This is a genomic window from Tunturiibacter gelidiferens (assembly GCF_013410115.1).
GTDB classification, from domain to species: domain Bacteria; phylum Acidobacteriota; class Terriglobia; order Terriglobales; family Acidobacteriaceae; genus Edaphobacter; species Edaphobacter gelidiferens.
The window spans coordinates 1,902,006-1,958,546 of record NZ_JACCCV010000002.1 but is presented as its reverse complement, the minus strand read 5'-3'; the positions used below and the strand labels follow the sequence as shown (position 1 = coordinate 1,958,546).

The 56,541-nt window shown below is 59.6% G+C and carries 55 protein-coding genes (2 of these 55 running past the window's edge); 22 read left to right on the top strand and 33 right to left on the bottom strand.

The genetic code is table 11. The features are described 5' to 3' along the window. From HDF12_RS20285 to HDF12_RS20270, 4 genes are all read left to right on the top strand, one after another. On the top strand, positions 1–2,599 hold the 3' portion of the coding sequence (locus HDF12_RS20285; RefSeq protein ID WP_179587155.1) for a M1 family metallopeptidase. Its footprint begins 95 nt before the window's first position; only the last 2,599 of its 2,694 coding nucleotides appear in the window; its start codon lies beyond the left edge, outside the window; the stop codon is at positions 2,597–2,599. A gap of 258 nt (positions 2,600–2,857) precedes the next feature. Beyond that, positions 2,858–3,049 (top strand): PExPT-CTERM protein, encoded by a 192-nt coding sequence (locus HDF12_RS20280; protein WP_179586392.1) that lies wholly within the window; start codon positions 2,858–2,860, stop codon positions 3,047–3,049. Between the two features lie 63 nt (positions 3,050–3,112). Further along, on the top strand, positions 3,113–4,771 hold the full coding sequence (gene xrtJ / locus HDF12_RS20275; protein ID WP_179586390.1) for an exosortase J: 1,659 nt from the start codon (positions 3,113–3,115) through the stop codon (positions 4,769–4,771). 44 nt (positions 4,772–4,815) lie between these two features. Beyond that, on the top strand, positions 4,816–6,732 hold the full coding sequence (locus HDF12_RS20270) for an NHL repeat-containing protein (protein ID WP_179586388.1): 1,917 nt from the start codon (positions 4,816–4,818) through the stop codon (positions 6,730–6,732). Positions 6,733–6,812: 80 nt separating this feature from the next. On the opposite strand, the gene HDF12_RS20265 is transcribed toward HDF12_RS20270, so the two are convergent. The 11 genes from HDF12_RS20265 to HDF12_RS20215 form a co-directional block, all read right to left on the bottom strand. Next, a complete protein-coding gene (locus HDF12_RS20265; protein ID WP_179586386.1) occupies positions 6,813–8,000 on the bottom strand; it encodes an alpha-amylase family protein in 1,188 nt (395 codons plus the stop codon). Positions 8,001–8,120: 120 nt separating this feature from the next. Further along, on the bottom strand, positions 8,121–8,630 hold the full coding sequence (locus tag HDF12_RS20260; protein ID WP_179586384.1) for a GNAT family N-acetyltransferase: 510 nt from the start codon (positions 8,628–8,630) through the stop codon (positions 8,121–8,123). A 65-nt stretch (positions 8,631–8,695) separates the two neighbouring features. Further along, complete coding sequence (locus HDF12_RS20255) at positions 8,696–8,971, bottom strand: hypothetical protein (RefSeq protein ID WP_179586382.1); 276 nt, start codon at positions 8,969–8,971, stop codon at positions 8,696–8,698. 26 nt (positions 8,972–8,997) lie between these two features. After that, complete coding sequence (locus HDF12_RS20250) at positions 8,998–11,826, bottom strand: ComEC/Rec2 family competence protein (RefSeq protein WP_179586380.1); 2,829 nt, start codon at positions 11,824–11,826, stop codon at positions 8,998–9,000. A gap of 48 nt (positions 11,827–11,874) precedes the next feature. After that, positions 11,875–13,173 carry a 23S rRNA (uracil(1939)-C(5))-methyltransferase RlmD gene (gene rlmD, locus HDF12_RS20245; RefSeq protein WP_179586378.1) on the bottom strand — a complete coding sequence of 433 codons (1,299 nt, stop codon included), beginning with the start codon at positions 13,171–13,173 and terminating at the stop codon, positions 11,875–11,877. Continuing rightward, complete coding sequence (locus HDF12_RS20240) at positions 13,170–13,886, bottom strand: hypothetical protein (protein WP_179586376.1); 717 nt, start codon at positions 13,884–13,886, stop codon at positions 13,170–13,172. Before HDF12_RS20240 ends, rlmD begins: the two co-directional genes overlap by 4 nt. 56 nt (positions 13,887–13,942) lie before the next feature. Next, a complete protein-coding gene (locus HDF12_RS20235) occupies positions 13,943–14,764 on the bottom strand; it encodes a type III pantothenate kinase (protein ID WP_179586374.1) in 822 nt (273 codons plus the stop codon). Positions 14,765–14,790: 26 nt separating this feature from the next. After that, positions 14,791–15,609, bottom strand: coding sequence for a biotin--[acetyl-CoA-carboxylase] ligase (locus tag HDF12_RS20230; RefSeq protein WP_179586372.1), 819 nt, complete (start codon positions 15,607–15,609; stop codon positions 14,791–14,793). Between the two features lie 7 nt (positions 15,610–15,616). Then, positions 15,617–16,501, bottom strand: coding sequence for a carboxylating nicotinate-nucleotide diphosphorylase (nadC, locus tag HDF12_RS20225; RefSeq protein WP_179586370.1), 885 nt, complete (start codon positions 16,499–16,501; stop codon positions 15,617–15,619). A gap of 475 nt (positions 16,502–16,976) precedes the next feature. Further along, entirely contained in the window at positions 16,977–18,182 is a 1,206-nt protein-coding gene (locus HDF12_RS20220; protein ID WP_179586368.1) for a DUF2252 family protein, read from the bottom strand. Positions 18,183–18,386: 204 nt separating this feature from the next. After that, the gene (locus HDF12_RS20215) at positions 18,387–19,259 is read right to left on the bottom strand and encodes a CPBP family intramembrane glutamic endopeptidase (protein WP_179586366.1); all 873 of its coding nucleotides are present in this window, start codon (positions 19,257–19,259) and stop codon (positions 18,387–18,389) included. Positions 19,260–19,581: 322 nt separating this feature from the next. On the opposite strand from HDF12_RS20215, the gene HDF12_RS20210 reads away from it, so the two are divergent. Together HDF12_RS20210 and HDF12_RS20205 are read left to right on the top strand one after the other, a co-directional pair. After that, positions 19,582–19,755, top strand: a complete 174-nt coding sequence (locus HDF12_RS20210) for a hypothetical protein (protein ID WP_179586364.1) — start codon at positions 19,582–19,584, stop codon at positions 19,753–19,755. Positions 19,756–19,863: 108 nt separating this feature from the next. Beyond that, entirely contained in the window at positions 19,864–21,930 is a 2,067-nt protein-coding gene (locus HDF12_RS20205) for an FUSC family protein (protein ID WP_179586362.1), read from the top strand. 121 nt (positions 21,931–22,051) lie between these two features. On the opposite strand, the gene HDF12_RS20200 is transcribed toward HDF12_RS20205, so the two are convergent. The 4 genes from HDF12_RS20200 to HDF12_RS20185 form a co-directional block, all read right to left on the bottom strand. Next, entirely contained in the window at positions 22,052–23,083 is a 1,032-nt protein-coding gene (locus HDF12_RS20200; RefSeq protein WP_179586360.1) for an ABC transporter permease, read from the bottom strand. After that, a complete protein-coding gene (locus tag HDF12_RS20195) occupies positions 23,076–24,038 on the bottom strand; it encodes an ABC transporter ATP-binding protein (protein WP_179586358.1) in 963 nt (320 codons plus the stop codon). Before HDF12_RS20195 ends, HDF12_RS20200 begins: the two co-directional genes overlap by 8 nt. Then, a complete protein-coding gene (locus HDF12_RS20190) occupies positions 24,032–25,048 on the bottom strand; it encodes an arginase family protein (protein ID WP_179586356.1) in 1,017 nt (338 codons plus the stop codon). The genes HDF12_RS20195 and HDF12_RS20190 overlap by 7 nt, the downstream gene beginning before the upstream one ends. Positions 25,049–25,111: 63 nt before the next feature. Further along, positions 25,112–25,333: a hypothetical protein gene (locus HDF12_RS20185; protein ID WP_179586354.1), complete on the bottom strand. Its 222-nt coding sequence runs from the start codon at positions 25,331–25,333 to the stop codon at positions 25,112–25,114. Between the two features lie 173 nt (positions 25,334–25,506). On the opposite strand from HDF12_RS20185, the gene HDF12_RS20180 reads away from it, so the two are divergent. The 5 genes from HDF12_RS20180 to HDF12_RS20160 all read left to right on the top strand — a co-directional run bounded on the left by HDF12_RS20180 (position 25,507) and on the right by HDF12_RS20160 (position 28,639). Next, on the top strand, positions 25,507–25,812 hold the full coding sequence (locus HDF12_RS20180; RefSeq protein WP_179586352.1) for a metalloregulator ArsR/SmtB family transcription factor: 306 nt from the start codon (positions 25,507–25,509) through the stop codon (positions 25,810–25,812). Between the two features lies 1 nt (position 25,813). Next, positions 25,814–26,341 carry an SRPBCC family protein gene (locus HDF12_RS20175; RefSeq protein ID WP_218892513.1) on the top strand — a complete coding sequence of 176 codons (528 nt, stop codon included), beginning with the start codon at positions 25,814–25,816 and terminating at the stop codon, positions 26,339–26,341. Further along, positions 26,338–26,772 (top strand): LIC_13387 family protein, encoded by a 435-nt coding sequence (locus HDF12_RS20170; protein ID WP_179586350.1) that lies wholly within the window; start codon positions 26,338–26,340, stop codon positions 26,770–26,772. The genes HDF12_RS20175 and HDF12_RS20170 overlap by 4 nt, the downstream gene beginning before the upstream one ends. Positions 26,773–26,912: 140 nt before the next feature. Beyond that, positions 26,913–27,293 (top strand): BlaI/MecI/CopY family transcriptional regulator, encoded by a 381-nt coding sequence (locus HDF12_RS20165; RefSeq protein WP_179586348.1) that lies wholly within the window; start codon positions 26,913–26,915, stop codon positions 27,291–27,293. Beyond that, positions 27,290–28,639: a M56 family metallopeptidase gene (locus tag HDF12_RS20160; RefSeq protein ID WP_179586345.1), complete on the top strand. Its 1,350-nt coding sequence runs from the start codon at positions 27,290–27,292 to the stop codon at positions 28,637–28,639. Before HDF12_RS20165 ends, HDF12_RS20160 begins: the two co-directional genes overlap by 4 nt. A 43-nt stretch (positions 28,640–28,682) precedes the next feature. On the opposite strand, the gene HDF12_RS20155 is transcribed toward HDF12_RS20160, so the two are convergent. Further along, positions 28,683–28,913, bottom strand: coding sequence for a hypothetical protein (locus HDF12_RS20155; RefSeq protein ID WP_179586343.1), 231 nt, complete (start codon positions 28,911–28,913; stop codon positions 28,683–28,685). 117 nt (positions 28,914–29,030) lie between these two features. Here HDF12_RS20155 and HDF12_RS20150 point away from each other — a divergent pair, with 117 nt between their 5' ends. Then, the gene (locus HDF12_RS20150) at positions 29,031–29,495 is read left to right on the top strand and encodes an ester cyclase (protein ID WP_179586341.1); all 465 of its coding nucleotides are present in this window, start codon (positions 29,031–29,033) and stop codon (positions 29,493–29,495) included. A gap of 65 nt (positions 29,496–29,560) precedes the next feature. On the opposite strand, the gene HDF12_RS20145 is transcribed toward HDF12_RS20150, so the two are convergent. Further along, complete coding sequence (locus HDF12_RS20145; protein ID WP_179586339.1) at positions 29,561–32,383, bottom strand: valine--tRNA ligase; 2,823 nt, start codon at positions 32,381–32,383, stop codon at positions 29,561–29,563. Positions 32,384–32,504: 121 nt separating this feature from the next. Here HDF12_RS20145 and HDF12_RS20140 point away from each other — a divergent pair, with 121 nt between their 5' ends. Continuing rightward, complete coding sequence (locus tag HDF12_RS20140) at positions 32,505–32,999, top strand: polymer-forming cytoskeletal protein (protein WP_179586337.1); 495 nt, start codon at positions 32,505–32,507, stop codon at positions 32,997–32,999. Positions 33,000–33,053: 54 nt separating this feature from the next. Continuing rightward, the gene (locus HDF12_RS20135) at positions 33,054–33,632 is read left to right on the top strand and encodes a hypothetical protein (RefSeq protein WP_179586335.1); all 579 of its coding nucleotides are present in this window, start codon (positions 33,054–33,056) and stop codon (positions 33,630–33,632) included. A gap of 76 nt (positions 33,633–33,708) precedes the next feature. On the opposite strand, the gene HDF12_RS20130 is transcribed toward HDF12_RS20135, so the two are convergent. The 4 genes from HDF12_RS20130 to HDF12_RS20115 all read right to left on the bottom strand — a co-directional run bounded on the left by HDF12_RS20130 (position 33,709) and on the right by HDF12_RS20115 (position 38,243). Further along, positions 33,709–35,427, bottom strand: a complete 1,719-nt coding sequence (locus HDF12_RS20130; protein ID WP_179586332.1) for an outer membrane protein assembly factor BamD — start codon at positions 35,425–35,427, stop codon at positions 33,709–33,711. A 103-nt stretch (positions 35,428–35,530) separates the two neighbouring features. Further along, positions 35,531–36,208, bottom strand: coding sequence for a ribulose-phosphate 3-epimerase (gene rpe / locus HDF12_RS20125; RefSeq protein WP_179586330.1), 678 nt, complete (start codon positions 36,206–36,208; stop codon positions 35,531–35,533). A gap of 87 nt (positions 36,209–36,295) precedes the next feature. After that, complete coding sequence (locus HDF12_RS20120; protein WP_218892512.1) at positions 36,296–37,834, bottom strand: carboxylesterase/lipase family protein; 1,539 nt, start codon at positions 37,832–37,834, stop codon at positions 36,296–36,298. Positions 37,835–37,889: 55 nt separating this feature from the next. Next, positions 37,890–38,243 (bottom strand): STAS domain-containing protein, encoded by a 354-nt coding sequence (locus HDF12_RS20115; protein ID WP_179586328.1) that lies wholly within the window; start codon positions 38,241–38,243, stop codon positions 37,890–37,892. Between the two features lie 311 nt (positions 38,244–38,554). Between HDF12_RS20115 and HDF12_RS20110 the strand changes: the two genes are divergently transcribed. Further along, positions 38,555–38,899: a hypothetical protein gene (locus HDF12_RS20110; protein WP_179586326.1), complete on the top strand. Its 345-nt coding sequence runs from the start codon at positions 38,555–38,557 to the stop codon at positions 38,897–38,899. Positions 38,900–39,145: 246 nt separating this feature from the next. Here HDF12_RS20110 and HDF12_RS20105 read toward each other — a convergent pair whose 3' ends face one another. After that, the gene (locus tag HDF12_RS20105; protein ID WP_179586324.1) at positions 39,146–40,525 is read right to left on the bottom strand and encodes an excinuclease ABC subunit UvrC; all 1,380 of its coding nucleotides are present in this window, start codon (positions 40,523–40,525) and stop codon (positions 39,146–39,148) included. Positions 40,526–40,902: 377 nt separating this feature from the next. Then, the gene (locus tag HDF12_RS20100; RefSeq protein WP_179586322.1) at positions 40,903–42,294 is read right to left on the bottom strand and encodes a TldD/PmbA family protein; all 1,392 of its coding nucleotides are present in this window, start codon (positions 42,292–42,294) and stop codon (positions 40,903–40,905) included. Positions 42,295–42,439: 145 nt separating this feature from the next. Between HDF12_RS20100 and HDF12_RS20095 the strand changes: the two genes are divergently transcribed. Next, the gene (locus HDF12_RS20095; protein ID WP_179586320.1) at positions 42,440–42,871 is read left to right on the top strand and encodes an ester cyclase; all 432 of its coding nucleotides are present in this window, start codon (positions 42,440–42,442) and stop codon (positions 42,869–42,871) included. 103 nt (positions 42,872–42,974) lie between these two features. Here the strand turns inward: HDF12_RS20095 and HDF12_RS20090 are convergent, their stop codons facing one another. The 4 genes from HDF12_RS20090 to HDF12_RS20075 all read right to left on the bottom strand — a co-directional run bounded on the left by HDF12_RS20090 (position 42,975) and on the right by HDF12_RS20075 (position 46,140). After that, positions 42,975–43,283, bottom strand: coding sequence for a hypothetical protein (locus HDF12_RS20090; RefSeq protein ID WP_179586318.1), 309 nt, complete (start codon positions 43,281–43,283; stop codon positions 42,975–42,977). Positions 43,284–43,385: 102 nt separating this feature from the next. Further along, positions 43,386–43,694 carry a hypothetical protein gene (locus tag HDF12_RS20085; RefSeq protein ID WP_179586315.1) on the bottom strand — a complete coding sequence of 103 codons (309 nt, stop codon included), beginning with the start codon at positions 43,692–43,694 and terminating at the stop codon, positions 43,386–43,388. Continuing rightward, positions 43,694–45,136: a metalloprotease TldD gene (gene tldD / locus HDF12_RS20080; protein ID WP_179586313.1), complete on the bottom strand. Its 1,443-nt coding sequence runs from the start codon at positions 45,134–45,136 to the stop codon at positions 43,694–43,696. Before tldD ends, HDF12_RS20085 begins: the two co-directional genes overlap by 1 nt. Positions 45,137–45,255: 119 nt before the next feature. Next, complete coding sequence (locus tag HDF12_RS20075; RefSeq protein WP_179586311.1) at positions 45,256–46,140, bottom strand: glycoside hydrolase domain-containing protein; 885 nt, start codon at positions 46,138–46,140, stop codon at positions 45,256–45,258. 90 nt (positions 46,141–46,230) lie between these two features. Here HDF12_RS20075 and HDF12_RS20070 point away from each other — a divergent pair, with 90 nt between their 5' ends. The 3 genes from HDF12_RS20070 to HDF12_RS20060 all read left to right on the top strand — a co-directional run bounded on the left by HDF12_RS20070 (position 46,231) and on the right by HDF12_RS20060 (position 48,877). Next, a complete protein-coding gene (locus tag HDF12_RS20070; RefSeq protein ID WP_179586309.1) occupies positions 46,231–46,764 on the top strand; it encodes a YfiT family bacillithiol transferase in 534 nt (177 codons plus the stop codon). A 14-nt stretch (positions 46,765–46,778) separates the two neighbouring features. After that, a complete protein-coding gene (locus HDF12_RS20065) occupies positions 46,779–47,201 on the top strand; it encodes a GNAT family N-acetyltransferase (protein WP_179586307.1) in 423 nt (140 codons plus the stop codon). A 74-nt stretch (positions 47,202–47,275) separates the two neighbouring features. Next, a complete protein-coding gene (locus HDF12_RS20060; protein WP_373563973.1) occupies positions 47,276–48,877 on the top strand; it encodes a hypothetical protein in 1,602 nt (533 codons plus the stop codon). Positions 48,878–48,883: 6 nt separating this feature from the next. Here HDF12_RS20060 and HDF12_RS20055 read toward each other — a convergent pair whose 3' ends face one another. Both HDF12_RS20055 and rpmE read right to left on the bottom strand, forming a co-directional pair. Beyond that, positions 48,884–50,119: a tRNA dihydrouridine synthase gene (locus HDF12_RS20055; protein WP_179587149.1), complete on the bottom strand. Its 1,236-nt coding sequence runs from the start codon at positions 50,117–50,119 to the stop codon at positions 48,884–48,886. Positions 50,120–50,263: 144 nt separating this feature from the next. Next, positions 50,264–50,500, bottom strand: a complete 237-nt coding sequence (rpmE, locus tag HDF12_RS20050; RefSeq protein WP_179586303.1) for a 50S ribosomal protein L31 — start codon at positions 50,498–50,500, stop codon at positions 50,264–50,266. 198 nt (positions 50,501–50,698) lie between these two features. Between rpmE and HDF12_RS20045 the strand changes: the two genes are divergently transcribed. Continuing rightward, positions 50,699–51,454 carry an ATP-binding protein gene (locus tag HDF12_RS20045; RefSeq protein WP_179586301.1) on the top strand — a complete coding sequence of 252 codons (756 nt, stop codon included), beginning with the start codon at positions 50,699–50,701 and terminating at the stop codon, positions 51,452–51,454. 70 nt (positions 51,455–51,524) lie between these two features. Here the strand turns inward: HDF12_RS20045 and HDF12_RS20040 are convergent, their stop codons facing one another. Further along, on the bottom strand, positions 51,525–51,689 hold the full coding sequence (locus HDF12_RS20040; protein WP_179586299.1) for a hypothetical protein: 165 nt from the start codon (positions 51,687–51,689) through the stop codon (positions 51,525–51,527). Positions 51,690–52,043: 354 nt separating this feature from the next. On the opposite strand from HDF12_RS20040, the gene HDF12_RS20035 reads away from it, so the two are divergent. Together HDF12_RS20035 and HDF12_RS20030 are read left to right on the top strand one after the other, a co-directional pair. Further along, entirely contained in the window at positions 52,044–52,547 is a 504-nt protein-coding gene (locus HDF12_RS20035; RefSeq protein WP_246373774.1) for a DUF2393 family protein, read from the top strand. 219 nt (positions 52,548–52,766) lie between these two features. Beyond that, positions 52,767–53,678 (top strand): OmpA family protein, encoded by a 912-nt coding sequence (locus HDF12_RS20030; RefSeq protein WP_179586295.1) that lies wholly within the window; start codon positions 52,767–52,769, stop codon positions 53,676–53,678. 365 nt (positions 53,679–54,043) lie between these two features. On the opposite strand, the gene kdsA is transcribed toward HDF12_RS20030, so the two are convergent. The 3 genes in view from kdsA to fdhF are tightly spaced (at most 54 nt apart) and all read right to left on the bottom strand, a layout consistent with a single transcriptional unit that may run on beyond the window. After that, positions 54,044–54,880, bottom strand: a complete 837-nt coding sequence (kdsA, locus tag HDF12_RS20025) for a 3-deoxy-8-phosphooctulonate synthase (RefSeq protein WP_179586293.1) — start codon at positions 54,878–54,880, stop codon at positions 54,044–54,046. A gap of 54 nt (positions 54,881–54,934) precedes the next feature. Continuing rightward, the gene (locus tag HDF12_RS20020) at positions 54,935–55,393 is read right to left on the bottom strand and encodes a helical membrane plugin domain-containing protein (protein ID WP_179586291.1); all 459 of its coding nucleotides are present in this window, start codon (positions 55,391–55,393) and stop codon (positions 54,935–54,937) included. Between the two features lie 36 nt (positions 55,394–55,429). After that, positions 55,430–56,541: the final stretch of a formate dehydrogenase subunit alpha gene (gene fdhF / locus HDF12_RS20015; RefSeq protein WP_179586289.1), read on the bottom strand. 1,915 nt of this gene lie beyond the right edge of the window; only the last 1,112 of its 3,027 coding nucleotides appear in the window; the start codon falls outside the window, past its right edge; it ends in the stop codon at positions 55,430–55,432.

Genomic DNA, 56,541 nt, shown 5'->3' with positions numbered 1-56,541 from the left:
CCACCCGGAGCACTATGGGCTGATGGTAACGCCGGATTTGAAGTCGGCGACCTTTAGCGGCGAAGAGACGATCGATGTTGTGCTGGATGTTCCCAGCAAGCGAATCACGCTGAATGCGGCGGAGCTTAAGTTTGGCGTGGTGAAGGCCTATGTTCTGCCGGTGGCTGCGTACTCGTATGGCAAGCTGGGATCGCAGCCGAAGTCGCTGAACCCGGTTGAGGCGGATCGGCATCCGCAGAGCGCAACTGTGACGCTTGACGGCGAGAAGGAGCAGGCCACGTTTAGCTTTGCCGAGGAGCTGCCCGCGGGGAGGGTCACGCTGGCGATTCGTTATTCGGGGGTGCTGAACGATAAGCTGCGGGGGTTCTATCTTTCGAAGACTAAAGCGCGCAACTATGCGGTGACGCAGTTTGAGCCTACCGATGCGCGACGTGCATTTCCAGGCTTCGATGAACCTGCGCTGAAGGCTACGTATGACATTGCGGTGGTCGTCGATAGCGGCGATACGGCGATCTCGAACTCGAACATGATCTCGGATAAAGCGGGGCCGGTGGCGGGCAAACATACGATTCGGTTTGCGACGACGCCGAAGATGTCGACCTACCTGGTTGCCTTTCTGGTGGGTGACTTCAAATGCACGGAGGGCAAGTCGGATGGAGTGCCGATTCGTGTCTGTTCGACGCCTGACAAGGTGGAGCTGACGAGGTTTGCGCTGGAGTCGGCGAAGTACGTTCTGCACTATTACGACACTTACTTTGGAATCAAGTATCCGATGTCGAAGCTGGATATGGTCGCGCTGCCAGACTTTGAAGCGGGCGCGATGGAGAACTTCGGGTGCATCACGTATCGCGAGACCGACCTGCTGGTGAATGCGAAGACCGGCGATATTCCCGAGAAGAAGCGGGTTGCGGCGGTGGTGGCGCATGAGATGGCGCATCAGTGGTTCGGCGATATGGTGACGATGCAGTGGTGGGACAATCTGTGGCTGAACGAAGGCTTCGCGAGCTGGATGGAGACCAAGCCGGTGGCCGTGTGGCACCCGGAGTGGAACTTTGACCAGGATGACGCGCAGGGGCTGAACGAGACGCTGAATCTCGATGCGCAGAGGACTACAAGAACGATTCGCGCGACGGCGAATACTCCGGATCAGATTAACGAGATGTTCGACGGGATTGCGTATGGCAAGGCCGGGGCCGTGATCGGCATGGTAGAGAACTATCTGGGGAAGGAGGTCTTTCGGCAGGGAGTGCATAACTATCTGCAGGCGCATCTCTATGCGAATGCGACCGCGGAAGACTTCTGGAGTGCACAGACGGCGAACTCGCACCTACCGGTGGATAAAATCATGTCGAGCTTTGTGACGCAGCCTGGGGTGCCGCTGCTGACGTTCTCGGAGCGGCAGGCTGGGAGCGTCCCGGTGAGGCAGAGCAGGTTTTTTCTGTCCGATGATGAGGCGAATCGGCCGGTGGACGGGCGAGTGCAGGAGTGGACGGTGCCGGTGTGTCTCAAGACGACTGGCGAGCCGATCTGCCGGGTGCTGACGCCAGGGGACTCCAGCCTCCCCCTGCCAGTGGATGCTGGGTTGCCGTTCTTCTATAGCAATGCTGCGGCAAAGGGGTACTACCGAACGGCGTACACACCGGCGCAGTTCAGCGCGATTGATGCGAAGGCGGAGAGTTCGATGACGCCGCCGGAGCGAATCGGTCTGCTGGGGGATCGCTGGGCTCTGGTGCAGTCAGGGCAGACAGATGTGGGGGATTTTCTAAATCTGGTAATGGCCCTGAAGGGAGACTCCAGTGCGGGTGTGCTCGATACAGCGCATCAGGCGATCGAGAAGATCGATTCGGATATAGCGAGCGATGCGGATCGCGCTGAGCTGGCGGCGGTGTTGCAACGGCAGTTCGGGCCGGTGTACTCGGCACTCGGGAGCCCGGTGAAGAAGGAGCCGTTCGATCGTCAGCAGCTTCGTGGGACGCTGTTTGAGCTGCTGGGGGAGGCTCATGATACTGCGGTTCTGGCTGAGGCAAAGCTGCTAACCGCACGGGTCTTCGCCGTGGACAATAAAAAGGATAAGACGCAGGATCCGACGCTGGCGGACGCGGCAGTGCAGGTGAGCGCAGCCAACGGCGACGCGGGGCTTTACGATAAGGTGCTTGCGGTGAGCAGGAACTTCAGCGATCCCGGACAACAGACCGATGCGCTGCGGCTGCTGGCGCGGTTTCGCGATCGTTCGCTGGTAAGACGCACGCTCGACCTGATCGCCTCGGGAGAGGTTCGAAATCAGGATAGCTGGACCATGTTGGCGGAGCTGCTGCGCGATCGCGAGACCCGAGATCAGGCCTGGGGATATATGCGGCAGAACTGGGAGAAGGTGAGCGCTCAGTTTACGGTGTCGTCGGGGGCTGAGGTGGTGGGAGCCACGGGGGCCTTCTGCACGGTCAAACAGAGGGACGAGGTGACCGATTTCTTTGCTATCCACAAGGTTGCGGCGGTCGAACGGACCCTTGCAAAGGCTGTTGATAGTATCAATGACTGCATTAAATTGCAGTCGGTTCAGGAGTCGAGGTTGCATACCTGGCTTCAGCTTCAGCCAAAATGACGAAAGCGCGGTCTGTACAACTTAAGTCCAGGTATAACTGGGATATAGCGATTCAGCTGCCGCCTGTGGAGAAAGAATGGGCAAGTCCTTTGGAGCGTCTGTTTTGCGGCAGGACGTCGGCGAAGCCGCCATGGTGTCTGCGAGACTTTGTAGACAGGCGGTGAAAATGATCAGGGTACCCAAAAGTGTTATGAAGTGGAAGTCATTCTGCGTTGACTTTCAACTTTCGTAACGGTACCTTCCCAATTGAGGACACCAATGAAGAAAACCTGTTTCTTACTAGCCGGCATCGCCCTCCTCTCTTCCGTCGCCCTTCCGCTGCACGCTCAAGACGGTTGCGTGAACTCTCCGGAAAATCCGACAGCGATTCTTGCTGTCGTAGGCTCCGCAGGTGCATTTTTCGTTTCGGTACGTGCTCGCATCAAGGCTCGTCGTAACTCTTCCAAGTAATGCGTCACTGGGACTTGCCACCTAATACTCCCCTGGTGCGCTGCCTGGATCAATAAGACCTGTATGTCGACGTTACCTGCTACCGCTGAAGTCAGCCCACTCCGATCGGCTGGAGCGGAGGGGCTGGGCTTATCACGGGCTGCAGGGCTCGCGGCGATTGTCGCGGTGCTCGGTCTATCCACCATTTTTTCGACCGTGAGTGCTCTTTGGAACCTCTGGACCACGGACGCCCTTAAGTCGATCGGGATGTTCATCCCGCTGGTCAGCTTTGTGCTGGTTCTGCGGGCGTGGCGCTCACTTGGATGGGAGATGAAGGGCAGCTGGTGGGGCCTGGTTGTTCTGGTCGTCACGGCCGCGGTCGTGCATATCCGGGACCAAGCGGTGTTGGTGTTTGTTTTTTCGCCTAAATGGTCGGTTTACGTGCCGCCGCACTCGCTTGTTGCCTTCGCGTATGGCGCTGGGGTGGTCCTGCTGTTTGGTGGCACACGTCTGTTCCGGGCATCACTGTTTCCGCTCGTTCTTCTGTGGTTTGTCAATCCGATTCCTCACATCTTCAACGTGTTTGTCGATCTGCCGTTACAGCGCGCCTCGGCTCACGTCGCTCGCGCGTTCGCGATTGCGTTGGGCCAGCCGCTGAGCCCGGATCAACTGCGGCTGATGTTCACTCCGGAGTTTGGCATGTTCATCGCTCCAGGGTGCAATGGCATTCGTGGCGCCGTTACGATGGGGTTCATTGCGCTTATTGCCGGCTATGTCTATCGTTTCCGATGGTATGCGCATGCTGCGGTGGTGGCCGGTGCTGTTCTGCTGGGTTACGTCTTCAACTTCGCGCGCCTCTGCATTCTGGTTCTTTATTATCTGGTCGCGTTGCGCATTCCCTCCCTGCGAAGCAAAGCCGAGATGGGGGATTACGTCATCGGCGCGTGCCTCTTTCTTCTGGGGACCTTCCTGCTGTTCTACGTGGTGCGCCGTTTGAGCGAATCGCCGGGCCAGATCAAGCCCCCTGCGCTGACTTTGCTCCACTCGGACGGCGGAGTTGCAGGACGCTCCTTCTATCTTCGTTTTTTTGGAATGCTTGCGCTGGTATTGTTCAGTTGTTATGGAGTCGCGCGCGCTTATGTAAGCACACACATGGGTAGCGCGGCTGCTCAGAGAAGAGCCGATGAGAACGCGCCCGGACAGTTTCCCGAGCGTATCGGGAGCTATACTCTGGCGCGCACTTGGAATGAGAATTTATTCACGGGTCCCCTGATCTATCACTGGGCCGAGTATGCTCCGGCGGATGGCGGGGCTCACGTGTCGATCGGGGTTTCGCCGGTGATGGGGTCTCACGATACGCTCATCTGCCACTCTGCGCGGGGGGAGGATCCGATCTGGCGGGACCAGCTCTCGATGCCCACTGCGAACGGTGCGGTTGGTTTTTCGGGCTCCTTTTTCAACGATGGTGCGACCCAATCGCTTGAGGCGACTACCATCTGCAATAGCGGGTCGTGCGGAGAATATTCGAGCGACCGCACTCACTTCGGCTTTGTCTACAGCAAGCCGACCTCTCAGTCTCTGCTATCTCGGGAGACCCAGCGTCCCATCCCCATCCTGCTGAAGGTTGAGACGATAGACACGACGCTGCCGGTGGATGTGGCGCGTCAGCAGTTGACGACGGCTCTTCGCTCCTTTCTCGGCTCGGTGGATCTGGACGGACTCACGAAGCCTTACCGACAGTAACTGCATCCACCTTTGATATTCTTGGCCCTCCAGTGAGATTACTTTTGCGCAACTTTCAGGGATTTTTCAGCGCGGCGATGGCGGGGGTTCTGGCTTGCTCGCTTGCGGGATGCGGTGGCGGTTCGACCCCGACCACTCCTCCGCCGGTCACTCCACCTCCTGTGACTCCACCTCCGGTCACTCCGCCCCCAGTAGTCACCAATCCTGGTGTGAGTTTTTCAGGAAAGGCGATGGCGGGTTCTCAGCCGATCGTAGGAGGGACCGTCCAACTGTATGCTGCCGGAACCGGAGGGAATGGCTCCGCTTCGACCGCGATGCTTACGAGCACACTCACCACCGATGCCGCGGGAGCGTTCACTGTGCCCGCGGGTTATGCCTGTCCCCTCGCCGCGTCACAGATTTATGTTCTCGTGCGCGGTGGGCAGGTGGGAGGCGCTGTCGCTAATCCAGCCATTACACTCGCCAGCGCACTGGGCGCCTGCAACCAGATAGCCGCCGCGTCTCAGTTCGTGGTCAACGAGGTGACGACTGCCGTTACTGCGTGGGGACTGGCACAATTCTTTGGCACGGAAGGTAATCTTGGAGCGAGTTCGACTAACACACAGGGACTCGCCAATGCGGTGGCTACGGTTGCGAATCTCGCGAACCTTACAACCGGAACCTCGCCGGGCGCGGCCTTTCCGATGACAGGTGTCTCTCCGGCAGCGAAGATCAACGCCGTTGCCGATCTGCTCAATAACTGTACGGCCACGGCGTCAGGGTGCGGCGCACTCTTCTCTGCGACTACACCCAATGGAGGAACGGCTCCAGACAATACGCTGGATGCGGTTCTGAATCTGGTGCGTAATCCGGGGAGCAATGTTGCCATGTTGTTTGGGCAGCTTCCCTCGAGCGGCATGCCTTTTACACCAGTGCCCACTGCGGTTCCGGCGGACTGGACGCTGCACATCAGTTTCCATGGCGGGGGTATCGGCGATGGTGTGCCGCTGGACAGTAAGGCGCCGTCCGGCCTCGGCGTAGACGCTGCCGGCAATCTTTGGGTTGCGACCTACTCGGGCATCGCGGCTGAGTTTTCGACGACGGGCACTCCTTTGTTTCCGACCGGCATTACCGGTGGCGGTCTGAGCCACTCGGATGCGCTTGCTGTGGACCCGCAAGGGAACATCTGGATACCGGATGGGGCAAGTGCTGCGGTCAATGGCGGTTTTGGCAGCGTGACTGAGCTTAGTTCAAGCGGCCAGATACTCTCAGGCGCCACCGGATATAGCGCTGGAGGGATCAGTTATCCGACGGCGATCGCAATTGATGGAAACGGCACCGTGTGGATCCCCGACTATGGAAACTCGCGAGTCACCCTGCTCTCGAGCACCGGTCAACCGCTCTCGGGTACAAACGGATATGAGTCGCTGCAGTTCAGCTTTCCGCTTGCGGTTGCACTCGATTCTAATCATTACGGGTGGGTGGCGAATTCTGGCAACGATACCGTGAGCAAGGTCTCTGCTGATGGGAGTCAGATTGCGAGCTTCCCGAGTGGCAGCGGGCCGGACGGCATTGCGGTCGATCAACGCGGTTATGTATGGGTTGCGAATCAAATTGGTAACAGCATTACTGAGCTTGCGAATGATGGAACCGTGGTTTCGAGCGGCTATAGCGATAACAAGGCCAGCATCCTTGCTCCGCAAGGAATCGCGATTGATGGATCGGGTCACGTATGGGTCGCAAACCTGCATAGTCACACGATTACGGAGCTGGCAGGTTCGGTTGCGGCTTCGCCCGGAGCGATTTTGTCTCCGACTGCAGGCTATGCGTCGGACGCTGGATTCACAGAGGCGTATGCGATTGTGGTTGATGCCAGCGGCAATCTCTGGGTGACGGACTTCAATAACGGCACTCTTACTGAGATCGTTGGACTGGCGACGCCAGTGAAGACTCCTGTTCTGGGACCGCCTCAGATACCTTAGCGCGGCAGGTCGATTACGAAAAATTGAGGCTACCGCTTGCGACGATGCGGGCGGTAGCCTCTTCTACGATTGATTCGAAGCTATGGTTTGATCGTCAGCATCACCACGCCATGGCTGGGTACGTCGGCGGAGTAGCCACCGCTTTGTTTGCCGAGGTCGTTAGCACTCCACAGATTCCTTACGGAGACAGAGAGAGCATCGGGATAGCCGATGTCGGTCCATGCTACGGCGATCTTCGCGGCGGCCGGGCTGCGGTTGAGAAGTACGACGGCGCGGCCGCCATCCTGCAGCTGCTTCGACCAGATCTCAAGGTCGCCGGTCTTCTTTACTCTGTGTGCCTGGCGTCCGAGCGGATCCTGATCGATTCCGATGACCTCTTTGTTCAGCAGGATCTCTTTGGTGTCAGGCGACATGCTTGAGATGTCGTTGCCCGCCAGCAGAGGTGCCGAGAACATAGCCCACATGCTGAAGTGGGCGCGATACTCCTCCTTTGTCATGCCGCCGTTGCCCACCTCGAGCATGTCGGGGTCGTTCCAGTGTCCGGGACCGGCGTAGGTCTCCAATCCATTCATCTGGTCAATGATCTGGGTCACGCCGTTGCCGCCCCAGTCTTTCTTGCAGTCCCAGCAGTCCTGAATGTCGCCCGTGGCGCGCCACAGGTTTCCGATCGATCCCGCCCATAGCCACGGCTTGGTCGATCCCCACTCGCAGATGCTGAAGACGATCGGTCGTCCGGAGTCGGCGAGCGCGTTGCGCATAAGGGTGTAGGAGGACTCGCTGTTCTGGCCGGGGAGGGTGTTGCACCAGTCTTCTTTGAGGTAGTCGACGCCCCAGTTCGCGTACTGCTTTGCGTCCTGGTACTCGTGGCCGATGCTCCCGAGATGTTTGGCGCAGGTCATTGTGCCGGCGTCGGTGTAGATGCCGAACTTCAAGCCCTTCGAGTGGACGTAGTCGGCTAGCGCTTTGATGCCGGAGGGGAAGCGCTCTGCGTCGGCCACGATATTGCCCGAGGCATCGCGACCGGTCTGCCAGCAATCGTCGAGAATGACGAACTGATAACCCGCATCCTTCATGCCGCTGCTCACCATGGTGTCTGCGGTCTCGCGTACGACTTTTTCATTGAGACCTTGACAGCCAAACTTGTTCCAGCTGTTCCATCCCATCGGAGGGGTCTTCGCGAGACCGTTGTCGAGAGCCCGCCCAAGGGCTGGCATCATGATGACTGCCATCATCAAACACATTTTCACAACAAAACGATTTCGACCCATTGCAAAGCACTCCTCTTCGGAACATGCGCGATTGATTCTGCGAGTTCCACGAAATTCTAACCTTTATATGGAAGCAATCGCGTGGGCCGGTGTTACGGGAGTTCGGTGTTACGGGGAGGATTAGCTGAGGGGTAGTCGTTTTTCGTAGCAGAGAAAACGCAGTCCTGGTCTGAACTCAAGGGTGATCTCTCCGGCGAGCAGGTAGCCTAGTTTCGGAAAGAGACGTTGTGTCGCTTCGTTCTGAGTGTTGGTGTCGACGCGGAGGGCGGTGATGCCGCGTTCAACTGCGACCTCTTCAGCTTTTTGCATGAGCACGCCAGCCGCTCCCTGACCACGAAACGCGGGATCAACGGCAAGACGATGCACTACGATTGCGGGTTCAGTAATGTCCCAGCCCACCTGGGCATAGTCAGGCTCCTGGTCCGTCGTGATTGCAGCGACGCCGGCGATGTTACCGTCCACTTCGGTGATCCAGAGTTGTTTCAGGTCAATGTCGCGCTGAAAGACAGCGTCGTTTGGGTAGGTCTCGTCCCACTGTAGATTTCCTGTCGCGCGCATCAGGGGAACGACTCGCCGGACGAGGCTCATCAGCGCTGGTAGATCATGTTGTGTTGCCAGCCGAATCTGCATCGTCTTCTCAGCGTAACAGGAGCGGCGAAGCGGAGTTTGATGGTTAGAGCGTTGGACAACTGACGCTACATAATTCGAAAACGTTCGCGCATGAGGCGTTGGAAGCGAGGACGCCAGATGAGGTCGTAAGCTAACTCTTTGCCTGGGAACATGGCTAAGGCAGCCTTCCTGCTATCCGCGATCATCTGGGCGGCTTCGTCTATCGTCAGCGACCCGTCCTGCGCGATGACCTGCATCACCATGTTCATCATCATCTGCATTCTGCGGATCAGCTTCTGTTCTTCTGCCCGCTCTTCGGCACTGATCACGACAGCCTCAGCATTTGGCCCATTCAACTCCATCGAAACCTCCCGATCAAGTCAGCTACTCATGGATTAGACGCATCGACAAGCTCACGGATTTTTCCATCCCTTCCGAGCAGGAATGTGGTTAAGCCAAACTCATCCGTTCGATACAGCTTAGTCCGAGCCTCCGAAATTCGTTCGATCACTTCGTAGCGGGGGTGACCAAATGTATTCCCCTTGCCGACCGACACAACCGCGTCTTTTGGAGCGGCGGCATCGAGGAATTCCTGGGTCGTCGAGGTACGGCTGCCGTGGTGGCCGACCTTCAGGAGCGTGACGGGCGCGATTCTCTTATGTGAGAGCATCTCGCGTTCACTCGGGGCCTCGACATCGCCTACCAACAGAACGGACGAGTCGCCGTATTGCATCCGCATCACCAGCGAATCGTTGTTTACGGGCTCTCCAGGGTTGGCGTAATCGGCCTCGGGCGCGAGCATCGTTATTTGCGTTCCTCCCCAGGCAAGCTGGGTGCCTGCGTAAAAGTGGCGCACAGTGACTCCAAGATCTTTTGCTTCGGCGAGCAGCGAGCGGTAAGCATCCGAGTTGGGATCGATGCTGACCCATAGTTCGCGGGGGCGAAAGTTGCGAAGGATTGCGGGCATTCCGCCCATGTGGTCGCTGTGGGCATGGCTCAGAGCGACCACATCGAGCCGACGAAATCTGCGCGACCAGAGATATGGCGACACAACCTCTTCGCCAACGTCGAAACGGCTTGTTGCCTCTGCGGCCTCGGTGACTCCGCCGACGGGGCCGCCGGCATCGATCAGCATCGTCGCTCCGTCCGGGGCCACGATAAAGATAGAATCGCCCTGACCGACATCGATCGCCGTCACCTCCATCATGCCTGGTGAGACAATCGAGTGCTCCGGCCACAGTACGATTAAGGCCACGAGCGGCAGCGTGACGACCGCAGCCCACGCCCAGTTGCGGGATCGTCGCACGGCCCAGCAACAGAAGGCCCATGCAACTACTGCCAGGAGAGCGACCCACCAGGCGGGAGCGGGGACGCGCAGATCGGCTGCATGAAATGCGCTGACGCGTCCTATTACTCCCTTGACGCCGTGGAGCAGTAAAGACGTCATCGCCCCAGGCAGCAAAGCGAACCATGGGCTGACGAGGGAGGCGCAAAAGGTGACGACCGCGGTTGGAGCGAGAACAGCAACAAGTGGCACGCTCAACATGTTGGTGGGGACTGCGAACATCGTTGCGCGGTGAAAGTAGACCGCCATCGGCAAGACCATCACCAACTCAGCGACTACGCCTATCAGCGACAGCTCCAACGCCCAAAGGAACCAACGGACAGTCAACGGTAAGAGTCGCTTGGACCACTGGCCCAGCAGGTTGGCAATCGCCTCGCTACCCATTCGCAGCATCAGCCGAAACTGCGCTACCCGAGGGGGAAGGCCAGAATCGAGCCACTTATCCCACAGGTGCTCCGCAGCTCGGGCGTAGGGGAGGAAACTGCGCTCGCCTAGCGGAATCGCGATGCCGCCGATCGCGACGATCGCAAGAAACGTCATCTGAAAGCTGGCTTCGAATAAGGCGTTTGGAGACAACACCAGTACTGCCATCGCTGCCGCGCCCAAAGCATTAAGTACGTTGCGGTCTCGGCTCAGCAGACGAGCCAGAAGAAAGACGGTAGTCATAAAGAGAGCTCGCTGTACCGGAGCGCCAAAGCCGGTCAACAGCGCGTAGCCAAAGGTCAAAACAATGGTGAGCAGTGTTGCGAGCAGGTCGCTCAACTTGAGCCGGCGAGCCAGCCAAAAGACAAGGCCTGCAAGCAAACCGACGTGCATTCCGGAGACGACAAAGAGATGAAACGATCCTGTGCGCTCGAAGCCTACACGCTGCGTTTTATTGAGGCCTGCCCGGTCGCCAAACAACATCGCGTTGAGCATCCCGGCATCGTCCTGGTTGAGCCGCAGGATCTCCGGAAGTCCACGGTTCGCCTTCGAATGAACATAGCCAAGCACGCGCCCAGAGGCCCAATTCTGTGCAGTGAAGATCTTGCACTGCCATTGTGCCGCGTAATCGGACTTGGCAGCCGCAAGCTCTGAACTGGCTTGGGAGAGGATGGAGACCTTCGAGACGCGCACGCTGGCATGAGCGCCAATCCCTTGCGCAAGCAGATAGTCAGAGTACTGCCATGCTGCCGGGTCGCGGTAGTACTCGGCCACCTTCATTCTCATGGGAGCCTGCACCAAATCGCCACACTTCAGTGTTGGAAGAGGTCGAACAGCGGGTGCAAGAGAACCTGTCGGGGCAGCGTTTTGCACTGCAGGCTTGTCAGGGAGGACATTCATTCGCGCACCACCTGTGACAGGCGCCATCCACGCGACGTCCGGCGTTACCTCCTCCACTGCATCGACTTGAAGATCGACCGAAAGCGCGCCGATTGCCGCTGCCTCCTCGTTCTCCTCTTTTTCTGCCCACCAACCTGTTTCCTTATCCTGATCCGAGTTTCCCTGTTGGGGGACCAGCTCGCGGACCCGTACGACGCGTCCTCTGACTTGCCGGCTCAACCCATCTGCATACGTTTTCAGAGCGTGTTGAGTAGGCGGAGCGGGCTGCACCTCTGCGCAGAAAAGACCAAGCGCCATCCAGACGGCTGCCAGAGGGACGATTGCGATCCGGAGAGACCATCGCAGGCTCGCCAGCGTCAGGGCGCACAACAAGGACATGGCAAGGAACAGCATGACCATCGGCGCGTGATTCCGTGCTATCACTTCGCCCAGCGCGAACCAGCAGACCGCCGTCAAAAGAGGAGCGCGACGGAATGCGAGCGTGGGAAGGCGTGCGACCGCCTTCGGCCAGAGATCAGGGTTCGGCTCGTTCGTTCTTCCGGTCTTCAATGCTCTGCCTGCTGACCGCACTTACCAACCATTTCATCACAATTGTGGCTAAGTTTGTCTGCGCAAAACCACGATCGTCTCCAGATGAAACGTCTGAGGAAACAGGTCAACCAAGTGCAATTCTTCGAGCTTGTAGCCCGCGTCGACCAGCATCTTCAGGTCGCGAGCCAGAGTCACAGGATCGCAGGAGACGTAGACGATCTCGGGGGACAAAATCCGCGCCAGGAGCGAGCAAACCTCAGCCCCAACGCCGGCCCGTGGAGGGTCCATGACGATCAATTGAGGGCGTTCCCGCTGCACCACTGCGTTCCGGAGAAATTCAACTGTGGTTGACTCGATGGCGCGTCTGCCTGTTCCTTTGAAGGAGTTGATCAGATCGGCACCGGTTGCCTCGACTGCTACGACTTGCTGGAATGTTTTCGTCAGTGCTCGAGAAAACAATCCCACTCCGGCATACAGATCCCACGCCAGTAACCCTTGGCGATTCGTTGCGACAATTCTAATAAGTTCATCGATGAGAAAGCGGTTGATCTGGAAGAAACTGCCGCGGCTCACCCAGTAGTCTTCGTTTTCTACCTGATAACTCAGGCCCTGTGTTCCCCAACTCTCCAGGGGACGCGGCTTCTGTATTTGTCGCTGTGGGCCAGAGGGTTTGAGAAGAGCGCTGCCAGCCCCGACCAGTTCTGGCACGAACTGTCTCATGCGCTCGCATAAGGATGTCAGGCCGAGCTGATCCTTCCGAACCAGGATGGTCATCTGCATCTTGGCTTCGTCGGCGGTCGTAAAGAACTCTACCTCTGCGGCACTGCTAAGCCATCTTCTATCAGCAGGATTCTCGGTCGCTAATTGCAAAAGGCTCTGGGTCGCGCGCCATAGCAACGGCGCGGTGATGGGACACTCTTGAATTGCAAGAAACTCATTGGTGCCGCGCCGGTTATAGCCAGCTCTCAAGGTGGGGCCCACCTCTTCGAGCCGTAAGCGCATACGATTTCTGTACGCCCAGGGAGGCGCGGCATGGCTCTGGATCTCAGGCAGCGTCTTCAACCCGGCGCGTTCCATTGCCTCCTGCAGGATGGATACCTTCATCTCTACTTGTGCGGGATATTGGGCGTGCTGGTAGTGACATCCGCCGCATTCTCCGAAGTGTATGCATGGTGGTTGGACACGGTTTTCCGAATCCTTCAGGACCCGCAGTAGGGAAGCTTCCTCAAAGTTCTTTTTTTGCTGACGAATCTCAACCTCGACCAGTTCGCCCGGTAGCACGAAGGGTACAAAGATCGATTCGCCATCGGCCTGATGGGCAAGGCCGGCTCCGCCGTAGATCGCCTTTTCGATTTGTAACTTCATCCGTGACTCATATAAAAGAGGCTGAGGCGAGGTAGTTTGCGTGCTTCCAGCAATCGCTTCTGGAGAAACTGTTGCTGCACCTGTTTAATTTGAACGGCCTTCATCTTGCTGCGGTAGGGTGCAAGTTCGCGAGTCGCTTGTTCGCGCAGGGAGACCAGCTCGTCCTCCGGTGCGGCCGTCAGTAGAGCTGCGAACATCTTCTCTTCGAGAACGCTAAGGGTTCGGTCGAGCTCTTCAAGCGAATGCGCCGGTTCAACCCGCAGACCCGCGGCCAAGGCTCGGAGTCTGCCTGCAACTTCTGCTGCTGTTGAATCAGCGGGGGGAGACAGCTTCGCCGACTCGATAGAAACAGCATTATCTTCAAGGTAACGTCCGACTCGTGCTGCTTCGAAGCCGGTGTCTGCGGCTTGGGCCGCAGTGGTGGGGGCAGCACCGATAGAGGCTTCCATCACCTGCTCCACGGCCTCCAGCACACTCTGTGCGCACCATGCAAGGCCATTCACCCTGCGGATCCTTCCGGAGGCGCGCCGAGCCTTCGCATCATGTCTGTCGAAGGCGTTGTCGATTCCGCGTAGCACGGCATCCAGAGGCACGCGGGCCTCCCGCCAAGTCTCGATCAGCGCCCAGTCTAGGGTCGACAGCATCAGGAGCGAGCCCCGACGCTGCTGAAACCGCTCCTCGATTTCAGTAAAGTAGTTGAAGTAGTTCTGCATTCGCTCTTCTACAGCTTAAGCCAGCGCAGACGAGTGTGCCTAAATGTACTTCCTGGTTAGGTCCCACGCTTTTTATGTCGGTCGAGATTGCGCTCGTAGATCAGGCGCAGTCCGGTTAGTGTTAGCATTTCGTCTACTGCTCCGATGTACTTCGATCCGCCGGCTATGAGCTTCGCTAGGCCGCCGGTGGCAACGGTTTTAGTCTCGGGTCCCATCTCGGCGATCATGCGTTCGAGGATGCCGTCGACAAGTCCGATGTAGCCGTAATAAAGGCCGATCTGGATGTTGTCGACAGTTCCTGTTCCGATGACCTTCGCGGGTTTTTTGATATCGATTCGCGGTAGCCGGGCGGCACGCGAGAATAATGCGTCAGCGGAGATACCAAGTCCGGGTGCGATGGCGCCCCCAAGGAACTCTCCTTTTTTGGAGAGCACATCGAAGGTCGTTGCCGTACCCATATCCACTACGATGCTGGGCCCTCCGAAACGCTCGAAGGCCGCGATGCAGTTGACGATCCTGTCGGCTCCGAGCTCCGCGGGGTTATCAGTCAAGACAGGGATACCAGTCTTCACGCCAGGTTCGACGAAGAGGGGCCTCACATGAAAGTAGAGCTCGCAGACCTGACGCAGGGTTGAGTCCAGGGGAGGCACCACTGAAGAGATGGCGATGCCGTCGACGACTCCGATCTCGAGTCCCTTCAAGCCGAAAAGATTGCGCAGGAGAATGCCGAACTCATCGCTGGTCTGTCTCGACGAGGGTGTTGTGATTCGCCAGTTCGCCACCAACTCTGGGCCCGTTGCCGGGGTCGTTGCTTCGTTCGCTAGCTGGTAGAGCCCGAGAACCGTGTTGGTATTGCCCACATCCATTGCAAGTAGCATGGTCCGAATCTCCCACCCTGTTCCGTCTAGAACGGACGAACTCCGCCGGAGAGTACGGTATGCAGCTCTCCATCATCTCCTGCAACACGCAAAAAACCTCGCGGGTCGAGCCCTGTCGTCACGCCAGTATAGCCGCCGTCCTCGTCAACTCGAACGTGTTTGCCTCGCACCCAGGTTGAGGCTCCCTCAAATCTCTCTAGTAGCCGGGGGTGACTGGAAGCTCCGCGTAGCTCGTCTTCGAGAAGGTGGATCTCTTGATCGAGAGCGCTTAGGAGCTCGATCAGTACGGGTTCGCGCGGATACGGATCTCCGCTTTCGCGGCGTAGAGAAGTGGCGAAGGGTTCAATTTCTTCTGGGAAGGTGCGGTGATTTACGTTGATGCCAATGCCAATGACGGCGTACCGCAGCATCGTCGGGGCGTTCGACTGCGATGGGACGGCGGAGGTTTCGACGAGGATGCCGCCGCATTTTTTCTCACGGAGGAGAAGATCGTTGGGCCAGCGAATGTCGGACCGAAGACCGGTGACGGCAGCGATGGCTGCTCGCGCCGCGAGGCCGGTTGCGAGGGACAGCCAGAGCGCGTCGACCAGTGCCATCGTTGGGCGCAGGAGGACGCTGAGGTAGAGACCATCGCCGGGTATGGAGTGCCAGATGTGGCCGCCACGGCCTCGTCCGGCGGTTTGCTCATCCGCGACCCACACGCTGCCATGCGATGCACCTGCTTGCGCGGCTTCAAGCGCCAGCAGATTCGTGGAACCGACCGTTGGAAGGTGCTGCAAATGGCCTGCGAAAGAGGTGCCGGCGAGAGCAGCTTCAACAGAGGTTAGATCGAACGAATCAGCCACTCAGTCCTCAGTAGATGTCTGCGGTAATGCGCATGCTCAGATCGACAGCGGCCGCTGAGTGCGTGAGTGCGCCAACGGAGACGAAGTCCACTCCCGCTAGAGCATAGGCGCGCACCGTCTTTAGATTCATGTTGCCGGAGGCTTCGACAGGGACGTTTGGCAGGGTGGCGCGGATCTGCTTGATCGCTTTCTTTACCTGCGAGGGCGTCATGTTGTCGAGCAGGATAGACTCCGCGCCGCCCGCGATGGCTTGGTCTAGTTCTGTCTGGCTGCGGACTTCGACCTGCACGACCTGGCCTGTCTTGCGGCGTTCGAGTGCGCGTTCTAGCACTGCTGGAAGGCCGCCGCCGAGTGAGATGTGATTGTTCTTAATGAGGATTCCGTCCTGCAGGTCGAGACGATGATTGACGCCTCCGCCGCAGCAGACCGCGTACTTATCGAGAACGCGCAGGCCAGGTATGGTTTTGCGTGTGTCCAGGACTTTTGTTTTGGTGCCGGCGACTGCTTTTACGAACTCGTTGGTGAGGGTTGCGATGCCGCTCATCCGCTGCATGAGGTTGAGGATGACGCGCTCGCAGGAGAGGATCGCTGCAGCGTTATGACGAATAACGGCGAGGGTTTGGCCCTTCTTCACGCTTACGCCGTCGAAGATTTCGGGGTGGCTGATCACTTCGAAACGGCCTACGGGAGCGGGGGACATCTTGGCGAAGATATCTAGAAATACGGGGATGCAACCTAGTCCGGAGACGACGCAGGCCTGCTTGGCGATGATGGTTCCGGAGGCGCGGAGATTGGGTGGGATGGTGAGAGCGGTGGTGACGTCGTTGGCGACTTTGTCTTCAGCCAGGGCAGCTTCAAGGATGGTGCGAATCCGTTTGCTCTTCCAGTCCATTCTCTAATCCTAAACCTCTTAATTTTGCAGAAAAAAATCGGGCGTGGTGACGGGGAGTTTTTTGCTGTTTTTGGGCTATTTTCGAGAGGGTTTTGGGAAAGTGGGTGTTTTGGCGTGGTGTTTTGATGGTGAGATCGTGGTGGTTCGCTGGTGAAACGTGGTGTTTTGGATGCGTGCTTTTGGGGGACGGAAAATACGCCAAGTTTTAGAGATTTTTCTGTGGAAAATCTTGGTTGGGAGAGGAGAGGATTTGTGCGTGTGCTAATGCCTCCCCGCTCAAGATCGAAATTTGCCTTGGGTTGCCCTGCGCGGGCGGCGCCCACTTCGTGGGGTGTATACCGGCTTCGGCTCGGCCTCCCGATGGCCGACTGGTATTTCATCGCGACCATCGGGAGCGCCAACCGAAGGGGTATACAAGTCACGAAGTGACCGCACCGCGCGTAGCGGGCCGCCTGCAAGGCCCATCCTTTTTCAACTAGGCGGTGGCGTAGAGGCGGCAGTGCTCGAGGTAGGCGGTTTCGTGGCTGGCGATGAGTTCGACTATGCTGGTCCACATCCAGCCTGGGGCGTTGAGGGTCTTTGACTGGTTTTTGGTTAGCTCGGCGGCCCAGTGTTTGCGGGTGGCGGCGTCCATCTGGCGGGCGTGGGCTTTGCCGACGATGCAGGCGAGGTAGCTTGCGGCGTTGACGGCCTCTTCGCGGGTGAGACGGTCGATCTCGAGCTTGAGGTCCTGGGGCATGAGTTCGCGCAGGACGACGGGGCGGGCGAGGAACTTCGCAGCCAGCATTCGTTCGCCGAGGTAGGGTGACAGGTTGGTGGCGCCAGCAACGACTCGCTGGGCGAAGTCTTTTGGCATGTCGGCGTTCTTTGCGGCGGGTGCGGCGGCTCGCACGGCCTCCTTGATATCGACGAGGCAGTACTCCTTGTCTTTCTTCGGGCCTACGCCGAGCAGGACGGCGTAGCGGAGGCGGCCGAGGGAGCTGCAGCCCTTCATCCAGTAGGCGGCGTCGAGCACGCGGACCTTTGCGTCGTTGTCGCGATGCTTGAGCGAGGTGATGAGTTTTCGCGCGTCTTCGTTTTGGAAGAGCTTTTCGATCTCTTCCTTTTCTTCGTCGGAGAGTGTCCAGAAGCGGTCGCCAAGGGGGATGGTCGGTTTGACGTCCTCGATGCGCTCCTGCGCGAGGTGTCGCCACTCGCGGTTGACGGCCTGGCGAAGCACGGTCTCGACGGGGCGCAGGTTTTCGGGGGTTTTCTTGACCTTCGTAGCGCGATGCGGGATGAGGGCGCTGCGGTATCCCTGGACCATCTGCTCCATCATGAGGGCGGTGGTGACGCCGGGGAGGTCGGAGCCGCGGGCGGCCGTGGCAAGGGAGAGGCCGAGGCGGATGAGGTCGTGTGCGGGGTTGCCGATGACGGTCTGGTCGAGGTCGCGGATTTCTATCTCGACTTTGCCTTCGGAGTTGGCGACGGGGCCGAGGTTGCCTACGTGGCAGTCGCCGCAGATCCAAACGGGAGGGCCCTGGGGGAGTTTGCGGGCGGAGTCGGCTTTGAGCCACTCGTAGAACTGTAGGGTGTTTCCGCGGACGTAGGCGTGGGCGGAGCGTGCCATCTTGAGGCGACGGCGTTCTTCGAGGATGGCTTGGCGATCGGCTGGTTTGATCTCAACTACTTTTTTCCGCATCTACCAGTATTAGCAGAAAATTAACATTCGTTGTATGTCATGCGGCCGACATATGTGCTGCGTGAAGGTTTTCGATAGTGGGTCAGCTTGACGGCAGCGGCTCAACTTGCCGAAAAGCCGACTTCTCGGCAACTGCTGATTAGCGATAACGCGTTAGGCTGAATTAATAAACGAAACGGCGTTTCTCAGGACTGATCCCTTTAACTATCGTGGCTCATCTGTCGCGGCAGGGGAAAAGCCTTCACGTGGACGGCTACGCGAAACGAGGACCGTTGCTGCTACGACGACGGTGACCGCTAACCCAACCCCGAATTCTGTGGTGATGTACTTTGCCCAACCGACAGGAGCCGTCAGCGGATCAAATAGGCTCTGAATAAACGTGTTGTGGGTGGCGTGTAGAAGAACACAGGGCCAGAGGCTGCCCGAGCGCAGTCTAAGGTAGCCTATGAGGTAGGCGTTCGCGGTCACCATGATCGTGAAGCAGGCGAGGAAGAAGATGGGCTTTGTGTCCGGCCTGAAGTCGGTCCAGAGGAGTTCCGGAAAGTGCCACACGGCCCAGATCAACCCTGAGATCAGGCAGGCGCCGTGGAAGCCGAACCGCTGCTGCAGCCGGGGAAACAGGAACCCGCGCCATCCGAGTTCCTCGCCGAGCGACCACACCGCTTCGAAGACAACGCCGACGGTAAACAACAGCGGCAGCGCCACGCCAAACGTCCCGAAGGCGGGCCAGCGGGCCAATCCATAAGGCTCTACCATCGAGGCTTCGAAGCTCTTGAGGGTGAAGGAGCCGCGAACGACCAGCCAGGTGAGCAGGTACACCGGCGTGGCGTAGAGCAGCGGCAGAAAATACGCGAGCCTGAGAAAGCGTCGTGCCGGCCAACTCCAGCCCAGGGTTCCGAGAGGGATGCGGAGCAGCAGGCAGGTGCACAGTGCTGCGGCGCCAGGACACCACACAATGAACTGCGCGAGTGTCGACGTTAAGCGATGGCTGTGAACGTCGAGGGCGTAGGTGCATCCGCTAAGGACACCAAGAAAAAACAGGAAGATCGATAACGGTCGCTGTTGCGGGACTCTCATAAACGCTCTCCTCGTAGATACGCTCACAAGTCAAGGCCGTTGTCGGAATTCTAGCTTACGATCTCTACGTCGCTATTTCGTGAAGTCAGGCCTCATAAGTCGGCTTCTCGGAAGTGACGACGTTATTCCCGCAAAACGCGGTTTTCGACAGCTTCTAGTGCCGGACTCGAATCGGACTCACCGCCGGTTTCCCCACCATTTTCGTCCCCGCGATAACTAGCGCGCCAGCGGAAGATTCGGAGCGAGATGGCGAAGGGATTACGAGCCACGCTAAGAGGATGGCTAGTGGGACGATGAGTTGTGGGAGGTTGATGCCTGGAGCATGTTGCCTCGCATGGCGTCGATTGCGGCGGTTAGCGCGTATGAGGGGTTCTCCGCTGAGGGGGTGGGCGTCCCTTCTCGTACTGCCAAGGCAGCCACCGTCTGGGGTGATGGGAGGACAGTTGAACAAGACCTCAGTAATGTGAAGGGTGGATTCCATCTCAATCAACGGTAGACTGTCCTTTGGTAGCACCTCATGAAAACCACTACTCATGATTCGTATCGCTCCCACAGAAGAAAGACATTGGCGAGACCCTCGGTCACGGTCCTGAGGTAACCGGCTATGGCTGCGAATCTGTCCACCTGGACCGCGCGCATCTGGCAGGACATCCAACCCACGCCGGGCCGCTGGAACGGTGCGCTGCGGATCGTACTCGCTTCGGTCATTGTGCTGCTTCTTGTGATGACGCTGCGCATGCCCTTCGCCGGGCTTGGCATATTCCTGGTCTTTCTCATCGGCCGTGATTCTCCGGCCGTCTCCTTTCGCTCCGCTATCCTCACACTGCTCACAGTGACTGTGGCAATTGCCGCGGTGCTCGCTGTGGTTATCGTCACTGACAACGATCCGATGGCGCGTGTGCTTGGTATCGCCGTCGCGTGTTTTCTGACTGGGATGTTCCTCATGTCGAGTACCGCCCCTGGGTTGGCTGTGATCTTCGGCCTCGTCTTCGCCATACTCATGTCACCCTGGGAGACCCATACCCCTGCTGGCCCGCTGGTCAAGGAGATGCTCTACCTGCTCGGCGCTGTCTCGCTGTCTGTAGGCTCTGTCGTCTTGGTCGAATACGTCTTTGGCCGCCGCAATGCAGCCGAGGAACTTCAGAAGGAGCGCATCACGCGCTACCAGGCGCTCGAAACGATGTTCTCGCTTTACGGCCAGGGAGCGGATGCCATGCAGCTCTCCCCGGCTGTCATTCAAGTCTCACGTCTCGCAGTTGCGGGCCAGTACGCCATGCAGCGGCTCTATAACATCATCGTTGAGCGCAACCTCGATCCCAGCGTGCTCCCCATCGGTGTGCGCGTACGGATCACGATGCAGGCGCAGCTTCTGGATGTTTCGGCTGGCTTCGGTTTGCAGTACCCCACTCTCTCCGACCCCGCCCTTCGCCGCCGTTGCGCTCACATCGCGAACCTCTGCCACTATCTTGCACTCGACACTGTTCCACCGGACCTGCGGCAGCCGTTGGCGGAGGAACATGCTGTGGGGCCAGAGCCTACGCTGCTCGATCGCGTCGAACTCGTGCTGCACGACATCATCTCTATGCCAATGAAGGGCGACCTGGCCGCCAGCAAGAAGCTTATCGCCCTGCCTTCGCGCGAGGTTCCCTTCCTGATTCCGGGAGCCCTTTGGCAGCCTCAGACTATCGCCTTTGCTCTCAAGATCAGCCTCTGCGCCACGCTCTGCTACATCATCTCTCTGGCCGTCGGGTGGCCAGGCATCTCCACGTCCATCATCACCGTGTTCATCACCGGGCTCGGCACCAGCGGGGCCATCAAGCAGCGCCTTATCTTCCGCCTTGCCGGCTCCGTAATCGGGGGCCTCATCTTCGCCCTTGGCGCGACCGTCTTTCTCTTCCCCCTCATGGACTCGATCACTTCGCTGGTCCTCCTCGTCACAGTAGTTACCTTCTTCTCCGCCTGGTTGGTCGGCGGACGCCAATTCAACTTCGTTGGGGTGCAGACCGCCTTCTCCTTTGACCTGGTGGTCTTCGCGGGCTTCTCCGCTCCTACCGAGCTTGCCCCTCCCCGCGACCGCCTCGTCGGCATTCTGCTGGCGCTGGTGATCATGGCCTTTGTCTTCGACCTGATCTGGCCGGTCCGTAACGTCACGGCCATGCGGAGCTCCCTTGCTACCATCCTTCGCGGCGTCGGCGTGCTCCTCCGCGAGTCCACGGCTGCACGTACCACCGCCGAATTCCTCGGCCCGGCTGACAGCTTCCGCGATCTGGTCGGCAAGACCGTCGCGAGCATCCGCACGATGAATGACACCATCGAGTACGAGTTCGGCATCGACCGCATCCAACACCAACACGCAGGCGACATCATTCTCCGCGCCTCGCTGACCGCCGTTGCCTTCTTCTGGAACGGGTACGCCGTCCTGCACAGGGAGCAGGATCGCGACTTCCTCACCGAACCTGGGCTGATAAAAATGCGCGCCATCCTCGCCAATGGTATGGACGCGATGGCTTTGTCGGTGGTTCGTAAGACGGACTTAGCAATGATCGAGCCCGCGGCTCTGATCGACGGCTCCCTTCTCACCCATCCGCGCTACGGCGAGTACGTCCAGAACGCTATCGCGCGTTTCGAAGAACTTCAGAAGTTCGTCACCCAACTCCGAACCGAGCCCTGACTATCGAGCACCGACGTTGTACTTCTCTGTAAGGAAAATGGCCGGCCCTGGTAGACGATTTAGAAGCTTTTCGGGGTTCGGGTATCTCCGCCGACCTTTCGCGGAATCCACGGCATCCGAACTAGCGCCAGCGGAAGATGCGCAGGGAGATGGCGAAGGGGATTATGAGCCATGCCAACAGGATGGCTACCGGGGCGAGGAGCTGCTGGAGGCTTAGTCCCTGGAGCATGTTTCCGCGCATGGCGTCGATTGCTGCGGTGAGAGGGAGGGCTCGGATCAGGGGCTGGACTGCGGCCGGAAAACGTGTGGAGGAGAAGAAGACCCCGGAGAAGATCCACATGGGAAACATCACGAAATTCATGAGTCCGGAGACGGCTTCGATGGTTTTGGCGCGGGAGGCGGTGAGCAGGCCCAGGGCGGAGAATGCCAGTGACGTGAGGATGCAGAGGAGGGAGAGTTGCGTGATCGATCCGCGAAAGGGAACTCCGAAGACGAGGCGGGCGAAGCCTAGAAAGGCGGCGACTTCGATGACGAGCATGACGAGACGCGAGAGGAGAAACGACGCGAGGTACTGCCAGCGAGGCATGGGCGAGGCGACGAGACGCTTGAGGAGTTTCTTTTGTCGCGCGTCTACGATGGCGAATCCCATGCCCCACATGGCGGAGCCCATGAGGTTCATTCCCAATAGGCCGGGCACTACGAAGTCGATGTAGCGGGAGCCGGTCTCGTGCACCAGTTCCTCTTTGCTGGGGAGGGCGTCGTGTCGGCCGGCTGCAGTTTGAATCGCACGGTCGGCGAGCAGCTTCGCGGTGCGCGCATCCGGGTTAGTGGAGTCGTACTGGTAGACGGTTGTGTCGGGTCGCTGAACGGCGAGGAGCAGGATGCGTCCTGTGGCTAAGGCTTGCGTGCCTGTGGCCTCGTCCATGGTTATGGAGGTGAGGCCCTTGTCGGCGTTGAGGGCCTGGGTGAGTTGCAACGTGGTGGCGCCAACCTGAAGGACCTCCGGCGGGCGGTTGCGAAAGGCGATGCCGAGGCCGGCGGCGAGAAGGATGGGAAAGATGAAGATCCAGAAGATCGCTTCGGGCTCGCGCAGGAAGAGGCGGAAGCGCATCATCGTGAGTTGATAGAGGCTGCTGAACTCCAGCTTATTCATCGCGCAGGTTCCTTCCGGTGAGACCTACGAAGACATCTTCAAGCGTCGCGGAGTGGGTGCGGAACTCGTCCAGGTGAAGGCCTTGCGAGGCGAGCACGGAGAAGATCTTCGGCACGGCGGTGTGGAGCTCGCGTACGGAGAGCTGGTGGATGCCGGCGGTGAGGCGGTGAGACTCCACTCCTTCGATTGCGGTGAGGAGGGCTGGATCGACTGCGGCGGCTCCGTTGTCGCGGCTGGTGGCGGCGAACTCTACGATGTGCTCACCGCCGACGGAGGCGATGAGCTTCGGAGGCGTGTCGAGTGCGATGATGCGGCCGTGGTCCATGATGGCGACGCGGTCGCAGAGGCGCTCGGCTTCGTCCATGTAGTGCGTCGTGAGGATGATGGTGCGGCCCTCCTGCTTGAGGCGGTCGAGGAGGTCCCAGAGGTTGCGACGGGCCTGGGGATCGAGGCCTGTGGTGGGTTCGTCGAGGAAGAGAAGTTCGGGATCGCCGACGAGGGCGCAGGCCATGGCGAGGCGCTGCTTCTGGCCGCCGGAGAGTGTGCCTACGCGGGCGCTGCGCTTCTCTTCAAGCTGGGCGCTTTTGATGGAGTCTTCGACGGTGATGCCGCGGTGGAAGAAGCTGCGGAAGAGGCGCAGGGTCTCCTCGACGGTCATCTTCTCGGAGAACTGCGTCTCCTGCAACTGGAGGCCGATGCGCTGGCGAAGCTCGTCCGCGTTGGTGCGCCAGTTGAGGCCGAGGAGTTCGACGACGCCGCTGTCGGGTGTGGTGAGGCCTTCGCAGATCTCGATGGTGGTGGTCTTGCCGGCGCCGTTTGGCCCGAGCAGACCGAAGCACTCGCCGGGTGTGACCTCGAGATCGAGGCCGTTGACGGCGACGACATCAGCGAAGGCTTTGCGGACTCCGCGCAGAAGGAGTGAGGGGCGGTCGGTCTGCGGCTTTGCGGTCAGCATGGAGAGGTCGCCTGTGGCTTCGAGGGAGGCAGCTTGTCGACGAGGATCTGGACCAGCTGGTGCACGGAGTTTTGACCGACGTCCCGGAGAGCGGCATATTCGCTGATTTCGATGTGACGAATGCGGGGGTCCTGAAGCAGTATGCCGAGCAACTCTTTGCCCTCTTCGAGGCTGAGTCCTTCTTCGTGTGGGAAGTAGATGGCGGTGAGGTCGCTTGCGCGGAAGACGTCAATGTCCAGATGCAACAGGATTGCAGCGGAGGGTGGTATCGCTGCGAGGACCTGCTGCGCCGATTGTCGAATGCCGATGCGCCGGAGATCGGCCAGCGATGTGGATCGGATGCCTGTTTCCGGCGACTGCGAGGGGGTGGTCCATCCCACGAAGGAGACCTGCGAAGGTTTGAGCGGGGGGCCATTCCAAAACGGCGAGTCATGGGTGAGAAACCAGACCGCGCAGGAGGCGGCGCTCTGACTGCGGGAAGAGATGGGCGCGGCGTCGTCGCAGTCTCCGTCGATGTAGAGGACGTGAATATCGTTTGATGTGACTTTGCTCAAGGCTTGTGCGGTTCCTACGACGACGCTGCAGTCGCAACCAATCAAGAGCGGAGTCTGTCCAGGTTGTTTTAGTATCCCGGTGAGATGCTCGCTGAGCAGATCCCAGACGATTCGTGGAGCTGGCCAGCTTCTGATGGGAGGAACGGAGTGATGGGGAAGATAGCTGGGTATCGGGAGATTCCCGGCATCGACAGCGCTGCGACCGGCGTGGTTGAGCTGCTTTACCAGGTCGGCGTCACGGTAGGCCTGAGCGTCGTTCTCGTTTCCGGGATAGAGCGATCCTGCACGAAGGGGAACGCCGAGAATCACATATGTCGAAGTTGCTGACTCAGCGTTGATAGGCGGTTGGAGCGGGGAAGCTGAGGCAAGGACTGGTTGCCCATTGGCGTACGTGCTGTCCAGGGTGAGCGCAAGGGCTGCTGCGCCCGCGGTGGTCAGGAACTCTCGTCGCTTCATTCAGCACCTCGTTGCAGCAAAAGCGTCCTGAAGACAAGTTTTACGTGATAAGGTCGGGAACCGTTAGCTGTCTTTGCGGTAGAGGAGTTCGCGCATCGCCTGGCGACGGGCGGCGTTGGCTTCGGTCTGGATTTTGCGGTCGACGGCGTCCATGTGTGGTTTGGTGACGGGGTCGGAGGACTCTTCGGCGCTGCACTCCGGGCAGCGGTTGGCGAAGCCGGGCTTATCGGGCTTCAGCTCGAACTCTTCGGAGCAGATGGCGCAGACTTTGATCGGAAACGGCATACCCTCCATGATAAATCGGTGGGGACGTTTCGTGCGCCCTGCGCGGGCGGCGCCCACTTCGTGGGGTGTGTACCGGCTTCGCCTTGCGGCCTCCCGTTGGTCGGCGAGGATTTCTTTGCTTTGGGATGAAAAAAAGCTTGACGGATTTTTAGGTAAGTATTAGCTTACGGTAAGTGATTACTTACGGACAGCAGCAACTGGATGCACTTGGGGATGTAACGCGGCGGATGCTGCTGGAGCGGCTTCGCCGGGGGCCGCTGCCGGTTGGGGAACTGGCGCGAGGGCTTACGGTGAGCAGGCCGGCGGTATCACAGCATCTGCGGGTTTTGAAGGAGGCGAAGCTGGTGCGCGATGAGGCGGCAGGAACGCGGCGGTACTACAGTTTGGATCCGAAGGGATTTGCAGCACTGCGATCGTATCTGGACAACTTCTGGGGCGAGGCTCTGGAAGCATTTCAAGCGAAGGTAGAGGAGAAATAATATGCCGGAGAGACAAGTGAATACGCAGGACACGATGACGATGGAGGTAGAGGCTCAGGTGGTCGAGCCGGTACGCAAGAGTATTCGCGTGCGAGCGGATGCGGCCCGCGCCTTCCGCATCTTTACCGAGGAGATGGATAGCTGGTGGCCGAGGACGCACCACATTGGCAGCTCGCCGATGAAGCGGGTTGTGGTGGAGGGCAGGCCGATGGGCGCGATCTTTACCGAGCAGGAGGATGGGACGAACTGTCCGTGGGGTTCGGTGCTGACGTGGGAGCCGCCCCACCTGTTTGTGATGGCGTGGCAGATAAAGCCAGACTGGCAGTTCGAACCGGACCTGAGCAAGTGCAGCGAGGTGGAGGTGCGATTTACTCCGGCAGATGATGGTACGACGCTGGTGGAACTGGAGCATCGCGGCCTGCAACGCCATGGCATGGGATGCGCGAAGATGCGCGAACAGGTGAACGCCGAGGGCGGATGGGGAGCCCTGCTGGGGATGTTTGCGGCGAAGGCGGACGAGGCGTCGTGAGAGCGGCGGTGTGGTTTCGCGCTGCGGCTGTGCTGATGCTGCTGTTTGCAGTCGGCCATACGTATGGCTTTCTGGCCTTCCGCCCGGAGTCGGCGGAAGGCCGCGCCGTGTGGGAGGCGATGAACAGCGTGAGATTTTCTGCGGGCCGCGCGACGTTCAGCTATGGCGGGTTCTATACCGGCTTTGGGCTGTCGATCTCAGCGTTTGATGTTTTCAGCGCATGGCTGGCGTGGACGCTGGGGTCGATGGCTCGTGCTGGTGAGAGAAGAGCGCGCCCGATTGGGTGGGCCATGTTTGCGCTGCAGTGTGTGGGGTTTGTGCTTTCGCTGCGGTATTTTTCGGTTGTGCCCGCGGTGTTGTCGGCTGTTGGCGCTCTTTTCTTTCTGCTGGGGGCGGTAACGATGCGGCCAGCGAAGATCATTGCCAACTGACTGTATGTGAATTCGTGACGGATAAAGTCCGACGGATAACCCGTTAGCTAAATTCCTCTGTTTGAGTTGAAGTCCTAAGTTTTTAGTTGACAAATTTCCAGCGTGCGGTCTATTGTCCTAATTGCTTAGGAGATGAACGGATGGGTGCAATCAAGAGAGACACGCTGACGAAACTGGAGCTTCAGATCATGCAGGCGATCTGGAGGCTGGGGACAAGCAACGTCAGCGCGGTGCAGGAGAGTTTAAAGCAGCGTCTGGCGTATACCACGGTGCAGACGATGCTGAACATCCTTGAGAAGAAGGGCAAGCTGAAGCGGACTCTCGTGGGGCGGTCGTACGAGTACAGTGCGACGGTGACCGAAGCTGCGGCGTCAGGACATGCGGTGCGGGACCTGGTGGATCGGATGTTCGGCGGGTCGAGCGAGGAACTGGTCATGAGTTTGATCAAAAGCAAACAGATCGATGCGAAGCAGATTGCACGGCTTAGCAAGATGCTGGAGAAGAGAGGAGGCGAGGGATGAGCGCTGCTGAGGGATGGGTGCTGGGGTATCTGTTGAACTCCTTGTGGCAGGTGCCGGTGATCTTCGCGGCTGGGTGGATGGCGGCGCGGATGGCGCGACGGAGTGGGCCGGAGTTGGAGCATCGCGTGTGGGTGATCGCTCTGCTGCTGCAGGGGGGGTTGCCTGCTTGCCGGTTTCGTCCAGGCGGTTTGATTCACGAGATCGTTGGGTTGATTCTGCGGGGCTCGGTTGGGACTGGTGGGGAGGTACGGGTTGTCGTTGGTTCGGGCGTGACGAGCGGCCTGGGTATGGCGTGGCTTTCGAAAGAGGTGCTCGCTGTTGCGGCGGTGGCCTATGGGTGCAGCGTGCTGTACTTCGCGGCAAGGCTGGGATGGAGGATGGTTAGGACCTGGCGGATGGAGCGGCAGGCGAAGGCTGTCTTGCTGGCGGGGGATGCGATGCAGCGTTGGGAGCGATGCGGGAGGTTTTTTGGTTGCGCATCGGCACGAGTAGCAGAGTCGGAGGTGATCGGCGGGCCGGTGACGGTTGGCGTTCGGAGCGATGTGATGCTGGTGCCGCCTGGATTTCTCGAGAGCATTGCAGAGGAGGATCTGGATGTTGTGATGGCGCATGAGTTCGCGCATATGCGTCGGCGAGACTTTGTGAAGAACCTGACTTATCAGGTGCTGTCGTTGCCTGTGGCTTATCATCCGGCGTTTTGGTTGACGCGGGCGCGAGTTGCGGAGAGCCGTGAGATGGTTTGCGATGCGATGGCGGCAGAGGCTGTCGCAGGGAGTGAGAGATATGCACGATCGTTACTGCGGCTAGCGTCGCTGCTGGTGAAGGGCGCGCCGGATAAGACACTACACGCCATCGGGATCTTCGATGCCAACAGCTTTGAGAGGAGAGTTATGCGACTGAGCGAAGGAGGTGTGGAGATGCGAGGAGTGCGGAGGGTGGGTACGGCTGCGGCTTGCGGGATGGTGGGGCTGGTAACGTGCGCGTCGGCGCTGGGGTTGCGGATGGAGGTGCCCGCACCCGCGACTGCGGCGGTGGCCCAGGATGCGGGTTCGGCGAGGCTGACGATACCCGCGCAAAAGATGGACGCTGTCTACAAAAGGCCTCCGGTGTACCCGGCGCAGGCAAGGGAGAAGAAGGACACGCTCAACGGGCCGGTGGTGCTGGACGTGATTGTGGACGAGGAGGGAGTGCCGAGCGACGTGCGGGTGAGGAAGGGACTGCGCTCCGACTACGATGAGAGTGCGCTCGCAGCGGTAAAGGAGTGGCGTTGGACTCCATACCTCGTCAACGGAAGGCATGTGACGGTGAATACTACCGTGACAGTCAACTACTTTCTTGGCAAATAGGTGGAGTTGAGGGCGGGAGATTTGCACCCGCCCTTCTTCCAAGCTAGTTGGGTGGAAGGGCGTCGAGGGCGGCTTTGGTTTTGTCGTAGAGGATTGTGGTTTCGGCGTGTTGCTTGCGGAGGCCGTCGACGATGTGGGCGGGGGCCTTCGACATGAAGGTTTGTTGTTGAGTTGGTTGTCGGCGGCGGTGAGGCTCCTTTTCGTACCTTGCCAGATCTTTCGCGTGGCGCGCGCTCGGCGAGAACGTCGATGTTGCGTAGTAGAGGACTTGCATCTGGACTCGGGTGACCGGGCGCTTGCATCTTGTTGTCAACAGTCGGTTAGTCGAGGGGCATTTTCAAGCTTCGCGCGAGGGGGTCTATAATCCCCGTTCCATAAGGAGGATTTGACTATGGCTACAGATGACAAACAGACCATGGAGAACAAACAGATCGCGCAGAGATTCATGGAGGAGTGCTGGAACCAGGGGAAGATGGACTCGATCCGCGAACTTGTCGCAAGCGGATGCAAGCTTCACGACCCGGTTTTTCCCGCTCTTACCTCGGGAGCGGACAACCTGAAGCGGCACATTGAGATGTGCAGGATCGGATTTCCCGATTTCAGATGTTCAATCGACGATACGATCGCTGAACGAAATGAGGTTGTGCACCATTGGACGACCCGAGGGACTCACAAGGGACAGTTCCTTGGTCTGGCTCCGACCAACCGCACGGCCACGGTCTCGGGCACCTCGATCCATCGGATAGAGGGCGGAAAGATCGTGGAGCAGTGGTCGGATTGGAATCTGATGACGTTGATGGAGCAACTCGGACTCTCCGCTATGCCCCAGCAAGCAGAATCCAAGACGCGCGCTTGAATGAGCACGAGTCTGCGGGCCTCGCGGGTTTGTCGCGACGAGAAGTTTTCTTGAGATTTTTTCAGTTATACGGAGGGCAGCGAATCCAGCGCTGCCCTTGTTTTGTCGTACAAGATCTTTGTCTCGGCGGATTGTTTTCGCAGGCCGTCGACGATGTGGGCGGGAGCCTTCGACATGAAGGTTTCGTTGTTGAGTTGTTTGTCGGCGGAGGCCAGGCCTTTTTCGTATTTGGCGAGGTCTTTGGTGAGGCGCTCGCGTTCGGCGGGGATGTCGATCTGGCGCTCGTAGATTACGGCTACGTCGAACTCTGCGGTGGAGCGTGCGTTTGAGCCGGTGAGCGACTCGCTGGCGAACTCGACGGCTTGGACGCGTGCCATTCTTGAGAGGACGTCGGCGTTGGCGTCGGCGAGTGCGAGGACGCGATTGCCTGCGTGGATGGTGATGGGTGTGGCTTCTTTCTCGGGGACGCCGAGTTCTTTGCGCAGGCCACGCACGGTGACGATGAGCTCCTGCAGGGTCTTCATGGCGCTCTCGGCTACCGGGTCGGCGGGGAAGTCGGTGGCCTGTGGGTAGCGAGTGAGCGCGATGGATTTCGCGGGAGGCTTGCCTTCGTAGAGCGCGTGCCAGATCTCTTCGGTGAGGAAGGGCATGAAGGGGCTAAGGAGACGCAGTGCACTCTCGAAGACGCCTACGAGCGAGGCGAGGGTGAGGGCGGTGGTCATGTCTGGTTCCGCGTCTTCGGTAGGGGCATTCTCTGGAAAGACGAGGCGCAGCTTGGCGAGCTCTAGATACCAGTCGCAGAACTCGCCCCAGAAGAACTGATAGATGGCGTTGGCGGCTTCGTCGAAGCGATAGTCGGCGAGGGCGCGGTCGACTTCGGCGGAGACGACGCTGAGACGAGAGAAGATCCAGCGGGTCTCGAGCGGGGTGTTGTCGGGCAAGGAGGCGACGCCGCCGCTGTCGCGCATGGTCATGCTGTAGCCAGCCTCTTTGGCTCGGTCTACGTTCATAAAGAGGAAGCGGGCTGCGTTCCAGATCTTGTTGGCGAAGGCGCGGTAGCCTTCGGTGCGGGCTTCGCTGAAGGCAATGTCGGTGCCGGGAGAGGCCATGCTGGCGAGGGTGAAGCGGACTGCGTCGGTGCCGAAGCGCTCGATGATGTCGATGGGGTTGATGACGTTGCCCTTGGTCTTGGACATCTTCTCGCGGTTGGCGTCGCGGACGAGGCCGTGGATGTAGACCTCGCGGAAGGGGACAGCGTCTTTCAACTCGCGTTTGCTGCCGTCGGGCATGGGAACGTCGAGCATGAAGTGGGTGCCGAGCATGACCATGCGGGCGACCCAGAAGAAGAGGATGTCGAAGCCGGTGACGAGAAGTTGCGTCGGGTAGAAGGCCGCGAGGTCGGGGGTGAGGTCCGGCATGCCGGTGTCGGGGTTGGGGTTGGGCCAGCCGAAGACGGTGAAGGGAAGCAGGCCGGAGGAGAACCAGGTGTCGAGGACGTCGGTCTCCTGCGTGATCTCGGTGGAGTTGCAGGTGGCGCAGTGAGTGGGGGTTTCGCGCGAGACGGTGATGGCGGCGCAGGCTTTGCAGTGCCATGCGGGGATGCGATGGCCCCACCAGAGCTGGCGCGAGATGCACCAGTCGTGGATGTTGCGCATCCACTCATCGTAGGTCTTGCGGTACTGATCGGGCGTGAACTTGATGTAGCCCTTGTCGACGGCTTCGATGGCTTTGTCGGCGAGGGGCTGGATCTTGATGAACCACTGCTGCGAGAGGCGCGGCTCGATGACGACACCGGTGCGCTGGGAGAGGCCGATGGCGTTGGTGTGGTCCTTCACTTCGACGAGCAGGCCTTGGGCTTCGAGGTCGGCGACGATCTTTTCGCGTGCGGCGTAGCGGTCGAGGCCGTGATAGGGCGAGCCGGGGAGGAGGACGTGCGCGGTCTCGTCGAGGATGGTGAGGTTGGGGAGGTTGTGGCGCTGGCCGATGGCGAAGTCGTTAGCGTCGTGCGCGGGTGTGACTTTTACTGCGCCGGTGCCGAACTCGGGCTTGGCCCAGTCGTCGGCGAGGATGGGGATCTCGCGGTCGGGCTGGGCTGTTCTACCTGCCGCAGCGCTGATGCCGCTCAGGGGCAGACGGACCAGTTTGCCCTGGAGAGCGAGGTAGCGCTCGTCGGTGGGATTCACGGCTACGGCTACGTCGCCGAGCATGGTTTCTGGACGCGTGGTTGCGATGACGATGGAACCAGTGCCGTCTGCGAGCGGATAGCGGATGTGGTAGAGCTTGCCGAGGCGCTCTTCGTGCTCCACTTCGAGGTCGGAGACGGCGGTCTGGGCGACGGGGTCCCAGTTGACGATGTAGGCTCCGCGATAGATGAGGCCCTGCTCGTAGAGGCGGACGAAGGCTTCTTTCACGGCGGGCGAGAGCTTGTCGTCCATGGTGAAGTATTCGCGGGACCAGTCGACGCTGGCTCCGAGGCGCTTCATCTGATCGAGGATGGCTCCGCCGTAGAGCTCGCGCCAGGCCCAGACCTTTTCGACGAAGGCGTTGCGGCCAAGTTCCTGACGGCTCTTGCCTTCTTCCTTGAGTTGGCGTTCGACCATCATCTGGGTGGCGATGCCTGCGTGGTCGGTGCCGGGCACCCAGAGGGAGGTTTCGCCGCGCATGCGGTGCCAGCGGGTGAGAATGTCCATCTCCGCCTGGTTGAGCATGTGGCCCATGTGAAGGCGGCCGGTGACGTTGGGCGGCGGTAGAAGTATGGTGAACTTCTTTTGCGCGTCGTGCGTAGTTTCGGGGGTCGGAACGTCAAACAGATGTTCTTTGACCCAGTACTCGGCCCAGCGTTGTTCGATAACGGACGGATCGTATGCTTTTGGAAGTTCCTGGCTCATCGGTGCTTTAAGGGTAGCATCGAGTGGCCTTCCTCGCTGATGCGGGGCGATTGGCAAGCGCTTCAGGAAAAACGGCACACCGAAGGCATCGATCACCGTACACTAGCCCACGAGGTTTTTCATGCGTAGACTGCTGTTCGCCGTTGCTCTGTTGACAGTTGCTTGTACACCCGCCTTTGCCCGCTCTTCGGAGGATCGCGCCAGTGTTGGAAACGATATTACGATTGCAGATGGAGAGACAGCGGGAGATATCGCCTGTGCGTTTTGCACGGTGCGCGTGCACGGTGAGGTGAAGGGGGATATCGCTACCTTTCTGGGATCGGTGATAGTGGATTCCGGGAGGAATATCTCGGGCGACGTGGCTTCGCTGGGTGGCGATCTCGAGATGGGCCAGGATGCGTCGGTTGGTGGCGATGTAGCGATTGCAGCGGGAGACCTGAAATTGGGTAATGGGGCTGCGATTCATGGGGAGCGGACGGTTCTGCCTGGACGCGTGTGGCTTCTGTTGCCGCTCGCTCCGTTCCTGATCCTTGCGGGACTGATCTGGTTGATCGTGTATATCGTTCGGCGCAACCGGTACCAGTTTCCCGTTTATCCGAGAGGGCGCGGATTCTAGTCGGGCTGTTGGGCCGGAGCTGGGGTACTGTAAGAAGATTAGGGAACCTGTCTCGTGGCGTCTGCGTACCACTTTCTGCATGTGTTGTCTTCTGGGGGAATCTTGCTGAACTTTGCGCTCCGCAGCCTCGTCCTTACGCTTCTGTTTGCCTCGGCCGCGCTGGCACAGTCGCCGGGCAATCGAGCTTATGTCGGGGAGGACATTTATGTCGCATCCGGCCAGCAGGTGCACAATGCGATGTGTATCTTCTGCTCGGTGCAGGTGGAGGGCGACCTGACGGGACGCGTCATTGTGCTGTTCGGCAGCCTGAACGTGACCGGACATGTGGAGAAGGGCGCGACCGTGATCGGTGGTAACGCGGTGGTCGATTCGCAGGCGCGGATCGGCGGCGATACGACGGTGTTGGGCGGCAACGCGGTGTATGAGAGTGACGAATCGTTCGGAGGAAGTGCGTATGTGCTGGGCGGACATCTCTCGCATGTGCCTCTGGCGCACGGACAAGTCAGCTCGCACCCACGAGTCTCGTTGAGCCCGTTGTTTTCGATTCTAATGGGGGTGCTGGTGTTGCTGCTGCTTTCGGCTTTGTTTGTGCCGCAGGTGCGGCGGCGCATCGCTGTCAACCAGACCTCCTGAGGGGAGTGTTTTGAGCGTAAAAAAGGATGCGGCCCGGTGGCTGCATCCTTTTTTTCGCTGTGATTGCTTGAAGAGGCTAGAACGGGTTCAGCTTGTTCAAGCCCTTCTTCTTCTTGTGCTTGCTGTCGGACTCATCGCTCTTGTCGAACTCTGGCTTCTTGTTCTTTCCGTTGGCATTGCCTGCCTGTGCGGCGGGCTGGGTTCCGGGCTTGATATCGTTCACCGCGTCGGGGGCGGCCGCGGCCTTTTCAGCCGCGGGAAGAGGGGTAGAGTTCGTCGGTCCAACTGCCTTCAGGCCGCCGTTGTCGGGGACGGTGGTTCCGGATGCGCCTGAGTTGAGAATCTCAACTCCGCCGATGCGGTTGCCAGAGGAAGCAGGCGGCGTTGGCGCAGCGCCCGAGATACTGGTCGTCGACGATGCTCCGCTGGCGGCACCGGCGTCGGCAGCAGGGACATCCGACAGGGCCAGCGGCGCGGCGGGTGCAGCCGGAGCCGTCGGAGCTGCACCATCTGCTGTGGGAGTGGCTGCATCAGCCGTTGTCGTCGCGGGCTTCGCAGCTGCAGGTCCGTTGGGACTCAGCGCGTCGTTGAAGTCGGTCTTGATCTGGTTCACGACGTGGGGCGCGATCGTGGGAGCTGGGTCGGCGAGGGTCGGCTCTCCATCACGAGCTGCCATGACGACGTCTGGCTGGTGAAGGACGAGGAGACGTGCTCGATCCTGCAGACGGTACTGCCTGCGGCTGTTTTCGAGCGCGACGCTGGCAGCAATCTGCTCGGGGGTGGGCTGCGGAATCTTGACGTTCATCGCATCGAGACGATCGCGCGCATCTTCGACGTGGGGTGAGGCGGAGTGCTCGAGAACCACTTTGCTGTAGGCGGCGATGGCCTCGTCGTCATAGATCTTTTCGAGCCTCGCCTTGCCTGCCTCGGGGAGCTTCATGGTGCGAACGAACCGCGCTTCAGCCTCATACGCATCGCCGAGGCCGACAAGAACGTCGTCCATGTGGCTGTACTGCGGATAGGTATCGACGACGGTCTGGAAGCGGGCGATCGTCGCGGGATAGTTGTTGTGGGTCTGGTAGAAGGCGGCGATGTTGGCTTCGCGGGTGGCCATGACCTCCTGCACCTCGCGCAGCCTCTGCTTGGCCTGAGGCACCAGAGTGGATTCGGGGAACTGCTGCAGCATCAGGCGGTACTCTTCCTCGGCGTGAGTGGCCTTGGCGTAGTCGCGGTCGGGCTTGTCCATCTGGCGAAAGTAGATGTCGCCGACGCGCATCTGGGCCTCGGCGGCCTCGGGCGCGTTGGGAAAGAAGGTGATGAAGTCTTTGTACTCCTGCTCGGCCTGGGTGAGGGCTGCGGTGCCGCCTTCCTTGTACCAGCTGTCGCCGATGGCGAGCTTGGCCTTCATCTGATATTGCGAGTCAGGATAAGTATTGAGCAGCGTTTGCAGGTCGAGACGGGCGACGTCGAAGTGTCCGCGCTTGGTCGCGTCGACGGCTTTATCGTAGAGGACCTTGTCGGGAAGCTTGGCGTCGGGTTTATCGGCCGGCTTCATCGTCTTCTCTTTGCGGAGCTCTTTTTTTGTGTCCTTGGACGGGACGACTTTGTCTTTTTTGTTGTCCGGTGTTGCGGAGAGGGTCACGCTCTCGTGCTGCTGACCGGTGGCGTCGGTGGTCGTCTGGGACGAGCCGGTTACCTGCGCCAGGGCTCCGATAGAGCTGAGCATCAGGCTGGCAATTGCGACTCCGGCCAGCGTGCCGGCCCTGAGAGTTGGAAAGAAAGAACGTTTGTTCATCCGCTATAGACCCCATCCGCCTCGCGCGACTGGGCGCTCAGGCTGTGTTCTATTCTAATCGTTCCTGTCTCAACCGTACTACTCGCGCGACTTTGTGCCGCGCTTATGCCACTTGTACAGAGCCGGCTGCCCGGGCGATTTTGAGAAATTCCACGGCGTTCTGCTCGGTTTTGCCGGGGCTGAAGATAGCTGAGCCGGCTACGAGCATGTCGGCTCCTGCTTCGACGACCTGAGCGACGGTATCGTGAGCGACCCCGCCATCAACTTCGATGCGAAAGTTGAGGCCCATCTCCTCGCGCAGTTCGACGAGGTGGGCGATCTTGTCGAGCGCCAGGGGCAGGAACTTCTGGCCGCCAAAGCCGGGATTCACGCTCATGACCAGCACATGGTGCAGCATCGGAAGGACTTCTATCAGCGTGTCGACCGGAGTTGCGGGGTTAATGACGACGGCGGGCAACATGCCGTGGAGGACGATCTGCTGGAGGGTGCGATGGAGGTGGCGGCAGACCTCCTGGTGGACGCTCATCATGTCGGCGCCGGCCTCGGCGAAGTCGTGGATGAAGTCGTCGGGATTTTCGACCATCATGTGGCAGTCGAGGGGGAGCTTGGTGATGGGGCGCAGCGCCTTGACGACGGGCGGGCCGAAGGTGATGTTGGGGACGAAGTGGCCGTCCATGATGTCGACGTGGAGGAGGGTGGCTCCGCCGCGTTCGACCAGGGCGACTTCGTCGGCGAGGTGGGCGAAGTTTGCGGCGAGAATGGATGCTGCCAGTTCGATCACGGGGTTCGCTCCTGAGGAGAGTTTACCAGCGGCGCAGGGAGTGACTCGGCCCGTGATCGCCAGATGGGTTCGTAAGCCACTGGAGTCTTATAGAGGTTCATTCCATAGCTTGAGTTCAGCGGCTTGCGGCGCTTGTTCCACGCGGCTCTCGGCGCTGTCCTTCGCTCCGAAGATCATGGTCGACCGGTCTTGTTCGCTGTACAGCGGCCACGCGGGAAGTCCAGATGCTGACGGCGTCTCGCCGCGGATGAAGGCGGACCAGGCAGCGTGCATCTGCTCGCCCAGGGCGGCTTCGGATGCGGCATCCGCAACCTGTCTGTGGGGATGATTCCAGACCATGCCGACATCGAGCGAGTGATAGGCGTTGCCTTTGAGCCTGCCGCTGGTCTCTTCGAACTCCAACTCGTAGACATACGCGCTACCGCCGCCTTTGAGATGCGCCTCTGCGACACGGATCGAAGGGATCCAGTATTCCTCTGCCGTGACGGCGCGAATGCGGCGCTGCTCGACGCTGAGTTGCGGATAGATGTCCTTGTAGTGTTGATAGACAGCATCGAACTTCGCAACACTCATGTTGCCGAGCTGAATCGACGTTGCATCTTTCGCCGGATGTGGCCCGATGAAGACAGCGCTCTCTTCGCGGTTGGTGCCGATGAGCAGCCTCTTGCCACGGGTTGAGCCGCTGGCGATGGTCTCTACGGGAAGTCGCGGGATAAGAGTTCCATCGAGCTCGGCGCGTAGCGGGAAGTGCTGCGGCCAGGTTTCGATGAACTGCTGCTGGGCCTGGATTAATGCGGTCCCTGCTGCTGTCTTCAGGTTTGGGATGGTGTCGCCGGATTGTTTTTGCCAGAGATCTCCGAAGCCTTTTGAGATGTCTGCGCTCGCCGCACGATCCCAGATGCGTTCGGCTCCACCGCTTTCGGAGATCATCTGGTGGAACAGTGGCTGGGCCGAGGGAATGCCCATCAAGGTACCGATCAGCTTGGCGCCTGCAGATTCACCCCCGATGGTTACGCGAGCAGGATCGCCACCGAAGGCACTGATATTCTCCTGTATCCACGAGAGCGCGGTCATCAGGTCAGTCAGTCCGTTGTTCGCGGTTCCTGCATATTGCTGACCGAGGAGAGGTTCATAGTCCAGGAAGCCAAAGACGCCGAGGCGATACTCGACAGAGATGCTGATGATCCCTTCGCGGGCGAAGTCCGTGCCGTCATACATAGGCTCGAAGGCGTGGCCGGCGGTGAAGCCTCCACCGTGGATCCATACAAAGATGGGAAATGGCCCGCTGCCTTCGGGTGCCCAGATGTTCAGGTAGAGACAGTCCTCGCTGTGAGGTACGTCCAGCTGTTTATGCTGCATGGGGGCGGCGGAGAACTTAGTCGCATCACGTTCGCTTTTCCAAGGGGCCACTTTTTCTGTTGGGAGAAAGCGCAGCGGTCCCACAGGTGGCTCGGCAAAGGGCACGCCACGGAAGACGCGGACCCCATCGATGCTTTCGCCACGCAAACTTCCGCTTGGCGTGCGAACGATGGCGGGCGCGACGGGAGTGAATGCGAAAAGATGTCGGGTGCTGACAGAACATGCGGCAAGCGAGGTGTTTGCCAGGAAGCTTCGGCGAGTGATCATAGGCATCGTCGATCAGTGTAGCTGCCTGGCGTCGTGACAACCTTATGATCGGCGCTTAGGCGACGGTGATTCCATGCTCCTCCGCGGAGCTGAGAGTCGACAGCAGATTGGTCATCTTCAACAGATTCCGCAACTGCTTGCCGAGGTGCAGCAGCTGGAACTCGCATCCTGCGCCTTTCGCATGAGCATAGAGCCGCACAATCGTGCCTAGCCCCATACTGTCCACATAGGTGAGGTCTTCGAGATCGAGTATGAGCACTTTGTTGCTGGAGGCAACTTCCTTCAGGTCCTGATAAAAGCCATCCGTGAGACCAGCCACCAAGCGGCCATGGCACTTCACAACGGCGGTCTCACCTTCACGTTTAATGTCATAGGTTAGCGGTTTGGCGGGGGCTACTTCTTCGGGCATGTGGCAGCTCCATGGAGTAGGAATGAATACACTGAGACGATAATCCTACCGGAGCATTCTTGCATACTGGTCACCCCTTCTCATGACGAGCATGCGATGCTCGAACTCGATCACTTGGGGTTGCCTACTGGGTGCAAGTTTACCGGTGAGGATCGACGCGTCTGCGTCCACAGCGCCTGTAGCGGATGCAAATACTTGCGCAGGATTCCTTTCGGTCGCATAACTGAGCCAGTGGGATCTCCCCGGCGGTAGAAGCCGGCATCCAATGCGTTGGCGGCGATCAACGCTGCTGTCTTAGAAAAGGAGATCGAATGAACGGATTTCACACGAATCTATTAAGGACAATGGCGGTGGCAGCGGCATTCAGTATGGCTGCGGTTGCGGTACCTTGTGTGGCGGCAACGAGCGTGATGGCAGTTCAGGGCCAGGATCACCGGGATCACGTTGATCAGGACCAGGCACAACAGTACCGCAACAACAGTTTCTACACTTTGGGTAATCGCGAAGGATACGAGGACTACCAGGCGAAGTCGCAGCGCAAGGAGCACAACCACAAGTACCGGAACGATGAGGACCGCAAGGCCCACGACTATGGCTATAAGCAGGGATGGCAGGGGCAGCAGGCTACCAACGGAGATAACGATCGCCCCCACTAGAGCCTGGAGTTAAAGCTGCTCGCAGAAACGACTCGTCCCCTGGGTGGGGGACGGTTGCTGTACGGTGGGAAGCGAGAGCGGGCCGAGCGGAGTGAGATACTCCGTATTCCCCGACTGACTTCTTAGTCTGGCTGAAGAGACGAAATCTCTCCGTTGTCTGCTGGACTGGGATTAATACCTATCTCTGTTCGGCTACTTAAAGGTCGAATTGAATACCCGCGGCAATCGTGCTGTTTGAGGGCGCGGCTAGCGATGCTTGGGCAAAACAGGTACGACTCTTTCGACGTCGGGGCGGCCTTCGTGGAGGATCTTGGTCTTGATTCCTTTTGCGGCTTCCTTGGCGGCGTCGCGCTGGGTTTCGGCCATGGGTTTGGGGTCGCCGAGGACCATGCGGGCGGCGCCGCGCAGGATCTTGCGGATGGGCCACGCGCCCTTGTCGCCCCCGTCTTCGTTGGGGAAGAAGATCTCGCCGTTGCGCTGCTTTTCGGGGCGATAGTACCAGCGGCGCAGGAGCGAGAGATGGTCGCTGAGGAGAGCGAGGTCACTCGATGGTTCGGCTCGCTTTTCGAGGAGAGAGAGGACGTAAGCGGCGCGATTCTCCGGCGAGTCGGAGGCCGTGGACTCGCCTTCGAGTGGCACGGCCTGCAGCATGAGTGGTTGCGCGAAGAGGGAGCTGCCGACGCTGGTCTGTTCGCGGACAGCGCGGACGCCGAGGGTGGAGAGGCGCTCGGGGCCGACGATGCAGCCGCCGTTGAGGAGGAAGGCGGCCGCTTGTTCTGCGTGCTCGGTCTCCTGGGCGGCGGTCTGTACGATGATTGCCTTCAGTCGCGGGATGGGGCGTACGATCCAGTCGGCGAGCGCCTGTGCGGCTTTCACCTTCTGCCATTGAGCGTGGAGGGCGGCGGCCTTTTCGAACTTCATTGCGGAGGAGGCCTCTTCGCGCTCGAGGCCGATGGCGATGATCATGCTCTCGCCGCGGGTGTCGAAGAATTTCTTTACGGCTTCGGATTCGGCTGCGTACTCTTCGGCCGTGCAGGCTTGCTTGCAGGGTTCGATGCACTTGTTCATCTCCCCGTAGACGCAGCCGGGGTGGTCGGGGTAGGGCGCGAGGTCTTCGTAGCAGCGGCGGAGCTTGAAGAGATCGAGGACCGCGTCGCAGTATCGCTCGGCGGCGAGGCGCGAGGGGAAGGGGCCGTACATCTGGGCGAGACCGCGCTTCGATAGCTTGTTAGTGGAGTAGACGCGAGGGAAGGCGTTCTCCATGGTCATGCGCAGAAAGTAGGGCGTGTGGAGCTTGAGGCGGCGGCGCGCTTCGGTGTATCCGAACTGCGCGGCGGTGGCCTGGTAGAGGACGAGGGAGGACTCGAAGGTGGAGCCGGTGACGCAGTACTCGATACGCGCTACTTTTTCGCGAAGGTTGAGGCGCTTGGATTGCGACTCGGGTGGATCGAGCAGACGACGCATGCGACGGCGCAGGTCTGTGGTTTGGGTGAGGTAGGGTGCGTCTTCCTTGCGTGCGCCGCAGAGGGCAAAGACCCCCGGGAGGGCGGGGATGTTGCGGAGGATCTCGTCTGCCTGGCCCGGGGTGAAGTCTAGAACGTGTTCGAAATGGAAGCTGGTTGCCACAGATGGATTGTAGTCGCAAAATTTTGCAGCGGCTAAGATGGATTGTTTGATTCTGCGTGAGGGCTAAAGTGTTCAACGTCGAGCCGTAAGAGCAATGGGATGCGCAGGAAGCCGCTGAATTTGAAAAGCACGCTGCCAGAGAGCTAAGAAGGGTGATTAAAGATACTTCATGGGCTGGCGGCGCGTTGCTCTTGTGCATCCTGTGCATCGTCCCGTTTGCAGCAGGCCACCCACTCCATCGTTATTGGGAGCGAACGAGATTTTTGATCTATGTCGCAGAGGTATTGCTGATCTGGTTCGTCATCAAAGTAGGGTTCGTATGGTCTGCTTGGCAGAGCGCACGTGAAACAAGACGCGAGTTTGGCGATCCTTTGTAGCTAAGCGCCTGCGATCATCATGCCTTCGATGCGCATGGTGGGGGCGGCGCTGGCTCCACGGAAGACGAGATCGTTGCCGATGGCGACGATGTTTTTGTACATGTCTTTCAGGTTGCCGGCGATGGTGATCTCTTCGACAGGGTAGGCGAGTTCGCCGTTTTCGATCCAGAGGCCGCTGGCCCCCTGCGAATAATCGCCGGTGACGAGGTTGACGCCGAAGCCCATGGTCTCGGTGACGTAGAGGCCGGATTTGATGTCGCCGATGATCTGCTCGGGGGTGAGCGTACCGGCTTCGAGGAAGAAGTTGCCTGCGCCGATGCCGGGGTTACCGGCGAGTCCGCGTGAGGCGTTGCCGGTGGACTTCATGTTGAGCTTGCGCGCGGTGTAGGTGTTCGAGACGTAGTTCTTGAGGATGCCGCGTTCGACCAGCACGGTGCGGCGCGTGGGCAGACCTTCGCCGTCGAAGGGACGGGTGCCGAAGCCGCCGATGCCTGCTCCATCTTCGAAACGGTGAATGATCGTGCCGTCGTCGATAACGGTGATGTTTTCGCCAGCGACCTGCTCGCCCAGCATGCCGCTGAAGAAGGAGGCATTGCGATAGATTGCGTCGCCGTTGGCCGCGTCGAAGATGTTGCCGATGATCGAGCGCGCGATCTCGGGCGAGAAGACGACGGGGGCCTTCTGGGTTTTGACCTGGCGCGCGCCGAGTCGCTTGAGGGTGCGGCGTGCGGCTTCGTGGCCGATCTCCTCGGGGTTCTCGAGTTTGGTGACGGTGCGTGAGTTCGAGAACCAGTAGTTGCGCTGCATGTTGCCCTTCTCGTCGTGGGCGATGGGTGCGGCGGAGAATCCGCAGTAGCTGCGGCGGTATTCTCCGGTGAAGCCGCGGGAGTTCATCAGGATCTTGTGCGAGGTGGAGGTGTCGAAGTCGCCGCCGCCGGAGTTCTGGATGCGGACGTCGTAGGCCATCGCGGCGGCCTCGGTGCGGCGTGCAATCTCGATGCGCTCGGCGGGCGGCATCTCATTCACGTCATCGAAATAGAGGTGCTGATCTTCTTCGATCTGGCCGAATTCATGTGCTTCGGGCAGACCGGCGAACGGGTCTTCGCTGGTGATCTTCGCAAGGGTAATTGCTCCCTCTACCAAACGCGCGATGCTTTCGCTTGAAAAATCGGAAGACGAGGTGCTGGCGGTGCGCTGGCCGATGAAGACGCGCAAACCAACTGCACGCGAACCCGATTCTTTCAGGGTTTCGACCTGTCCCAGTCGAACCAGCGCTGAAAATTCGTCGCCTTCGTAGACGACGGCCTCGGCATCGGTGGCTCCAGCCTTGAGTGCGTGGCTGAGGACATCGGAGGCAAGCTGGCGGAGGTTCGTGGTCGTCTGGGTTGGCATGGTCTCTTCAGGATAATTGGTTTGAGCTGACTTTTCTGACAGCTGCAATAAGGATACCTCTGGTTGGAGAAGAGACGATGAGTGAGTTGGGACGTGGCTGATATGATCCACTGTGTTATTTCACACGCTAAACCAGGAGATACGAGTGTCAGAGTCTGGGAGTGTATCTGGGAACGTCGCAGTCATCGCCAGGTTTATGGAAGAGGTCATCAATCAGGGGCGGTTGGAGCAAGCTGACGAACTTGTCGCGGTCGACTTTGTCGAGCTTGATCCTCTTCCGGGTCAGCGGCAAGGACGAGAGGGTTTGAAAGAGGTCATTGGGATGATGCGCACCGCATTCCCCGATATTCACTGGGTTGCGGACGAGACGGTAGCTAGTGGAGACAAGGTTGTCACTCGCTTCACATGGACCGGTACGCATCGAGGGACGTTTCTCGGTGTTCCCGCTACGGGCAGGAGAGTCAACGTCAAAGGTGTCGTCATCGACCGCCTGGTCGGGGGCAAGATGATGGACAGTCGAATCCTGATGGATAACTTGACGATGATGCAGGAGCTTGGCGTCATACCAAGGGCATAGCGACGGATCGCGCAGCTATTGATGCGATCGTGCGTGGGTTTGCCCTTGTAGATGATCGTCAGGAACGATGGCCCCGGCTGGAGCTAAAACTAAGCGAACACCGTTAGCGAACAGGGGAAGCGGAGGGGCGCGCCTGGCGGCCGTCTGTGGCTTTGAGGAAGTACATGCCGGCGGCACAGTACTCGGAGTCGCTCTTCAGCTTGTGCTCGATGTGTGTAGCAGGACCATCTTCAGAGCGCCGCTTGAAGAGCTTAACCGCGCCACCGCAGCTCATGCAGCGGAACTCGGTGTCGTTATCTTCAAGCGCGACCGTGATGGGCTTCACCTTCCAGAACGACTCGTAACCACCGGCTGCTCGGACACGGCGACGCTTCACTTCACATTCGTAAAACTTTTCACGTTCGACTGCCATGGGATACCTCGAGAGATTCGGTGCGGTTGGTCGTACGTTAGCCGTACTTTCAGATGTCGTGCGCAGAGAGCCTGGAAAAAGTTGGTGCAGAGATGCAGGTCGTTACTCTACGGGATGCTGGGAAGGTCTGGGCTCGCGGCCGTCGGTTGCCTTCTTGAAGAGGATTCCGTTAGGGCAATACTCGGAGTCGGCCGGGGACTTGTGTTCGACGTAAGGGACGGTGCCGGTCTTGCCGTTGCGGCCGAGCAGCTTGACCTCGCCGAAGCAGTCCTTGCAGCGAAACTCGGTGTCGTTGTCGACGAGCGCGACGGCTACGGGCTTGACCTTCCAGAAGGGCTCATAGCCTCCGCCGGCCTTTACGCGGCGGCGTTTTACTTCGCACTCATAGATCTTTTCGCGTTCGACAGCCATTATTGTCCCGTTCCCCCGACCGTCATGCGGTCGAGCTTTACTGTGGGCATGCCTACGCCGACCGGCACACTTTGCCCCGCCTTGCCGCAGGTGCCGATGCCTTCGTCGAGTGCCAGATCGTTGCCGACCATCGACACATACTTCAATGCTTCAGGGCCGTTGCCGATCAGCGTTGCACCCTTCACGGGGCGTGTTACCTTGCCGTCTTCGATCAAATAGGCTTCGCTGGCCGAGAAGACGAACTTGCCGTTGGTGATGTCGACCTGTCCTCCGCCGAAGTTCACGGCGTAGAGGCCGCGCTTAACGCTCCGGATGATGTCCTCGGGCATGTCTTCCCCATTCAACATATAGGTGTTGGTCATGCGCGGCATGGGGATGTGGTGATAGCTCTCGCGGCGTCCGCTGCCGGTGTTTGGCATGCCCATCAGGCGGGAGTTGAGCTTGTCGGAGAGGAAGCCTTTGAGGATGCCGTTTTCGATGAGAACGGTCTCCTGCGTGGGGTTTCCCTCATCATCCATATTGATAGACCCGCGGCGGCCAGGCATCAGGCCGTTGTCGACGACGGTGACCTTGGGGCTTGCAACCTGCTGGCCAATGAGTCCGGCGAAGGCTGAGGTCTTCTTGCGGTTGAAGTCGGCTTCGAGCCCGTGGCCTACGGCTTCATGCAGCAGAACGCCGGGCCAGCCGGGGCCGAGGACGACGGGCATCTCGCCTGCAGGTGCTTCGATCGCGCCGAGTTGCAGGATTGCGGTTCGTGCGGCCTCGCGAGCGTGATGCTCGGGCGATTTGTCGCCTTCGAAAAAATCCATCGTGACGCGTCCGCCTCCGCCGCTAGTGCCGCGTGCGGTGTTTACGCCGTCTTTGGCGATGACGAAGACGTTGAGACGCGCGAGGGGTTGAGTGTCGGAGGCGAAGGTGCCGTCCGAGGCTGCGACGAGGATGCGGCGGAGTTCGTCGTTGAAGCCGGCGCGAACCTGGGTGATGCGGGAGTCGTAGGCGCGAGCGGTTTTGTCGGCGCGCTGGATCAGGGCCAGTTTGGCGGCGATCTCGGCGTCGCTGGTGGCACCGGCAACGGGATAGAGCGAAGGGGTGTCGGTCTGGCGAAAACCGCTCATCAACTCTTTCGCCGGGCCGCTGGCGATCAGGGCCGCGGTTCGGGCTGCGCGAAGCAGGCGCTCGCTTGAAAGATCGTCGGTGTAGGCATAGCCGGTGCGCTCACCGGAGACGACGCGGATGCCGCAACCAACGCTGATACCTTGACTCGCCGACTTGACCAGGGACTCGTCGATTCCCAGTGAGGTTGACGTAACCGATTCAAAATAAAGGTCCGCATACTCGCCACCGGCTGAAAGGGCCTCTCCCAGGCAGCGTTCCATCAGGCGTTCCGACAGACCAAGTTTTTCGATGAAGTAGCGTTTGTGGTCGGGTGCGGGTATGGTCATCTAGATTGATTCTAGGCTTCCAATGGAGCCGCGGCAAATAACACTCTTGCGGAGGTGCGGCGGGAGTATGCCTATCGACCTCTCTCTTTCGGGAAAATCCGCGAGCTTTTGGGTCGGTTTCAGCGTCCCTGCGAGGGGTCGGCGGAGCCTGAAACGCTGAGATCGAGTGGCAGATTCGGCAGGCCGGAAGCGTAGCAGTTGCCGTCGGCGGCGTAGGTTGCGCTGCAGGCGGCAGTGATCTCCTTGCGTCTTGGAGATTGAGCGTATTGCCACACTGCGATGTCCGGGGTACCGCTGGAGTCGAACGGAGGAGGCTGCAGGCTGCATCCATTGGCGGGTGGGCAGGCGTCCTGATAAACCCACATCGCAACCTGGTGAAGGCGTTGAGCGGCGACTTGCTCGCGAATATCCTGAACCGTGGTGATGGTCTTACCCGGGCCGTCGCCGACTGGCTGGCCGCTGCCATAGACCCCGGGGAGATAGCCGGATTTAGCTACTGCCTCTGTCCACGCAAGAAGATACGCCGACTGATCCGCGGTGAGGCGACCGCCTTCCTCCTGATCCAAAAAGATGATCGTCTGAGCAGGGAAGTGTTCGCGCTCGGCTGCGGCGACTGCGGCTGTCGCGTCCCTGGCTCCGAGCGTGACCGGTGGCGTTCCGGATCGCCTGGCTTTCTTGATCTCCGACTCAAGCCGGCCGTTGAACAGCACGAGGAAGCCGAAGCCGTTGCGCCTCAAAGTCTCGCGCTTGCCAACCCAGCCGTTCTGCCTTTCGCCGGGCGGGTTGTTGAGCCAATATCCGACGAAGGCGAAGTGTCTTTGCAGGGCAGGCAGTGCTTGGTCCCCTGGATAGTCGTTGCTGTCGAAGCCGACATACTCGCGGACCGCGCCGTTGGATCGGCTCGCGTCTGTAACCGCATGATTCGAGGCCGAAGCAGGGTACTGCTGCGCGTACACAGGAGTGATGGCAAAGAGTAGTGCAAGGCATAGTGCTGAAAATCGCATAGGAAAGCTTCGAGGCACACAACGGAATCTTCATAGAAGGTTACACAATTTCGTGTGCTAAGTTGCTGGTAGAGGTATGGAGGCGAGGCCATGGCGCAGATTGATGTAGACCCGAGGTTCCCCATAGGTGTTTTCGAAGCGCCAACATCCATCTCTGCAGACGAGCGAACCGGGGCCGTTGCTTCGCTCGCTGAGCTGCCCGAACAACTGCGCAATGCCGTGGACGGATTGAGTTCGGCTCAGTTGGGTACGCCGTATCGCGAAGGCGGGTGGACGCTGCGACAGGTGGTTCATCATGTCGCGGATAGCCACATGAACGCCTTCGTCCGGGTGAAGCTTGCGCTGACTGAGGACTGGCCGGCGGTCAAATCGTACGACGAAGGCGCCTGGGCAAAGCTCCATGACATGGCGGCTCCGGTGGAGTGGTCGCTGGAGCTGGTGGAAGCCCTTCATGCCCGCTGGGTGATGCTGTTGCAGTCTCTCGACGAGCAGCAGTGGCAGCGCGGGTACCTCCATCCGGAGGACGGCCGCGTGACGGTGGAGATGTCAGCGCTGACCTACGCCTGGCACTCGCGCCATCACGTAGCTCACATCACGCATCTGCGTGCGAAAGAAGGATGGTAGCGGGCCGCCCGTCTATGTCCACCATTCAGATTGCTACGATACCGAGCGAGATCGACCGCTGCTTTCCGGTGATGCGCCAGCTTCGACCCATGTTGGTTGCCGAGGAGTTCGTCGGACGCATTCAAACGCAGCAGGCCGAGGGGTATCAACTCGCTTTTCTAGAGTCGGACGGTGAGATCGTCTCAGTCGCTGGCTTCCGCATGCAGACTCTGCTGTGGAGCGGCAAGACGCTCTACGTGGATGATCTGGTAACGGACGAAGCGGCGCGCTCGAAGGGACATGGCGAGTCGATGATAACGTGGCTGATTGCGCTGGCGAAGGAGGCAGGATGCACCACCTTCATGCTCGACTCGGGAACGCACCGGCATGAGGCGCACGCATTCTACTTCCGGCACGGCCTGCGCATCTCCGACTATCACTTCAAGCTTTCGTTGTAGATCGCGAGAGCTTTTCAGGCTCGCAGATGTGCTAACGTTCGGCTATGCCGCCAAGAGTCTCCTCCGCGGAGCCCGTGCAGACGGTAGAACAGATCACCGCTGCACTTGAATCCTTTTTAGCTGAATCTCCCCGCGCCGTGGTGTTGGAAGATGGCAAAGTCCTCTTCGACATGCGCGAGGCAAAGTACAAGCTTGCGACCGAGCACGGCCGGTGCACGCTGCATCTGTGGGGAGAGGACCGCAATCTCGTTCGGCGAGTGAGTGGTACGACGCTTCGCAACGGAGTGCTGCGGCTGAGCACGCACCGGTTCGGACAGACCAAACCACAGACGCTTGAACTTGTAACCGATCGCGATCGCCGTACACCTTCTACGCGGGAGGCGACGCGAGTGCGGTATCTGAAGGTGTTGGAGCGCGTTCTGTTGCGCAGCTTTCCGGAGTTCAAGGTGGATGGGCTTCGTACCGCGATGGATCTTGAGAAGAGCTTCGGGCCTGCCTATGCGCGCGGATCGCTGATCCAGGGGCAAAAGGCTTGGGCTGTGATCGCCGTCAATGAAGAGGAGACCCAGGCGACCGTCGATGGAATTTTGACTCTGGGGATTCTATGGCTGCAGCACTGCCGCGACTCCGGGGATGGGCGAAGGCTGTATCAAGGATTGAAGCTGATCGTGCCGCGTGGAATGGCGATACTGACTCTTTCGCGAATGGCGTGGCTCAACCCGTCGGTTGCCCGGTGGGAGTTGTGGGAGTTGGACCAGAAGTCGGAAGAGTTGGAGCAGCGTGACGCGGCCGACCATGGCAACCTGACCACCCGTCTGATGCATGCTCCTAATGAGCACTCCGCACACGAGCGATTTGCCGAGTCCACGCTCCGTGTGATGACGCTCGTGCCGGAGACGATGCGCGCGGTGGTGGAGCAGCGTCTTCGCAGCGGCACGGAGCTAGCGTTTTTGCTGCACGGCCTGGAGTTTGCGCGGGTGCGAATGGGCTACGCGGGAAACTCGTTCAACAGTGCGCAGGAGATCACCTTCGGCGCCGGCGCGAACGAGACTCCCATGACCGAAGAGAATGTGAACGAGCTGCGCGAGCTGGTGGCGCGATTGTTTGCACGGCGCATCGCTGGCGGCGACAAGCGCGATCCACTTTATCGCATGCAGCCCGAGCGCTGGCTGGAGAGCGTGCTCAGGCGTGATTTCGAGCCGCTCGATGCGCGCCTCGATCCGAAGCATGTTTACACGCAGGTGCCTGCGTTCGCCGCCGCGGATCGTGGAATGCTCGACCTGCTCGGCATCACCGAAGACGGACGGTTGGCGGTCATTGAATTGAAGGCCGACGAAGACCTTCACCTCGCTCTGCAGGGGCTGGATTACTGGGTCCGGGTGCGATGGCACCATCTGCAGAATCCCGATAACACCACTGGGTTGGGAGAGTTTCAGCGGCACGGATACTTCGGCGGGCTGCGCTTGTCGGCCGAGCCTCCGCGACTTTATCTGGTGGCACCAGCGCTGAGAGTTCATCCTGCGACGGAAGTCGTGCTGCGGTACCTTTCACCGCGAGTCGAATGGAGTCTTATTGCGCTTGATGAGCGTTGGCGTGCGAAGGTGAAAGCTGTGTGGCGCAAACGGAACACAGACGCCGGGTCACACTCCACGCACGTGTTGCAGGGCAGAGTCTAGCCGCAATCAATCACAGTAGGCTGCGGAGGTGAGAAGCTGGCCGTCCTGCGTGACCATCTCGGGATGGGAAACGAGCTCGTCCGCGCGGTTCGAGAAGAAGTTTTCAATCGCGCCGAGAACTGCATCGCCGTTCTTCGATTCGAAGATCTGTTTGCGCAGCGCGCTGCCGCCGGGGACGCCGTGGGTGAACCAGCTCGCGAACTGCTTCATCTTGCCGACGCAGTCGCGGTGGCGCTGCTCGCGTGCAACTTGTCCCGCGGCGGTGATGGCCTCCGCGCGTGCTGCTTCGGCTCGCTCTTCGAGCGCGATCTCATCGACCAGCATCTGGAAGTAGGTCCGAATCATGCGATAGCGATCCTGGTCGGTGGGCTGGTCGTAAGTGCCGAAGCCGGTGGCTTCTTTCGACGCGGTGTACTGCGCGATCTGCCGGAAGATCCAAGGATTCGAAGGAGCGGTGCGGCCGATCATCACGGCGTCGCATCCGGTGACATCGACCATGGCGGCGGCGTCCTCGGGAGTGCGGATGTCGCCATTTCCGATGACCGGGATCTTCACAGCGTCTTTGACGGCGGCGATGTACTCCCAACGCGCCTGGCCGGTGTAGCCGTCTTCGCGGGTGCGGGCGTGCAGTGCAACGGCGTTCAGGCCGCAGTCCTCGGCCATCTTCGCAAGGTCGACGCAGACGATGTGCTTGTCGCTCCAACCCATGCGGAACTTTACGGTGAAGGGAATTGAAACGGCGGCACGTACGGTCTTGAAGATCGTCTCGATCAGGGGCAGATCGCGCAGCAAGCCGGAGCCTCCATTGCAGGCGACGACGCGCTTCGCCGGGCAGCCCAGATTCAGGTCTACGAGGTCGAAGCCTGCGTCCTGCACAATGCGCGCCGAGTCAGCGAGCGTTGCGGGATTCGAGCCGAAGAGCTGTGCGGAGATGGGGTGTTCGTCGTCGTAATACGTCAGGTAGCGCTTGCGCTTGGTCTCGCGCATGCGAGATAGGCCGTCGGCGGAGGTGAACTCCGTCATGATGAGACCGCAGCCGGATTGCTGGTTCGAGGTGACGCTGTCAATGTTCGACGCCCGATCGACTGCGTCATCGGTCGCACTGGTGAACTGGCTGGCGTTCTTGATGAAGCGGCGAAAGACTGTGTCGGTCACCCCGGCCATAGGAGCGAGTACCGTCGCAGGCGCGATCTTCACGTTGCCGATGGTGAAGCTCGCAGGCACGCGGGAGTGCTCGGGCATCGTATGCTCGGCTGGATCGTCCCAGCGCTTCTGTTCGAGGGTGTAACGCTTCTTCACGCTGCTTGTAGCCCTTCCTGCGACTAGTTTAGACAAAACAAAGGCCCCCGCGTAGTGCGGAGGCCCCTGGGTGATTTAGGCGTCCGCTTACTTCGCGGCGGTCTCTGCCTTGCCGGCGTCCGACTTGGCGAACTTGCGGCGGAAGCGCTCGACGCGACCTGCGGTGTCGATCAGCTTCTGCTTGCCGGTAAAGAACGGGTGGCAGGCGGAGCAGATTTCGACGACGATGTCGCCTTTATGCGTGGAGCGGGTCTCAAACGTGTTTCCGCAGGCGCATTTGACGTGGATGTTGTCGTACTTCGGGTGAATACCTTCTTTTGGCATGGTAACTATCCTTTTCTGAATCTTGGGTATGCCTGCCGGCTCGCGGATCGCTTGCAACGGAAGAGTTCACGTCACATCGAAGGGCCTGTCGCGCCGCCGCTTGCGCCTTTTCGGAGCGCTCAAGCAGTTTCCTCAGTTTAACTCAGATTCGCACAGGGGGCAATTGGATTCAGATGCTGCCATACTGAGAGGACGGCTATGAGTGAAGTCTGCACGATATGCGGTGGCGCGGGGATGTTGATCCTGCAGGAGGATGGCAGGCAGTTCGTCAAAAACTGCGTCTGCCGGGTGCAGAAGCGGGCCGAGCGCATGCTGGGCCGCGCGCACATTCCGAAGCGGTACGAGCACTGCTCTCTCGAAAGCTACGAGACGGACTTTCCCTCCTCAAATCGGTCGCTCACTCTGGCCCATCTGCGCGCAAGGAAGTTCGTCGACGGCTACCCGGTCGAGACGGCTGGAACCGGGCTGCTGATCACTGGTTCGATCGGCGTCGGAAAGACGCATCTGGCAGTGGGGATTCTGCAGGCGCTGGTGGCGGAACGCGGCGCAACCGGTCTCTTCTTCGACTACCGCGACCTGTTGAAGCAGGTGCAGAACAGCTACAACAATAAGGTCTCCGCCACCGAGCTCGAGGTACTGGCACCTGTCTTCGACGCCGAGGTTCTCGTGCTGGACGAACTCGGCGCGTCGAAGCCCACAGACTGGGTTTGGGACACGGTCGCACACATTCTAAACACCCGCTACAATGACCGCCGCACCACGATCATCACAACCAATTACGCGAACGCGGGCCCTCTTGGCACCGAGAGCGGCGTGCGTGGGGCGATGCGCGAGGAGACGCTCGGCGACAGGATCGGCGAACGGATGCGGTCCCGACTGCAGGAGATGTGTGTTGTCGTAGAGATGCAGGGCGAAGACTTCCGCCAGAAGGTCAAACGTGCCAGCTTTGCCTAAGCGATGTTATTTCAGGCATCGGTCGCTGTCGTTTGAAGCATGAGCTAACGCAACAGCGAGCCTAACGAATTTAGACCAGCGTGACCAGCAGAAACAGGCCGGCAGTAAGCGCGGCGAGCTGATACATGCGGTCTGCCGCGATGGGAACCGTGACCCCCTCGGCAACCCGCAGGCCGTTCTTAGGATCCAGGGACGAGAACGGCAGCTCAGGCGAAAGATCGATTTGCTCGTTCATGCTTACCTCTCCTCGCGGTTCCGATCCGCTGCAGTCGGTCAAAGATCCGTCCAGGTGCAATTAGCCGACACCCTATAGATGTTCCTTAACGCGAGAATGCACCATGAAGTTCTGGTGTTGGCATGAAAATTCGTCGAAGTTTTTGTCGCGGACCCTCTATTGATTCCTTTTGGGGAGGTCAAGGGCGGCTGAACGAAAGAGCAGGTTCAGTTGGCAGTGGCATCCAGCGGTATAAAATCTCCGCTTATGAGCGAAGACCGTCGTCCACTCGATACCCCGGTTAATCCATCTGATTCCTCACGGAGCACTCCGATTCCGCCAGGGAGCAGCGAGAACAGTAGCCCACAGCCTGCGATGTTCGAAAGCAAGCCGCCGGAAGGAGGTGGAGTTCCGGCCGCAGCATGGGGTGTGGCGGGGTTGGTGGTCGTGGTGGTGCTCATCGGCCTGGTCTTCGCGACACGCCATAAGCCGCAGGCTTCCCCAAATACGATCCAGCCACTGGCCGCCTACGCTGCAGAGCTTCCTCTTTCGCAGCTTGCGATGAGCGAGTCGACGAGCCTCTCAGGAGGAAAGTCGACCTTCATCGACGGTCACATCCAGAACGCCGGTGGTCAGACCGTATCCGGCGTCACGGTTCAGGTCATCTTCCGCAACGACGAGGCCATGCCGCCGCAGGTGGAGACGCTGCCGTTATCGGTAGTCCGGATGCGCGAGCCTTATATCGACACACAGCCAATAAGCGCCTCCCCTCTAAAGCCAGGCGAGGAGCGGGACTTTCGCCTTATCTTCGAGACCATTCCCGCCAACTGGAACACGCAAATGCCCGAGATTCACATCATTAGCGTGAACATAAAGTAGCGGCCCTTAGGGGAGATCGGGTAATAGTTACCCGGCCCCCGGGAAGATTTTGCGTGAGTCGGTTGTAATCTCCCGCCTGTCTGGAACTCACGATCTTGTCTAAGCTACATATTATCAATGGGTTGATACGTTTAAGTACTTTGGCACGCTACCTGCTCTAGCAAGTGCATGTTGACGTCTGGAACACAGGCGCAGAGTCAGAAAAGGAGAGCAGACCAAATGATGAAATCCGGAACTACTTTCGGCCTCCCAGCTTTACTGTTAGGTAGTGCATTGGGCATCTCGGCATTCGCTCAGACGAGCACTCCCGCGACGCAGACAACAGACCCGGCAGCAGCCAGCTCGACCTCGGGCGCAACGAGTCCAGACGACAAGTCCACCTACGCCACCGGCAAGCCCCTCGCTGATCAATCGAAGGAAGGCTTCTGGGGCCACATGAACCCGTTTGCCCGCAAGAAGTGGGTAAACAGGCAGACAGCGCCCATCAAGGGTCAGGTCAACGAACTCGATCAGCTTCAGTCTAAGAACGCTAACGATATCAAAGATGTAGACTCCCGTTCGCAGGCTGGCATCAAGAATGCAATGAATTCGGCAAACACGGCCGACCAGCATGCACAGGATGCGGCGAATCGTGCGAACTCCGCCCAGACCCTTGCCGGTAATGCAAGCAGCCGCACAGATTCCCTCGGCAACACGGTCGGCAATCTCGATCAATACCAGACAGTCTCTTCGACATCAGTGAAGTTTGCCTCGGGTCGTACCGCTCTCGGGCCCACCGGTAAATCCGATCTCGACAATCTCGCCACTACACTTTCTGGCGAGAAGGGCTACATCATCGAAGTGCAGGGTTATAGCAAATCCGGTGTTCAGACCTCGCAGGCAATGGCTGACTCTGTCGTCCGCTACCTCGTCACCGAACATCAGGTTCCGGTCTACCGCATCTACAAGACTGGCCTCGGCAAGAACACCGCCAAGCCGGCAGATGGCGAGCAGGCAGTCGTAAACGGGGTTCGCGTCACGCTGCTCCATAACAGCTTGGCATCGATGAGTTCCGACTCGGCGTCCAGCGCAACAGCAACGCCAAAGACCTCCCACGCGGGAGTAAGTTCACCACAAGAGGTGAATCAGTAGCCCTCCCCCAGGACGGTGTAGTTAGTCTCGCACCGTCCGCAAGTTTGCCGAGATAGCGACCTAGAGCGCACTCGCAAAAACCTCTCCTAACCAGAGAGAACCAAGGCAGATTGGCCCCTCACTGAGGGGCCGCTTTTTTTAAGCGGTAATGTCCTGCCGGACGTGCCCGGTGCGCGCGGTGCGGTCACTTCGTGACGCGTCTACCGGTCTAGGCAGAATTGGCTGTATAGAGCCTCCCGCTGGTCGGCACGAAGATTACGCCCGAGCATCGCGAGGACCCAGCCTATTCCCAAACCAAGACAAGGTATACAAGTCACGAAGCGACCGCCCTCCGCGCAGGAGGCCCCGTCCGGCAGGACGTTCTTCTAGCGAACGGCATGTTGCACCGCCAGCAGCTGCTCCAGCACAGCCTTAAGATGGTTTAGATGAAGCGCATTGGCTCCATCGGACTTCGCCTCAGCAGGATTGTTATGAACTTCAAGAAAGACACCATCCACCCCAGCGGCGACTGCCGCGCGAGCCAGCACGGGGATGAACTCCGGCTGCCCGCCGCTAACGCCGTTGCCCGCTGAAGGCGTCTGGACAGAGTGGGTGCCATCGAAGACCACCGGCGCAAACCCACGCATCACCGGCAGCGAACGCATATCCACCACCAAGTTGTTGTATCCGAAGCTCGCGCCGCGTTCGGTCAGCGAGACACGGTCGTTTCCGCTCTCGCGAATCTTTTCGACGGCGTGCCGCATGTCCCAAGGCGCGACAAACTGGCCCTTCTTCACGTTGATCGCGCCACCGGTCTTCTTCGTTGCCTCGGCTGCAGCGATCAGCAGATCCGTCTGGCGACAGAGAAACGCCGGAATCTGCAGCACATCCACTGCTTCGGCAACAGCGTCGCAATCTGCGGCGGTGTGCACATCGGTCAACACAGGCAGGCCCGTATTCTCCCCGATCATGCGAAGAATGCGGCAACCCTCCACCAGCCCCGGCCCGCGAAAGCTCTTGATAGAGGTTCGATTGGCCTTATCGTAGCTGGCCTTGAAGATGTAAGGAACGCCGAGGTCTGAGGTGATGCGTTGAATCGCATCTGCCATCATGCGTGCATGGCTCTCGGACTCGATCACACACGGTCCTGCAATGAGAAAAAGCTTGCCCCGGCCTACCGGGACCTGATGTGGTGCACTACCTATATCGAAAGAATGAGTCACATCGTTTATTTGACCATAGCCCGCGACACCGCGCGTTCCCTGGGATCGTGTTGCTTAGTTCTTCAGCGACCTGCCCAGCCCGGAGAGAACCAGCGTCATGAACGAGAGTCCGCGGCGGCTGTCTTCGCTCGTCGCGCGTCTGGCCAGCTGCCACAGGCTCGGTGCCTCTCGCTCCGCCTGATGCTCTTTGGTCGCATGCGCCATCACCTTCGAGAGCTGATCGAGCACCTCAGGATCGAGCTCCGTCAGGATCTTCGCTGCGGTCAGCAGATTTCGGATCGCTGCGATGCCCTCGGGCTGCGCCGCGTACTTCGACAACGTATTGAAGATCGTATCCTTCGCGCCGATTGCGCCGTGCAGCAGGCTGAGCAGACCCTTCCGGTGCGCCTCTTCAAGCACATCGTAGGCCAGCAGCAGCGCCTCGGCATGTTCTTCCGGAGCCTTCTCAAGCTTGCGCACTAGATCGGCTTTAAAGTCGACGGTAATCGGTTTGAAAGCAATTGGCTTTGCCATAATAGCTCCTGAAAGACAGCTCTGAGGTCGAAAAAATTAGACGGTATTGGAGGTAATCTGAACGAGTTTGTCAGAGGCAGCGGTGCCGGGCAGATGGTAATCCTTGCGTGCCCATTTGCGCTCGATCTCGAGACCCGGCTGTGGAGTGCGCGTGCCGTAACGGAAGTTTCTCCGCGGCAGAGGATTCTCGCCCTGCTCCGGCAACACCGTCATGCTCACGGCCGTCTCTTTGAATGCAGGAGTATGCGTCGCGCGATCGGTAAAACTGCTGGTCAGCCGGTTCACCGGTTCGTCCACTGAGTTCAGCGTCATGTAGAGCTGCTTGCCCTTCACGCGCTCGGACACCAACACCTGCACACGAGCCTTGCCATGCGGCGAGGTCACCTGCACGAAGCGTCCAGTAGTCACTCCGCGTTCAGCCGCCAGCTCCGGCGAAACCTCGATCCAGCTATTCGGCGTAATCTCCCGAATACCCGGCGTACGGAAGGTCATGCTGCCCTGCTCAAAATGCTCCAGCAAACGGCCGTTGTTGAGGTGCAGATCGTAAACCGAACTAGTCTCCTCCGATGGCGGAACGTACTCGATCGGATAGAACTTCGCCTTACCATCGGGAAAAGGAAAGCCCTCGGTAAACAATAGCGGCGAGTCCGTGCCGTCGGCATGTACCGGCCACTGCAGGCTATCGAAGCCCTCCAGCCGCGTATAGCTCACCCCGGCAAACAGCGGAGTTAGCCGCGCCACCTCGTCCATGATCTCGGAAGGATGTTTGTAGTTCCAGTTACCGCCCATCCGATTGGCAATCAGCTGAATGATCTCCCAATCGGCCTTCGACTCACCCAACGGCTCCATCGCCTTGTTGATGCGTTGAATCCGGCGCTCTGTGCTGGTATAGGTCCCGTCTTTTTCGAGCGATGCCGCTGCCGGCAGGATCAGGTCGGCAAAACGGCAAGTCTCTGAAAAGTTGATGTCCTGCACAATCAGGAACTCGAGCTTCTCCAGCGCGCTCCCGACAAAGTTCGCGTTCGAGTCAGAGGTGATCGTGTCCTCACCTTTGATGTAAAGCGACTTCAGCGTTCCATCCAGAATTGCCTCAACCATCTCGTGATTGTCTTTGCCCGTCGTGGTCGGCAGCGTAACGCCCCAGTCGG

Bases quoted from the DNA above. Each gene is read 5' to 3' on its own strand.
- HDF12_RS20065 (WP_179586307.1), top strand. From the start codon at position 46,779: ATGTCCACCATTCAGATTGCTACGATACCGAGCGAGATCGACCGCTGC.
- nadC (WP_179586370.1), bottom strand. From the start codon at position 16,501: ATGGACTGGAAGAGCAAACGGATTCGCACCATCCTTGAAGCTGCCCTG.
- tldD (WP_179586313.1), bottom strand. From the start codon at position 45,136: ATGACCATACCCGCACCCGACCACAAACGCTACTTCATCGAAAAACTT.
- HDF12_RS20215 (WP_179586366.1), bottom strand. From the start codon at position 19,259: ATGAGAGTCCCGCAACAGCGACCGTTATCGATCTTCCTGTTTTTTCTT.
- rlmD (WP_179586378.1), bottom strand. From the start codon at position 13,173: ATGAAGTTACAAATCGAAAAGGCGATCTACGGCGGAGCCGGCCTTGCC.
- rpmE (WP_179586303.1), bottom strand. From the start codon at position 50,500: ATGCCAAAAGAAGGTATTCACCCGAAGTACGACAACATCCACGTCAAA.
- HDF12_RS20200 (WP_179586360.1), bottom strand. From the start codon at position 23,083: ATGAATAAGCTGGAGTTCAGCAGCCTCTATCAACTCACGATGATGCGC.
- HDF12_RS20100 (WP_179586322.1), bottom strand. From the start codon at position 42,294: ATGCCAACCCAGACGACCACGAACCTCCGCCAGCTTGCCTCCGATGTC.
- HDF12_RS20085 (WP_179586315.1), bottom strand. From the start codon at position 43,694: ATGGCTGTCGAACGCGAAAAGATCTATGAGTGCGAAGTAAAACGCCGC.
- HDF12_RS20070 (WP_179586309.1), top strand. From the start codon at position 46,231: ATGGCGCAGATTGATGTAGACCCGAGGTTCCCCATAGGTGTTTTCGAA.
- HDF12_RS20120 (WP_218892512.1), bottom strand. From the start codon at position 37,834: ATGATCACTCGCCGAAGCTTCCTGGCAAACACCTCGCTTGCCGCATGT.
- HDF12_RS20020 (WP_179586291.1), bottom strand. From the start codon at position 55,393: ATGGCAAAGCCAATTGCTTTCAAACCGATTACCGTCGACTTTAAAGCC.
- HDF12_RS20255 (WP_179586382.1), bottom strand. From the start codon at position 8,971: ATGGAGTTGAATGGGCCAAATGCTGAGGCTGTCGTGATCAGTGCCGAA.
- xrtJ (WP_179586390.1), top strand. From the start codon at position 3,113: ATGTCGACGTTACCTGCTACCGCTGAAGTCAGCCCACTCCGATCGGCT.
- HDF12_RS20130 (WP_179586332.1), bottom strand. From the start codon at position 35,427: ATGAACAAACGTTCTTTCTTTCCAACTCTCAGGGCCGGCACGCTGGCC.
- HDF12_RS20175 (WP_218892513.1), top strand. From the start codon at position 25,814: ATGCCGGAGAGACAAGTGAATACGCAGGACACGATGACGATGGAGGTA.
- HDF12_RS20235 (WP_179586374.1), bottom strand. From the start codon at position 14,764: ATGCTACTTGCAATGGATGTGGGCAATACCAACACGGTTCTCGGGCTC.
- HDF12_RS20090 (WP_179586318.1), bottom strand. From the start codon at position 43,283: ATGGCAGTCGAACGTGAAAAGTTTTACGAATGTGAAGTGAAGCGTCGC.
- HDF12_RS20185 (WP_179586354.1), bottom strand. From the start codon at position 25,333: ATGCCGTTTCCGATCAAAGTCTGCGCCATCTGCTCCGAAGAGTTCGAG.
- HDF12_RS20165 (WP_179586348.1), top strand. From the start codon at position 26,913: ATGGGTGCAATCAAGAGAGACACGCTGACGAAACTGGAGCTTCAGATC.
- HDF12_RS20075 (WP_179586311.1), bottom strand. From the start codon at position 46,140: ATGCGATTTTCAGCACTATGCCTTGCACTACTCTTTGCCATCACTCCT.
- HDF12_RS20030 (WP_179586295.1), top strand. From the start codon at position 52,767: ATGATGAAATCCGGAACTACTTTCGGCCTCCCAGCTTTACTGTTAGGT.
- HDF12_RS20195 (WP_179586358.1), bottom strand. From the start codon at position 24,038: ATGCTGACCGCAAAGCCGCAGACCGACCGCCCCTCACTCCTTCTGCGC.
- HDF12_RS20155 (WP_179586343.1), bottom strand. From the start codon at position 28,913: ATGCAAGTCCTCTACTACGCAACATCGACGTTCTCGCCGAGCGCGCGC.
- HDF12_RS20220 (WP_179586368.1), bottom strand. From the start codon at position 18,182: ATGCGGAAAAAAGTAGTTGAGATCAAACCAGCCGATCGCCAAGCCATC.
- HDF12_RS20150 (WP_179586341.1), top strand. From the start codon at position 29,031: ATGGCTACAGATGACAAACAGACCATGGAGAACAAACAGATCGCGCAG.
- HDF12_RS20145 (WP_179586339.1), bottom strand. From the start codon at position 32,383: ATGAGCCAGGAACTTCCAAAAGCATACGATCCGTCCGTTATCGAACAA.
- HDF12_RS20035 (WP_246373774.1), top strand. From the start codon at position 52,044: ATGTTCGAAAGCAAGCCGCCGGAAGGAGGTGGAGTTCCGGCCGCAGCA.
- HDF12_RS20240 (WP_179586376.1), bottom strand. From the start codon at position 13,886: ATGCAGAACTACTTCAACTACTTTACTGAAATCGAGGAGCGGTTTCAG.
- HDF12_RS20265 (WP_179586386.1), bottom strand. From the start codon at position 8,000: ATGGGTCGAAATCGTTTTGTTGTGAAAATGTGTTTGATGATGGCAGTC.
- HDF12_RS20055 (WP_179587149.1), bottom strand. From the start codon at position 50,119: ATGCCCGAGCACTCCCGCGTGCCTGCGAGCTTCACCATCGGCAACGTG.
- HDF12_RS20140 (WP_179586337.1), top strand. From the start codon at position 32,505: ATGCGTAGACTGCTGTTCGCCGTTGCTCTGTTGACAGTTGCTTGTACA.
- HDF12_RS20210 (WP_179586364.1), top strand. From the start codon at position 19,582: ATGTTGCCTCGCATGGCGTCGATTGCGGCGGTTAGCGCGTATGAGGGG.
- HDF12_RS20205 (WP_179586362.1), top strand. From the start codon at position 19,864: ATGGCTGCGAATCTGTCCACCTGGACCGCGCGCATCTGGCAGGACATC.
- HDF12_RS20040 (WP_179586299.1), bottom strand. From the start codon at position 51,689: ATGAACGAGCAAATCGATCTTTCGCCTGAGCTGCCGTTCTCGTCCCTG.
- HDF12_RS20045 (WP_179586301.1), top strand. From the start codon at position 50,699: ATGAGTGAAGTCTGCACGATATGCGGTGGCGCGGGGATGTTGATCCTG.
- HDF12_RS20190 (WP_179586356.1), bottom strand. From the start codon at position 25,048: ATGAAGCGACGAGAGTTCCTGACCACCGCGGGCGCAGCAGCCCTTGCG.
- HDF12_RS20115 (WP_179586328.1), bottom strand. From the start codon at position 38,243: ATGCCCGAAGAAGTAGCCCCCGCCAAACCGCTAACCTATGACATTAAA.
- HDF12_RS20280 (WP_179586392.1), top strand. From the start codon at position 2,858: ATGAAGAAAACCTGTTTCTTACTAGCCGGCATCGCCCTCCTCTCTTCC.
- HDF12_RS20110 (WP_179586326.1), top strand. From the start codon at position 38,555: ATGAACGGATTTCACACGAATCTATTAAGGACAATGGCGGTGGCAGCG.
- HDF12_RS20160 (WP_179586345.1), top strand. From the start codon at position 27,290: ATGAGCGCTGCTGAGGGATGGGTGCTGGGGTATCTGTTGAACTCCTTG.
- HDF12_RS20260 (WP_179586384.1), bottom strand. From the start codon at position 8,630: ATGCAGATTCGGCTGGCAACACAACATGATCTACCAGCGCTGATGAGC.